General features: G+C 70.9%; 38 protein-coding genes, 5 tRNA genes and 1 riboswitch. Of the genes, 28 read left to right on the top strand and 15 right to left on the bottom strand.

The window, feature by feature from the left end; genetic code table 11:
- Window positions 1-180: 180 nt before the first annotated feature.
- Complete coding sequence (gene hrpA, locus JAO81_RS32205) at window positions 181-4,110, bottom strand: ATP-dependent RNA helicase HrpA (protein WP_199551502.1); 3,930 nt, start codon at window positions 4,108-4,110, stop codon at window positions 181-183.
- An 83-nt stretch (window positions 4,111-4,193) separates the two neighbouring features.
- On the opposite strand from hrpA, the gene JAO81_RS32200 reads away from it, so the two are divergent.
- From JAO81_RS32200 to JAO81_RS32185, 4 genes are all read left to right on the top strand, one after another.
- Window positions 4,194-4,574 (top strand): hypothetical protein, encoded by a 381-nt coding sequence (locus JAO81_RS32200; RefSeq protein ID WP_199551501.1) that lies wholly within the window; start codon window positions 4,194-4,196, stop codon window positions 4,572-4,574.
- Between the two features lie 105 nt (window positions 4,575-4,679).
- Window positions 4,680-5,456 carry a DsbA family protein gene (locus JAO81_RS32195; RefSeq protein WP_199551500.1) on the top strand — a complete coding sequence of 259 codons (777 nt, stop codon included), beginning with the start codon at window positions 4,680-4,682 and terminating at the stop codon, window positions 5,454-5,456.
- Window positions 5,453-6,307 (top strand): cytochrome c biogenesis CcdA family protein, encoded by an 855-nt coding sequence (locus JAO81_RS32190; RefSeq protein WP_199551499.1) that lies wholly within the window; start codon window positions 5,453-5,455, stop codon window positions 6,305-6,307. The genes JAO81_RS32195 and JAO81_RS32190 overlap by 4 nt, the downstream gene beginning before the upstream one ends.
- 44 nt (window positions 6,308-6,351) lie before the next feature.
- A complete protein-coding gene (locus tag JAO81_RS32185) occupies window positions 6,352-7,422 on the top strand; it encodes an acyltransferase family protein (RefSeq protein WP_374194381.1) in 1,071 nt (356 codons plus the stop codon).
- Between the two features lie 118 nt (window positions 7,423-7,540).
- Here the strand turns inward: JAO81_RS32185 and JAO81_RS32180 are convergent.
- The 5 genes from JAO81_RS32180 to JAO81_RS32160 all read right to left on the bottom strand — a co-directional run bounded on the left by JAO81_RS32180 (window position 7,541) and on the right by JAO81_RS32160 (window position 10,024).
- Window positions 7,541-7,614, bottom strand: a tRNA-Phe gene (locus tag JAO81_RS32180).
- 23 nt (window positions 7,615-7,637) lie between these two features.
- Window positions 7,638-7,712 (bottom strand) — tRNA-Asp (locus tag JAO81_RS32175).
- A 39-nt stretch (window positions 7,713-7,751) separates the two neighbouring features.
- Window positions 7,752-7,824 (bottom strand) — tRNA-Glu (locus tag JAO81_RS32170).
- Window positions 7,825-7,922: 98 nt separating this feature from the next.
- Window positions 7,923-9,557 carry a metallophosphoesterase gene (locus tag JAO81_RS32165; protein ID WP_199551498.1) on the bottom strand — a complete coding sequence of 545 codons (1,635 nt, stop codon included), beginning with the start codon at window positions 9,555-9,557 and terminating at the stop codon, window positions 7,923-7,925.
- Between the two features lie 116 nt (window positions 9,558-9,673).
- Complete coding sequence (locus tag JAO81_RS32160) at window positions 9,674-10,024, bottom strand: metallopeptidase family protein (protein ID WP_165331597.1); 351 nt, start codon at window positions 10,022-10,024, stop codon at window positions 9,674-9,676.
- Between the two features lie 217 nt (window positions 10,025-10,241).
- Here JAO81_RS32160 and JAO81_RS32155 point away from each other — a divergent pair, with 217 nt between their 5' ends.
- From JAO81_RS32155 to JAO81_RS32130, 6 genes are all read left to right on the top strand, one after another.
- Window positions 10,242-10,769 (top strand): hypothetical protein, encoded by a 528-nt coding sequence (locus tag JAO81_RS32155; protein WP_307813948.1) that lies wholly within the window; start codon window positions 10,242-10,244, stop codon window positions 10,767-10,769.
- Between the two features lie 251 nt (window positions 10,770-11,020).
- Complete coding sequence (locus tag JAO81_RS32150) at window positions 11,021-13,027, top strand: DEAD/DEAH box helicase (RefSeq protein WP_199551497.1); 2,007 nt, start codon at window positions 11,021-11,023, stop codon at window positions 13,025-13,027.
- Between the two features lie 240 nt (window positions 13,028-13,267).
- On the top strand, window positions 13,268-14,308 hold the full coding sequence (locus tag JAO81_RS32145) for an FG-GAP-like repeat-containing protein (protein ID WP_199551496.1): 1,041 nt from the start codon (window positions 13,268-13,270) through the stop codon (window positions 14,306-14,308).
- A gap of 378 nt (window positions 14,309-14,686) precedes the next feature.
- Window positions 14,687-16,648 (top strand): VCBS repeat-containing protein, encoded by a 1,962-nt coding sequence (locus tag JAO81_RS32140; RefSeq protein WP_307813946.1) that lies wholly within the window; start codon window positions 14,687-14,689, stop codon window positions 16,646-16,648.
- The gene (locus tag JAO81_RS32135) at window positions 16,648-18,186 is read left to right on the top strand and encodes an FG-GAP-like repeat-containing protein (protein WP_199551495.1); all 1,539 of its coding nucleotides are present in this window, start codon (window positions 16,648-16,650) and stop codon (window positions 18,184-18,186) included. Before JAO81_RS32140 ends, JAO81_RS32135 begins: the two co-directional genes overlap by 1 nt.
- A gap of 100 nt (window positions 18,187-18,286) precedes the next feature.
- Window positions 18,287-18,359: transfer RNA gene (locus JAO81_RS32130), tRNA-Lys, on the top strand.
- A gap of 235 nt (window positions 18,360-18,594) precedes the next feature.
- Here JAO81_RS32130 and JAO81_RS32125 read toward each other — a convergent pair.
- Entirely contained in the window at window positions 18,595-18,942 is a 348-nt protein-coding gene (locus JAO81_RS32125) for a PRC-barrel domain-containing protein (protein WP_199551494.1), read from the bottom strand.
- Window positions 18,943-19,241: 299 nt separating this feature from the next.
- On the opposite strand from JAO81_RS32125, the gene JAO81_RS32120 reads away from it, so the two are divergent.
- From JAO81_RS32120 to JAO81_RS32080, 9 genes are all read left to right on the top strand, one after another.
- Complete coding sequence (locus JAO81_RS32120) at window positions 19,242-19,469, top strand: hypothetical protein (RefSeq protein ID WP_199551493.1); 228 nt, start codon at window positions 19,242-19,244, stop codon at window positions 19,467-19,469.
- Between the two features lie 128 nt (window positions 19,470-19,597).
- On the top strand, window positions 19,598-20,338 hold the full coding sequence (locus JAO81_RS32115; protein WP_199551492.1) for a GAF and ANTAR domain-containing protein: 741 nt from the start codon (window positions 19,598-19,600) through the stop codon (window positions 20,336-20,338).
- A 6-nt stretch (window positions 20,339-20,344) separates the two neighbouring features.
- Window positions 20,345-21,133 (top strand): GAF and ANTAR domain-containing protein, encoded by a 789-nt coding sequence (locus JAO81_RS32110; protein ID WP_199551491.1) that lies wholly within the window; start codon window positions 20,345-20,347, stop codon window positions 21,131-21,133.
- Between the two features lie 115 nt (window positions 21,134-21,248).
- Entirely contained in the window at window positions 21,249-22,259 is a 1,011-nt protein-coding gene (locus JAO81_RS32105) for an iron-containing redox enzyme family protein (RefSeq protein ID WP_199551490.1), read from the top strand.
- A 79-nt stretch (window positions 22,260-22,338) separates the two neighbouring features.
- Entirely contained in the window at window positions 22,339-22,992 is a 654-nt protein-coding gene (locus JAO81_RS32100; protein WP_199551489.1) for a HemK2/MTQ2 family protein methyltransferase, read from the top strand.
- Entirely contained in the window at window positions 22,973-23,182 is a 210-nt protein-coding gene (locus JAO81_RS32095; protein ID WP_199551488.1) for a CDGSH iron-sulfur domain-containing protein, read from the top strand. The genes JAO81_RS32100 and JAO81_RS32095 overlap by 20 nt, the downstream gene beginning before the upstream one ends.
- Before the next feature lie 186 nt (window positions 23,183-23,368).
- On the top strand, window positions 23,369-23,788 hold the full coding sequence (locus JAO81_RS32090; protein WP_199551487.1) for an STAS domain-containing protein: 420 nt from the start codon (window positions 23,369-23,371) through the stop codon (window positions 23,786-23,788).
- A 64-nt stretch (window positions 23,789-23,852) separates the two neighbouring features.
- On the top strand, window positions 23,853-24,656 hold the full coding sequence (locus JAO81_RS32085) for a GAF and ANTAR domain-containing protein (RefSeq protein WP_307813944.1): 804 nt from the start codon (window positions 23,853-23,855) through the stop codon (window positions 24,654-24,656).
- Window positions 24,653-25,408 (top strand): GAF and ANTAR domain-containing protein, encoded by a 756-nt coding sequence (locus JAO81_RS32080; protein WP_199551486.1) that lies wholly within the window; start codon window positions 24,653-24,655, stop codon window positions 25,406-25,408. Before JAO81_RS32085 ends, JAO81_RS32080 begins: the two co-directional genes overlap by 4 nt.
- An 85-nt stretch (window positions 25,409-25,493) precedes the next feature.
- On the opposite strand, the gene JAO81_RS32075 is transcribed toward JAO81_RS32080, so the two are convergent.
- From JAO81_RS32075 to JAO81_RS32065, 3 genes are all read right to left on the bottom strand, one after another.
- On the bottom strand, window positions 25,494-26,063 hold the full coding sequence (locus JAO81_RS32075; protein WP_199551485.1) for a hypothetical protein: 570 nt from the start codon (window positions 26,061-26,063) through the stop codon (window positions 25,494-25,496).
- 317 nt (window positions 26,064-26,380) lie between these two features.
- Complete coding sequence (locus JAO81_RS32070) at window positions 26,381-26,794, bottom strand: DUF5994 family protein (RefSeq protein WP_199551484.1); 414 nt, start codon at window positions 26,792-26,794, stop codon at window positions 26,381-26,383.
- Window positions 26,795-26,887: 93 nt separating this feature from the next.
- Window positions 26,888-27,883, bottom strand: coding sequence for an acyl-CoA desaturase (locus tag JAO81_RS32065; protein ID WP_199551483.1), 996 nt, complete (start codon window positions 27,881-27,883; stop codon window positions 26,888-26,890).
- Between the two features lie 263 nt (window positions 27,884-28,146).
- Here JAO81_RS32065 and JAO81_RS32060 point away from each other — a divergent pair, with 263 nt between their 5' ends.
- From JAO81_RS32060 to JAO81_RS32045, 4 genes are all read left to right on the top strand, one after another.
- On the top strand, window positions 28,147-28,611 hold the full coding sequence (locus JAO81_RS32060) for a DUF5994 family protein (protein WP_199551482.1): 465 nt from the start codon (window positions 28,147-28,149) through the stop codon (window positions 28,609-28,611).
- 182 nt (window positions 28,612-28,793) lie between these two features.
- Window positions 28,794-29,348: a DUF5994 family protein gene (locus tag JAO81_RS32055; protein ID WP_199551481.1), complete on the top strand. Its 555-nt coding sequence runs from the start codon at window positions 28,794-28,796 to the stop codon at window positions 29,346-29,348.
- A gap of 5 nt (window positions 29,349-29,353) precedes the next feature.
- Window positions 29,354-29,635, top strand: a complete 282-nt coding sequence (locus JAO81_RS32050; protein ID WP_199551480.1) for a hypothetical protein — start codon at window positions 29,354-29,356, stop codon at window positions 29,633-29,635.
- Between the two features lie 37 nt (window positions 29,636-29,672).
- Entirely contained in the window at window positions 29,673-30,218 is a 546-nt protein-coding gene (locus JAO81_RS32045) for a hypothetical protein (protein WP_199551479.1), read from the top strand.
- A gap of 181 nt (window positions 30,219-30,399) precedes the next feature.
- On the opposite strand, the gene JAO81_RS32040 is transcribed toward JAO81_RS32045, so the two are convergent.
- Window positions 30,400-30,473 (bottom strand) — tRNA-Met (locus JAO81_RS32040).
- Window positions 30,474-30,745: 272 nt separating this feature from the next.
- Between JAO81_RS32040 and JAO81_RS32035 the strand changes: the two genes are divergently transcribed.
- The 3 genes from JAO81_RS32035 (at window position 30,746) to JAO81_RS32025 (ending at window position 34,485) form a co-directional block, all read left to right on the top strand.
- Window positions 30,746-31,924 (top strand): PP2C family protein-serine/threonine phosphatase, encoded by a 1,179-nt coding sequence (locus JAO81_RS32035; RefSeq protein WP_199551478.1) that lies wholly within the window; start codon window positions 30,746-30,748, stop codon window positions 31,922-31,924.
- Window positions 31,925-32,125: 201 nt separating this feature from the next.
- Window positions 32,126-32,279, top strand: a riboswitch (cyclic di-AMP (ydaO/yuaA leader).
- A gap of 11 nt (window positions 32,280-32,290) precedes the next feature.
- Entirely contained in the window at window positions 32,291-33,340 is a 1,050-nt protein-coding gene (locus JAO81_RS32030; RefSeq protein WP_199551477.1) for a M23 family metallopeptidase, read from the top strand.
- Between the two features lie 200 nt (window positions 33,341-33,540).
- Complete coding sequence (locus tag JAO81_RS32025) at window positions 33,541-34,485, top strand: aldo/keto reductase (protein WP_199551476.1); 945 nt, start codon at window positions 33,541-33,543, stop codon at window positions 34,483-34,485.
- A gap of 35 nt (window positions 34,486-34,520) precedes the next feature.
- On the opposite strand, the gene JAO81_RS32020 is transcribed toward JAO81_RS32025, so the two are convergent.
- From JAO81_RS32020 to JAO81_RS32005, 4 genes are all read right to left on the bottom strand, one after another.
- A complete protein-coding gene (locus JAO81_RS32020; RefSeq protein WP_374194380.1) occupies window positions 34,521-35,924 on the bottom strand; it encodes a PrsW family intramembrane metalloprotease in 1,404 nt (467 codons plus the stop codon).
- Between the two features lie 85 nt (window positions 35,925-36,009).
- Complete coding sequence (gene trmB / locus JAO81_RS32015) at window positions 36,010-36,840, bottom strand: tRNA (guanosine(46)-N7)-methyltransferase TrmB (protein WP_199551475.1); 831 nt, start codon at window positions 36,838-36,840, stop codon at window positions 36,010-36,012.
- Window positions 36,841-36,887: 47 nt separating this feature from the next.
- Window positions 36,888-38,123, bottom strand: coding sequence for an L-2-hydroxyglutarate oxidase (gene lhgO / locus JAO81_RS32010; RefSeq protein WP_307813940.1), 1,236 nt, complete (start codon window positions 38,121-38,123; stop codon window positions 36,888-36,890).
- Between the two features lie 126 nt (window positions 38,124-38,249).
- The gene (locus JAO81_RS32005; protein ID WP_199551474.1) at window positions 38,250-39,695 is read right to left on the bottom strand and encodes an MFS transporter; all 1,446 of its coding nucleotides are present in this window, start codon (window positions 39,693-39,695) and stop codon (window positions 38,250-38,252) included.
- A gap of 553 nt (window positions 39,696-40,248) precedes the next feature.
- Here JAO81_RS32005 and JAO81_RS32000 point away from each other — a divergent pair.
- Window positions 40,249-42,348: an asparagine synthase-related protein gene (locus JAO81_RS32000; RefSeq protein WP_199551473.1), complete on the top strand. Its 2,100-nt coding sequence runs from the start codon at window positions 40,249-40,251 to the stop codon at window positions 42,346-42,348.
- 399 nt (window positions 42,349-42,747) lie between these two features.
- The gene (locus tag JAO81_RS31995) at window positions 42,748-44,085 is read left to right on the top strand and encodes an alanine--tRNA ligase-related protein (protein ID WP_199551472.1); all 1,338 of its coding nucleotides are present in this window, start codon (window positions 42,748-42,750) and stop codon (window positions 44,083-44,085) included.
- The last annotated feature ends 38 nt before the right edge of the window (window positions 44,086-44,123 follow it).

Raw genomic sequence — 44,123 nt, 5'->3', positions numbered from 1 at the left:
CTGACGGGATTTGAACCCGCGGCCTCCACCTTGACAGGGTGGCGAGCACTCCAAACTGCTCCACAGGACCAGGTTTCGCGGCGCTTGCTTTCGTGTTGCGCTGCGAGAAGGACTGTACAGCAGTGCAGGCCCGCCGGTCGAACTCACTTATCGCGACGGGATCGTCACAGCTCGGGCCGCCTACGGGGCCGCCGCGTCCACCGCCTTCACGATGCGTTTGTCGGAGATCGGGTACGCGGTGCCGAGGGCGTGCGCGAAGTAGCTGACGCGGAGTTCCTCGATCATCCAGCGGATCTCCAGGACCTCCTGCGGCACGGGCCGTCCCTGCGGCAGCTGCTCGAGCAGCCAGGCGTACTCGTCCTGCATCTCGTGCACCTTCTCCATGCGCGAGGTGTCCCGCTGCACGGACGTGGGCATCTGCTGCAGCCGGCGGTCGGCCGCCACGAGATAGCGCATCACGTCGGGAAGCCGGCGCAGCCCGACCGCCGTGACGAAGCCCGGCTTCACGAGGGCGTCCAACTGCTTCCGTACGTCCTGGAGGTTGGGCAGCAGGGCCGCGCTCTTCGTGGACTTCAGGCGGCGCTCGCAGGCCTGCCAGGCGGCGAGGACCTGCTGTACCTGGCCGACCGTGTGCACGGTGGCGTCCACGATGTCGGCCCGCACCTTCTCGTACAGCTTCCGGTAGGACTCCTCGTCCCAGGCCGGGCCGCCGAAGTCGGCGATCAGCTTGTCCGCGGCGGCCGTCACGCAGTCGTCGACGAGCGCCTGGATCGAGCCGTGCGGGCTGGCGGAGAGCGTGAGCTTCTGCTGGTTCGTCAGCTTGCCCGAGGCGAACTTCGAGACGTTCACCGGGATGTTGAGGAGGATCAGGCGGCGGGTGCCCTTCCACATGGCCGCCCGCTGTTCGGCCTCGGTGTCGAAGAGCCGCACGTCCACGGCGGAGCCCGCGTCGACCAGGGCGGGATACGCCTTCACCGGCTGGCCCGCCCGCCGGGTCTCGAAGACCTTCGTGAGCGTGCCGATCGTCCAGTCCGTCAGACCGGTCCGCTCGATCGCCTCGCCGCCGGAGCGCTCGGCCGTCGCGGCGGCCGCCTTGGAGATGGCCTGCCGCGCCTTCGGCTTGAGCCGGAGACGCAGCGCCTCAAGGTCCTTGGCCTCGGCGAGCTTCTTGCGGCGCTCGTCGACGATCCGGAACGTGATCTTCAAGTGGTCCGGTACGCGGGTGAGATCGAAGTCCTCGGCCGTGACCGGGACGCCGACCATCCCCTTCAGCTCACGGGCCAGCGTGACCGGCAGCGGCTCCTGGAGCGGGGTCGCCCGCTCCAGGAAAGCCTTCGCGTAGTTCGGCGCCGGTACGTAATGGCGGCGGATCGGCTTGGGGAGCGACCTGATCAGCTCGGTGACCACGTCCTCCCGCAGACCCGGGATCTGCCAGTCGAAGCCCTCGTCGGTGACCTGGTTGAGGACCTGGAGCGGGATGTGGACGGTCACGCCGTCCGCGTCCGCGCCCGGCTCGAACTGGTACGTCACCCGGAACTTCAGCTGCCCCTGCCGCCAGGAGTCCGGATAGTCGTCCTTGGTGACCGCCTCCGCGGACTCGCGGATCAGCATCGAGCGCTCGAAGTCGAGCAGCTCGGGCTCCTCGCGCTTCGTCTGCTTCCACCAGGAGTCGAAGTGCGCGCCGGAGACGACGTGGTCGGGCACGCGCTCGTCGTAGAAGTCGAAGAGGGTGTCGTCGTCGACCATGATGTCGCGGCGGCGGGCCCGGTGCTCCAGCTCCTCGACCTCGGTGAGCAGCCGGCGGTTGTCGGCGAAGAACTTGTGGTGCGTACGCCAGTCGCCCTCGACCAGGGCATTGCGGATGAACAGCTCGCGGCTGACCTCGGGGTCGATCCGCCCGTAGTTCACCTTGCGCTCGGTGATGATCGGGACGCCGTACAGCGTCACCTTCTCGTACGCCATCACCGCGGCCTGGTCCTTCTCCCAGTGCGGCTCGGAGTACGTGCGCTTGATCAGATGCCCGGCGAGCGGCTCGATCCACTCGGGCTCGATCTTCGCGTTGACCCGGGCCCACAGGCGCGAGGTCTCCACCAGCTCGGCGGACATCACGAAGCGAGGGGGCTTCTTGAAGAGCGCGGAGCCCGGGAAGATCGCGAACTTGGCCGAGCGGGCGCCCAGATAGTCGTTCTTCGCGCCGTCCTTGATGTCCTTCATCCCGATGTGGGAGAGCAGGCCGGCAAGGAGCGAGAGGTGGACCTGCTGGTCGCCGGCGTCGTCCTCGTTGAGATGGATGCCCATCTGCTTGGCGACGGTGCGCAGCTGTGTGTAGATGTCCTGCCACTCGCGGATGCGCAGGAAGTTCAGGTACTCCTGCTTGCACATCCGGCGGAACGAGCTGGAGCCGCGCTCCTTCTGCTGCTCGCGGACGTACCGCCACAGATTCAGATACGCGAGGAAGTCGGACGTCTCGTCCTTGAACCGCGCGTGCTGCTGGTCCGCCTGCGTCTGCTTCTCGGCCGGGCGCTCGCGCGGGTCCTGGATGGACAGGGCGGCCGCGATCACCATGACCTCGCGTACGCACCCGTTCTTGTCGGCCTCCACGACCATGCGGGCAAGGCGCGGGTCCACCGGCAGCTGGGCGAGCTTGCGGCCCATCGGCGTCAGACGCTTGCGGACATCCTTCTGCGTGGGGTCCAACGCGTGCAGTTCCTGCAGGAGTTGGACGCCGTCGCGGATGTTGCGGTGGTCCGGCGGGTCGATGAACGGGAACTTCTCGATGTCGCCGAGGCCGGCCGCGGTCATCTGCAGGATGACGGAGGCCAGGTTCGTCCGGAGGATCTCGGCGTCCGTGAACTCCGGGCGGGACTCGAAGTCCTCCTCCGAGTACAGGCGGATGCAGATGCCGTCGGACGTACGGCCGCAGCGGCCCTTGCGCTGATTCGCGCTGGCCTGCGAGACCGCCTCGATGGGCAGGCGCTGGACCTTGGTGCGATGGCTGTAGCGCGAGATGCGGGCAGTGCCCGGGTCGATCACGTACTTGATGCCGGGGACGGTGAGGGAGGTCTCCGCGACGTTCGTGGCGAGAACGATCCTGCGGCCGGTGTGCGGCTGGAAGACGCGATGCTGCTCGGCGTGCGACAGGCGCGCGTAGAGAGGGAGCACTTCCGTGAACTTGTACTTCTTCTTCTCCAGCGCGTCCGCCGTATCGCGGATCTCGCGCTCCCCGGAGAGGAAGACGAGGATGTCGCCCTTGCCCTCGCCCTGCAGCTCCTCGACAGCGTCGCAGATCGCGGTGATCTGGTCGCGGTCGGAGTCCTCGGAGTCTTCCTCCAGGAGCGGGCGGTAGCGGACCTCGACCGGATACGTACGGCCGGAGACCTCGACGATCGGGGCGTCGCCGAAGTGGCGGGAGAACCGCTCGGGGTCGATGGTCGCCGAGGTGATGACGACCTTCAGGTCCGGGCGCTTGGGCAGCAGCTGGGCGAGATAGCCGAGCAGGAAGTCGATGTTGAGGGACCGCTCGTGGGCCTCGTCGATGATGATCGTGTCGTACGCGCGCAGCTCGCGGTCCGTCTGGATCTCGGCGAGCAGGATGCCGTCCGTCATCAGCTTCACGTACGTGGAGTTGCTGACCTGGTCCGTGAAGCGGACCTTCCAGCCGACGACCTCGCCGAGCGGGGTGTTCAGCTCCTCGGCCACGCGCTCGGCGACCGTACGGGCGGCGATGCGCCTCGGCTGCGTATGGCCGATCATGCCGCGGGCGCCGCGGCCGAGCTCCATGCAGATCTTCGGGATCTGCGTCGTCTTTCCGGAGCCGGTCTCGCCCGCGACGATCACCACCTGGTGATCGCGGATCGCGTCGGCGATCTCGTCCTTCTTCTGGCTGACCGGCAGCTGCCCGGGATACGTGATCGCCGGCAGCGCGGCCCGCCGCTCCCGTATGCGGGCAGCCGACTTCTCGGCCTCGCCGGCGATCTCGTCGAGCACCGCCTGACGCGCCTCGGGCTTGCGGATACGGCGGGCCCCCTCGAGCCGGCGGCCGAGGCGGTGGGCGTCGCGGAGCGAACTCTCGCCGAGGAGGGCTGCGAGATCGTCGAAGGAAGTAGACATACGGACTCCAGGATCTCACCCGGGCCTCGGCGGTGGCGAACGCATTTCTGTCCCGTGTGCCCCGGTAGGGCACTATGGTCCGCATGTCCTTCGCCGCCGCAAGTCGCCGCTCGTCGGCGGCCCCGCTGCTGCTGAGCCTGCTGCTCGCGGTGGTGGGCGTGCTGTGCGCGGCCGGTCAAAGCGCCGCGTCCTCGGGCGGTGCCGCCTCGGTGGCCCACGCGGAGGTCGTGGCCGTCGACCAGGACGGCGGGGTCGGCTGCGGCAAGGGCCGGCGGGGCGAACAGGGTTCGCAGCCGTCGGCGCCCTCACGCGGCGGCTCGGCGGCCGAGCTGGTGCCCGCGCCCCTGCCTGCGGTGGACGGCGTCTGCGCCCTCGACGGTGCCTTCCTCTCCGTGACTCCCGAGCGCCGTACGCCGCCAGGTGATCCACCCACTCCCGTAACCCTCTCCGTGCTGCGCGTGTAGCAGCGCCCCGCCGCCCACGGCCACTGCGTGCCGCGTCCGCACCGGCCTGGCGGCGTCCTCGCTGCACACCCTTCTTTCGACTTCTCTTTCCTTACGGGAGAACGCATGTCCAAGACCACCACGACCGCCCCTGCCCAGCGCGCTTCGAAGCGGCGGGGCCCGGCCATCGGCGCCGGTGTGGTCGCCGCCGCCCTGCTCTTCGGCTGGTTCTCGTACACGGCGACCAAGCCGGAAGCTGCGGCCGGCTCTGCCGGTTCGGACGCGGTGGCCGACGTATCCGCGCCCGATTCGGCTCCCGAGCAGAACGACACGTACACACAACTGGCGAAGCTCGCGCGGCGCGACGCGAAGGACCCGCTCGCGCAGGGGCGTGCCGACGCACCCGTCGTGATGATCGAGTACGCGGACTTCAAGTGCGGCTTCTGCGGCAAGTTCGCGCGGGACACCGAGCCGGACCTGGTGAAGAAGTACGTGGACGCGGGGAAGCTGCGGATCGAGTGGCGCAACTTCCCGATCTTCGGCAAGGAGTCGGAAGCGGCGGCGCGGGGCGCCTGGGCGGCCGGGCAGCAGGGCCGCTTCTGGGAGTTCCACGCGGCGGCGTACGAGGAGGGCGCGAAGGAGAAGGGGTTCGGCGAGGACCGCCTGAAGGCCCTGGCCGAGCAGGCGGGCGTCGCGGACGTGGACCGTTTCGTACGGGATGCGGCGGGCAAGGAAGCCCGCGAGGCCGTGGCCCGGGACCAGCAGGAGGCCTACGGTCTGGGGGCGGCCTCGACGCCGTCCTTCCTCGTCAACGGCCGCCCGATCGCGGGCGCGCAGCCCGCCGGGACCTTCACACAGGCGATCGACGAGGCGCTCACCGCTGCCGCCCGGGACCCCAAGTGACAGCGGACATCGGCTACTTGGCGGCCTTCCTCGGCGGCCTCCTGGCGCTCCTGAGCCCCTGCAGCGCGCTGCTCCTGCCCGCCTTCTTCGCGTACACGATCGACAGCACCGGCCGGCTCCTCGCCCGCACGGGCATCTTCTACCTGGGCCTGGCGACCACCCTGGTGCCGCTGGGCGCGGCGGGCTCGTACGCGGGCCGCTTCTTCTACGGCAACCGCGATCTGCTCGTGCAGCTCGGCGGCTGGCTGATCATCGCGCTCGGCGTGCTGCAGATCCTCGGCCTCGGCTTCGCCTCGCGCCGCATGGCGGAGCTGTCCGGCCGGATCCGGCCCACCTCCGCGCTCTCCGTGTACGCGCTCGGCGCGGTCTACGGACTCGCGGGTTTCTGCGCGGGCCCGATCCTGGGCAGCGTACTCACGGTGGCGGCCCTTGGCGGCAATCCGGCGTACGGCGGTGCGCTGCTCGCCGTGTACGCCCTGGGCATGGCGGCCCCGCTCTTCGTCCTGGCCCTGCTGTGGGACCGCTTCTCGCTCGGCCGGCGGCGCTGGCTGCGCGGCCGTGAACTCCGCCTCGGGCGCCTCTCGTTGCACACCACCTCGCTGGCCTCGGGCCTCTTCTTCATCCTCCTCGGCACCCTGTTCCTCGCCTTCGACGGCACGACAGCCCTGCCCGGACTCCTCTCCGTGGACTCCTCGTTCACGGTCGAACAGTGGGCACGCCGTGTGGGCGACGCGGTGCCGGACGGGGCTGTGCTGACAGGGGTGGTGGCCGCGGTCGGGGCCTTCTTGGGCGTACGGGAGTGGCCCCGCCGGCTCCGTACGGCCGAGCCGGCCCCCATGCGGGGGTCGTGACGCAGGCCGCAGCGCCGGCAGCGCGGCGTGGCTAGGGTGCGTGGGTGGCACAGCTGATTTCCGCGATACGTACCGCACCCGCCCTGCCCGTCCCGGCGCCGGACATCGTCCGCCGGCGTCCGGGCCGGGACGCGTTCTTCGACAACGCGAAGTACCTGGCCATCGTGTTGGTCGCGATGGGACACGCATGGGAGCCACTGCCCGGCAGCGGACGGATCGTGGAGGCGGTCTACACGCTGGTGTACGCCGTGCACATGCCGGTGTTCATCATGATCGCCGGCTATTTCTCCCGCACCTTCGACGGCAGTACGGCCAAGGTCCAGCGGCTCCTTGGCGGGGTGCTGGTTCCGTACGTGGTCTTCGAAGTGGCGTACACGCTCTTCCAACGGCAGCTGCGGCAGCCGGACTTCCCGCTCTCCCTGGCCGATCCGTACTGGATCCTGTGGTTCCTGCCCGCGCTGTTCCTGTGGCGCCTGTCCGTACCGGTGTGGCGCGCGGTGCGGTGGCCGCTGCCGCTCGCTCTGCTGGTCGCGGCCGTGGCGTCGGTGGCGGACGGGATCGGTGACGACCTGGACCTGGGGCGGGTGCTGCAGTACTTGCCGTACTTCGTGCTCGGTCTGTGTCTGCGGCCCGAGCACTTCGCACGGGTGCGGGACCGGCGCGTGCGCGTCGCGGCGGTCCCCGTGGCCGCGATGGCTCTGCTTGTCGCCTACTGGGCGGTGCCCCGGATGAACACGTCCTGGTTCTTCCACCGGTACAACGCACAGGACTTGGGCATGGCCGCCTGGACAGGGCCGGTCATGACGTTCGGGCTGTTCGCCGCCGCCCTCGTGCTCGGCGTGTGCTTCCTGGCATGGACGCCGGGCCGCCGCATGTGGTTCACCACGCTCGGCGCCGGCACGCTCTACGGCTATCTCCTGCACGGCTTCGTGATCCGGGGTGCGTCCTACCTCGGCTGGTACGACCACGAGTTGCTTGCGTCTCCGGCGGGCCGGGTCGTGGTCTCCCTCGTGGCGGCCGCCGTGGTGACCCTGCTGTGCACCCGCCCGGTGCGTACGGCGCTGCGCCCCGTCGTGGAGCCCAGCCTGGACCGGTTCGTGCGACGGGGGGTCTGAGGACGGAAGTCGGCGGTGTACCGGCCGGCTCGGACGGCGATGCACCGGTCGGCGCAGACGGAAACAACAAGGCCCCTCCGAGCAACTCGGAGGGGCCTTATTCCCTTTTCAGGGGCGGTGGCTGGGGCCGGGATCGAACCGGCGACCTATCGCTTTTCAGGCGATCGCTCGTACCAACTGAGCTACCCAGCCACGAGGTTCAAGAAAAACCTCAGCGGTCCTGACGGGATTTGAACCCGCGGCCTCCACCTTGACAGGGTGGCGAGCACTCCAAACTGCTCCACAGGACCAAGCTGTTGTGCGACTCAAGTGTCGCACAGGGTGTTGCGTGCCCCCAACGGGATTCGAACCCGTGCTACCGCCTTGAAAGGGCGGCGTCCTAGGCCGCTAGACGATGAGGGCTATCGGCCCGCCTGGGCACCGCTCGGTGAATGAACACTGTGCAGCGCGTCGGGGACGTGAGAAGCATATGGGATGGGGGGAGGTATCGCCAAAACGGTTTACGGACCCCGGCTCGAGCGCGGGGGAGGCCCCGTGGGGGAGGGGGTCGCGCCCGGGGTGTTCTCCTCCGGGAGATGGCGGCTGACCTCGGCTTTTGTCAGCCCCAGACCGCCGAGGCGGATCTCGTCCCAGGCCTGGAGATGTTTGGTCCGGCGGTCCAGGTAGAGCACGGAGGCCTCGATGGGGTCGGGGTCGTCCCCCTCGTCGACCTCGACCGCGCGCAGACCGCTGCCGCCCGTCGACCCTTCGATACGGAGCCGGGTGCCCCGGTCCATGACCTCCATCTCCTGGTGGTGCACGTGCCCGGCGAGCACGAGCGGGACCGCGCCGTCGGTCTGGCGGGCCGCCACCGGGTTGTGGGCGACCGCGATGTCGACGGGGGTGCCGCGAGAACGATGTGCCCACAGCGCCGAGGCCAGGGTGGACCCGGCGATCTTCTCCGCCGGATCCCCCTCGGCGACCACCGAGCGGTCCGGGGTGTACTGCGGATCGCCGATGCCGGCGATGCGCAGCCCCGCGACGTCGGCCGCTTCACCGTCGTCGAGGACGTGGACGTTCTTCAGGCCCTCCAGATACGCCTGGGTGGCTTCGGAATCGTGGTTGCCGCGGACCCAGACGTACGGGGCGCCGAGGTCCTGGACCGGGTCGAGGAAGGGGTTCTCGGCAGGGCTGCCGTGGTCCATGGTGTCGCCGGAGTCGACGATGAGGTCGATGTCGTACTGCTCGACGAGGGAGCCGATGATCTGCCACGCCGCGGGGTTGAGGTGGATGTCGGAGACGTGCAGAAGGCGGATGGTGGTGGGGTCGGCCGCGTACTGCGGGAGCGTGGAGGCGGCGTCGTACAGCCGGGTGACATTGGTGACCAGGCGCGCCAACTCCTTCTGGTAGACGTCGAATTCGGTGACGATGCTGCGCGCGTTGCCGACGAGGGACGGGGCCGAGGCGAGCAGCCCGTCGAACTTCGGCTCGAGGACCGACTTGGGGTTCCAGGTGGCGAAGGCCGAGAGCCCGGAGGCCGCGAGCAGCGCGAGGGCCGTGCCGCCGGCCGCGAGGGCGCGGCGAGGGGTGCGGTAGACGGCGAGGCCGAGCACCGTGGCGCCGGAGACCACCGCGATGCAGGAGCGAAGCGCCAGGTCGCGGGTGCCGGAGACGACGTCGGCGGTGACCTCGTCCTGCAGGCCCGAGAAGCGCTCGGGGTGGTCGACCAGGGCCTGGGCCCGGTCCGGGTCGAGGCGGTCGACGTCGACGTCGAGCCGGATGGGGGCGCGGTGCGACTCGAGCCGCAGGGAGCCGAGCGGCGAGATGTTGATCTTCGTGCCGCCGTTGACGGAGGGCCGCAGCGTCATCTTGGTGTCCATCGGACCCACGGGGGTGCGGACACTGCCCACGATCAGGAGCCCCAGCCACGCGCCGAGCAGCACCACGGCGACCATGCCGAGCGCGCGGGCGTAGGGATGCGGAGGGTGGACCAGTTCGGGGACGGGGTGCGGGTGGCGGGCGCGGTAGTGGCGTACGAGTGCGCGAGGTGTGTTCCGTACGCGCGCCGCACGCCCCAGGAAGGGGCTTGTCGTGCGGCGCACGCGTGCTGCTGCGTGGCGTAGGCGGGCTATGGCGGCGTACGGGTCGCGGGCCATTGGGCCCGTATGCCCGGATGGGTACGGGGTTATGCCCCGGTCCGGGTGCGGGGTGCCGCGGACGTCGGGATGCCGAGGTCAGCGCTCCGAGGCCGGCGCCCCGAGTCCCTCCGAGGTCAGCCCCAGCCCAGCTCGTGCAGCCGCTCGTCATCGATGCCGAAGTGGTGGGCGATCTCGTGGACCACCGTCACCGCGACCTCGTGGACGACGTCCTCGGACGTCTCGCAGTAGCGCAGGGTCGGGCCCATGTAGATGGAGATACGGTCCGGCAGCACGCCCGCGTACCACTCGCCGCGGTCGGTGAGCGGGGTGCCCTCGTAGAGGCCGAGCAGTTCGGGGTCGTCGGCGGGGGGTTCGTCCTCCACGAACACCGCGACGTTGTCCATGACCCGGGTCAATTCCGGCGGAATCTGGTCGAGCGCCTCGCTCACCAGCTCTTCGAAGGCTTCACGCGTCATCTCCAGCACAGGGCCATTGTCCGCGAGGCGGCCGGTTTTCGTCGGGCCGCCGGTTGGGCCGGTTTCTGATCGGCGGCTGACGGTTTGTGGCGGGGTCGGTTCGCCCGTGGTGCCGCATGTCCGCAACGGAGCGGACCTGGTGCCACACCTGTCGCATCCGTGTCTTCTTACGCCGTACGGGAGTTGGGCACCGCGATCCCCGTCGCCGCGCCCCGGAGGTGCCGCCGTGCGCCAGCCGTCCTTTCCCGACCGCCCGCCATACGGCCGTTCGCTGCGGTGGGCCGCCGTGCTGCTCGCGGTCGCGGCGAGTGCGGGGTGCGTGAGCCTCGGGGGCGACGGGGACAAGCCCGCGCCGGGGCCCTCCACCTCGCAGCAGGGTGACGGGACCGGACCCGACGGGGGTGCGGTGGTCTCGGGCGGCGCGCGCGGCGGGCAGCCGGCGGCGAAGAACGGGGCGAGCCCGAGCGCGTCCGGCTCCGGTACGCCCAGTGCGTCGCCCTCGGGCGCCGCCGAGCCGTCCGCGGGCCCGGCCGGCCCGGACCCGGCGCCGACGAGGACCCGTACGAAGGACCCGAGGCCCAGCCCGTCCCAGGAGCCCCCCGAGCCGGAGCCCTCGCCGACCCCGACGCCGAGCGAGGAGCCGTCGCCGCAGCCGTCGGATTCGGCCGGAGCGCACCAGACGCAGCTGTCCCAGGAGAAGCGGTACGAGGAGATCCAGGAGCGGGAGCCTTCGCCTCGGCGAGGCCCTGCCTGAGCCCGTCCGGGGCGCCCCTGACCTGCGTAAAGGGCCTGGGTGCAGTTGCCCCGAAGGGGGCCGGTTTGCCTTTTGGTACGGGGGGTGCGTACAGTGGTAGATCGTTTGATCCCATTTGCCCGGCGCCGCAGAGAAGAGCGCCGCGAGGCGCGTACTCTCCCTTGCCGTGACTGGACCGCATTGAGGCGGTCGAATTGTGACTTCACGGAGTTATGGGCGCGTGCCGAGACTCCGAGAGGTTTCAGTTTCGCATGTCCACTTTCAGTACCGATCACTCCGTCATGCCCGCGTCCGCTGAGGACGAGGCGGTCGTCGAGACCGCCGACCTCGCTGTCGAGGCTGACGTAACCCCCGAGGCCCCCGAGATCACCTTCGGTGAGCTCGGCCTGCCCGAGGGCATCGTGCGCAAGCTCGCGCAGAACGGTGTGACCGCCCCCTTCCCGATCCAGGCCGCGACCATCCCGGACGCCCTGGCCGGCAAGGACATCCTCGGCCGTGGCCGCACCGGCTCCGGCAAGACCCTGTCCTTCGGTCTTCCGCTGCTCGCCCGTCTGACCGAGGGCCGCACCGAGAAGCACAAGCCGCGCGGTGTCATCCTCACGCCGACCCGTGAGCTGGCCATGCAGGTGGCCGACGCGCTCCAGCCGTACGGCGACGTCCTCGGCCTGAAGATGAAGGTCGTCTGCGGCGGTACGTCCATGGGCAACCAGATCTACGCGCTCGAGCGCGGCGTCGACATCCTCGTCGCCACCCCGGGCCGTCTGCGCGACCTCATCAACCGTGGCGCCTGCTCGCTCGAGAACATCGAGGTCGCCGTCCTCGACGAGGCCGACCAGATGGCCGACCTGGGCTTCCTGCCCGAGGTCACCGAGCTGCTCGACCAGGTCCCGGCCGGCGGCCAGCGGATGCTGTTCTCGGCCACGATGGAGAACGAGATCTCCACGCTGGTCAAGCGCTACCTGAACAACCCCGTGACGCACGAGGTCGACAGCGCCCAGGGCAACGTCACGACCATGACGCACCACATCCTCATCGTGAAGCCCCGCGACAAGGCTCCGGTCACCGCCGCGATCGCCGCGCGCAAGGGCCGCACGATCATCTTCGTCCGCACCCAGCTGGGCGCCGACCGTATCGCCGAGCAGCTGTGCGACGCCGGTGTGAAGGCCGACGCGCTGCACGGCGGCATGACGCAGGGTGCCCGTACCCGCGTCCTCGAGGACTTCAAGAAGGGCTACGTCAACGCCCTGGTCGCCACCGACGTCGCCGCCCGCGGCATCCACGTCGACGGCATCGACCTGGTCCTGAACGTGGACCCGGCCGGCGACCACAAGGACTACCTGCACCGTTCGGGCCGTACCGCCCGTGCCGGCCGCAGCGGCACCGTCGTCTCGCTCTCGCTGCCGCACCAGCGCCGCCAGATCTTCCGCCTCATGGAGGACGCGGGCGTCGACGCCACGCGTCACATCGTGGGCGGCGCGGGCGCGTTCGACCCGGAGGTCGCCGAGATCACCGGTGCGCGTTCGCTGACCGAGGTCCAGGCGGACTCCGCGGACAAGGCCGCTCAGCAGGCCGAGCGCGATGTCGCCTCTCTGACCAAGGAGCTGGAGCGCGCGCAGCGTCGCGCCACCGAGCTGCGCGAGGAGGCCGACCGTCTCACCGCGCGTGCGGCCCGTGAGCGCGGCGAGGACCCGGAGACGGCCATCGCCGAGCGTGCGGCCGAGGCCGTCGTCGAGGAAGCGGCCGCGGCCGTGACCGAGGTGCCGGAGCAGCCGGTGGCCGAGGAGCGTCCCTCCTCCTACGAGCGTCCGCAGCAGCGCCGCGACGAGCGGGGCAACTACGAGCGCCGTGACAACCGTGGTGGCGGTTTCAACCGCGACGACCGTGGCGGCCGTTCCTTCGAGCGTCGTGACAACGACCGTGGCGGCTTCAACCGCGACAGCCGTGACAACCGCGGCGGCGGCTTCAACCGCGACCGTGACAACGACCGCGGCGGCCGTTCCTTCGAGCGTCGTGACAACGACCGTCCGTTCAACCGCGACCGCGACGACCGTGGCGGCCACCGCGGCTCGGACCGCCCGTTCAACCGCGGCGGCTCGGACCGTCCGTTCAACCGCGACAGCCGTGACACCCGCGGTGGCGGCCACCGTGGCTCGGACCGCCCGTCCTTCCGCCGCGACGACCACCGCTCCGGTTCCGCCGGCTCGGGTTCGTCCTTCGGCCGCCGCGACGACAAGCCGCGCTGGAAGCGCAACGGCTGAGCTCGGGCATAGCGTCTGATATTTGAGCAGCGGGTCCGTCCTTCGGGGCGGGCCCGCTGTTTCGTATGCAGAGCTGTGAATATTGCCTGCTGAGAGACCGTCAGTGACTGATATCGTCTCCCGACTCGCATGAGGTGTCTGTGGCTGAGGGGGGCTTGGCCGGCGTCTCGATGTGCTTTCTGCTTCCGGGTCGCGCTGACCGCGTACGCGTCGGGCAACCTGCCGACCACTTTCAAAGCGGTGGACAACTGGAAGGGGTCCTGGCAGCTGTCCAGGCCGGCCGCTTCCTGGGCATTGACGGTGAAGTCCTCCACGACTGGCGCTACCGTGCGCACCCTCACCGGGGGTGAGCAGCGTGGGCGGATCGACGTCACATGGGACGGCACGTACGCGTCAGGTGCGTACGTGCCCAGTGGCGCCTACTCGTGGACCCTCAGCGCCACCCCTGCTGACGGCCTCGGCGCGTCGGTCAGCGCGACTGGACGCGTGACCGTCACCGGTGGCTCGGCCGCGCGACGCGACCACGTGGGCATGGAGGGCGTCGCCGATGCCCTCACGCTCAACTCCTCCGGCAGCCTGACCTTCCACCGTGGCGGTACCGGCAAGTACTCCACGACCGGCAAGGTCTCGGGGTCCGGCTGGTCCGCCGCCACCGTCGCCATCCCCTTCGGTGACCTGAACGGGGACCGCTGCAACGACGTGCTCGTGCGGATGCCGGACGGCAGGATGCGGGCCTATACGCCGGCCTGTGGTGCCGCGCTGCAGCCGACCACGCAGCACAAGGTGCTCGGCACGGGCTGGAACATGCACAACGTGCTGACGGCGGCGGGTGATCTGACGGGCGACGGCCGCCCGGACCTGGTGGCGCGCAAGGCGGCCACCGGTGAGCTGTTCGTGTACCGCGGGACGGCGTCGGGGACCGTGGGTTCGCCGATACGGGTCGGCAGCGGCTGGGGGGTCTACACCCACATCACGGGCGCCGGCGACCTGAACGGCGACGGCCGCGCGGACCTCCTGGCCCGGCATACGGACGGCAGCCTCTACCGCTACGACGGCCTGGGGAACGGCCTGTTCGCGCCGCGCGCGAAGGTCTTCTCGAACTGGGGCGGCTCCTACAACGCGCTGATCGGCGCCGGAGACATCACCGGGGACGGCAAGGCGGATCTGGTCGTACGGGACAAGGCCGGAATCCTGTACCGCAACACCGGTGACGGCAAGGGCTCCTTCTCCGGCCGCACGCAGATCGCCACCGGCTGGGGTGTGTACAAGGGAGTCTTCTGACGGCGTGACAGTCCTGCGCAAGCAGGGGGAAGCGGGCCCGCTCTTCACGAGCGGGTCCGCTTCTCTTTTCTCTTCCTTCACATGCGTCCCGACTGTTACGCTCCGGCCCTCGCGCGCGAGATGGGTGTGGCCAGGGGGGCTCGGCCCGGATCTCGAAGCGCTCTGAAGAATTCTCGGGGAGGGACCCTCTTGGCCCGGCATGCGCGTTTGCGCTCTCGGGCGGCTCGGCGGCTGCGTACATCCGCCGTTCTGGCCGCCGTAACCGCCGTCAGTATCACGGGACTTACCGCCACAGGGGCGACGGCGGCCGACTCGCCGACCCCCCTCGCCACCGACGGAGTCTGGGGCATCGACTTCGCCGGCGGCACGCTGCACACGGTGGAGCGTGGGGCGAACAGCAACCGGTGGATCTTCTCTCGCGCCATCTCCGCCGACGGCACGCGTGCGAGCGAGCGGATCGGCTACGGCTATGCCGATGCCTTCGCGACCGGCTCCCATGTCCAGTACGTGCCCTGCGACGCCGGCTCCTGCGTACCGCTGCGCAACGCCGGCAACGGCCACTCCCTGCGCTTCATGGTCGGCACCGGCGGGACCGAGAAGGCGGAGATCGAGGTCGCTCCGTCCGCCTTCAGCTCGAACGCGGAACCGCTCGTCACCGGTGGACGGTTCGTCGACACCACCGGCAATTTCTACGTCTACAACGCGGCCTCGACCGGTAAGCAGTACGTCGACTACACCTCGCCCTTCAGGACCACGAACCTGCGCCTGACCCGGTCCATCACCGCCGCCTCGGTCTGGGGCACCAGGCTGTGGACCGCCAACGCGGCGGCGGGCTCGGTCAGTGCGCTCGACCTGAAGAGGAAGCAGGTCGTCGAGACGGTCTCCGTGGGCGCTCCCTGCTCCGTCAAGGAGCTGCAGGCCATCGGCCGCTGGCTGTACTGGAACTGCGGCCCGGCCGGAGCCGCAGGGGTGTACGACCAGACGACCAAGCGGAAGATCACCGTGCCGTCAGGGCCGGCCCTCGTCGGCGACGGATACCTCGTCCAGCACGACCGCGCTGCGGGCAAGCTGATGCTGACCGGCTTCCACACCGGAGCGGCCGCCCCCGCACGGGAGATCGCCGAGCTGCCGGCCGGGAACACGGCCGACCAGCGCAGGCTCACCTGGAGCGTCGACAAGTTCGGTGGCGATATCGCCTACGTCGGCCGGGACAACGCCCTCCACGTCGTGCAGAGCGGGGTGCCCGCACAGCCGCTCGGGAAGATCGACTCGGATCTCGCCGATGCCGACTTCAGCGTCAAGTCCACGACCGGCAGCCAGATCTGGAACAGCACCTGGCAGCTCAACAAGCCCGCGCACTGGACGTTCACGGTCAAGGACGTGCTCGGCAGGACCGTCCGTACGATCAAGAGCGAGGGCCCCGGCACCGAGCCCGTCGTCGGGTGGGACGGCAGGACCGACGACGGAACGTGGGTCTTCAGCGGCAAGCACCGCTGGACCCTCACCGCGACGGCGGCCGACGGCGGCGGCACGTACACGACGAGTGCCGACATCGGGGTGTACGAAGCCCGGCACGGCTTCCACGACCTGGGCTACTCCGCCCAAGGCGACCTCATGACCCTCAACTCCAGCGGGGTCCTGAGCACTCACTTCGGCAACGGCGCCGGTGCCTTCCCGTCGAAGAGCTCCGGCAGCGGCTGGCCGGCCGGCACCCGTGCCGTGCCGTTCGGCGACACGGGCAAGGACCGCTGCGCCGAGCTGCTCGTCCGGCTGCCGAACGGCGAGCTGCGCCGGTACACGGGCAAGTGCGGCGGTGGATACGTGCCGCACAGCAGCCATCTCGTCCTCGGCAAGGGCTGGGGGCAGTACGACGTGCTGACCTCACCGGGCGACCTGAACGCCGACGGCCGGGCGGATCTGGTCGCGCGCCAGACCACCACGGGCGACCTGTACTTCTACGCCGGAACCGCGGACGGCAAGCTCGCGGCCCGCGTGAGGATCGGGACGAACTGGAAGACGTACGGGCGGATCACCGGAGCCGGCGATCTGACGGGCGACGGCAAGGCCGATCTCCTCGCGCACGACAGGAACGGTTTCCTGTGGCGCTACGACGGCCAGGGCAACGGGCGGTTCGCGCCGCGCAAGCAGGTGTTCAGCAACTGGGGCCGCTCGTACAACACCGTCATCGGCGTCGGTGACATCTCCGGTGACGGCCGGGCCGACATCGTCGTCCGCGACAGCGCGGGCAACCTCTACCGCAACAACGGCAACGGCAAGGGCAGCTTCGGCGGTCGCGTGAAGCTCGCGGCCGGCTGGCAGACGTACAAGGGGATCTTCTGATGCGCCATACCGTTTCGCGCACCGCACGCCGTCTCGGGGCGGTGCTCGCCTCCACGGCCCTGTTCACGGGGCTCCTTGACGGCGCCCTCGGGCAGGCGCCGGAGGCACACGCGGCGGTGTCCGTTCCGTCCTGGGTGATCCCGCTCTACTACCAGGACGAGGGCACCCAGGTGACCCGGGTGTGCACCGGGATCGTGCTGTCCAAGTCGAAGACGCTGGCCGCGCCCGACTGTTTCACGGGCATGGGCGAGGCCGACATGGTGTGGGAGTACAACAGCAGCGGAGAACTGTGGGGAGGCAGCAACTACCCCGGCTACCGCACTCACCCGCAGTACAACGCCACCACCCGCCAGGCCGCGCTCGCCGTGACCAACCGGCGCACCCCCGACAGCGCGGGCAAGCCGGTGCTCGCGAGCTCGGCGGACAGCGCCCTGTACGCGCCCGGGGCCACGGCGGTCTTCTCCTCGTGGACCGGTCTGGTCGAGGACCAGCGCTCCAAGCACAGCGAGCAGGTCGTCATCAAGTCGGCCGCGGAGTGTGCCGCTCTGCTGGGCAGCCCGCTGCCTTCGGGCATGCTGTGCAGCGCTCCGGCTCCCGGAGCACCGCCCGTCGCGGACGACGACCAGTGCCTCGGGGACGCGGGCGGCGCGCTCGTGGCCGGCGGCAAGCTCATCGGGATCTCGGCCACACGGAGCACCGGCTGTGTGCAGTCGGGCGTACGTCTCTACGCGCGCGCCTCCTCGCATCGCGCCGTGATCGGCAACTGGACCACGGACGTCGACCTCGGCGTCGGCGACCTGGGCAGCTTCCTCGGGCGACAGTCGTACGACCTGGTGGATATCTGCGCGCCGTTTCCAGGGTCGAACCTCGGCTGCAAGCCGGACAACGAAGGCAACTTCTCCGCCCGCGGCTACAACACCGTCCTGCAGGCCGGCGACCTGAACGGTGACGGCTTCGGCGACCTGCTCGCCCGTACCTCCGGCGGAACCCTCTACCGGGTACCGGCCAGCGACTTCGAGCCGGACTTCGACCGTCGGTCCAAGATCGGCACGGGTTGGCAGATCTACGACCGCATCGTCGCGACCCGCGACCTCTCCGGTGACGGGAATCCCGACCTGGTGGCGCGGGACAAGGCCGGAGTGCTCTGGCTCCACCGCGGCACGGGCAAGGGCGGGTTCGTCAGCCGGCTGCGCATCGGCAGCGGCTGGAACACCTACACGGTGCTGGCAGGCCGCGGGGACCTCTCCGGTGACGGGATTCCCGACCTGGTGGCGCGGGACAAGGCCGGAGTGCTCTGGTTCTACCGGGGCACCGGTAAGAGCACGTTCGCAGCGCGCACCCGCGTCGGATCCGGCTGGGGCCAGTTCAACGCGATCATCGGCAGCGGGGACTTCGACCGCAACGGCATCCAGGACCTCGTCACGCGGACACCGGCCGGGGCGCTCTACGTCTACAACGCCAACCACAAGGGCAGCTTCGTCACACCGCCGAAGAAGCTGGCCACGACCTATATGAAGGGTTTCATCAGCCTGTCCTGACCAGGGAGCCCCCCTTCGCGAGCCAGGCGACCGGCCCGGAAACCGATACTCGATCGGAGCTCCGGGCCGGTCGGGCTATGCTCGGGGGTGCCATCGGCAAGGACCGTTAGCTCAATTGGCAGAGCAGTGGACTTTTAATCCATTGGTTGTGGGTTCGAGTCCCACACGGTCTACACGGTGAAGGCGAGGAGAGTCTCCTCCGACCTGGTGAGAAGCGTGAGGGCCCCCTCCTGCGGGCGGCGGCCCGTTCTTTCCTCCTCTGGGCCCACTTCGGTGGGCCGGACGCTTCTTCGTTCACCGTGTGGATGTCGCCGCCCGCCTCCGAGGGGCGAGGGCGCCACCGTCACCGCACCAAACGTGAGGCGGCGGTGCTTGCCTCGTCACCCATGGGGAGAGCGGTCCACGTCGCTACACGCTCGGGCGTCCGTAGTAGCCACCGATCTGCTCGTGGTAGCCCGGGTCGCCAATGTGCTTGTCCTTGTCGAACTCGGGGGAGTTCTTGATGCGTTCCTTGGTGCTCGCGACGTAGATCTTCTTCTCTGCCGGGTCCACGCGGGTGATGAGGCCCGCAGGCAGCAGAACGTCCTTGCCGAAGATCCACACACCCGTATCGACGACTATGTACGCGGCGCCGACGTCCTCGGAGTACTTGTCGACCTTGCCGATGCTGCCGTCGGTCGCCTCGACCTTGTATCCCGTCAGATCGCTGCCGCCCTGGTACGCGGCTTCCTGCCGATAGCCCCAGATGTTCTCCATCGCGGATGATTCCCTTCGCTCGGACTGCCGATGGGGCCGCCCGGTTGTCGGGCGAGCGGCGCATGGTGCGGCGGGTCCCCCTTCCCCGGTCCCTCACACGCGACTGCGACTGTGCGGTGCATCCGGAGCCTGCCGCGGTCGCTCGACCTCGCTCCGTCCGAGTGCGCTACCGCACCTGGGAGACGGGCTGAGCGGAGCCAGGTCGCACGGGACTGTGCTCTCCCGCCGTGGGTACCCGCACGCCGGTACAGCACCTTCCCAGGCACCCTGGGCGGACTCCCATCGAGGAAGCAGCAGTCATGGCACGTGCGGTGCTCTTCGACAGGGACGGCACGCTCGTCCACACCAGCCATCTGCATACGACGGTGTGGTGGGAGCTATTCGGCGGCTGGGGCATGAGCGGCGGCGCCCTGGCCGGGCGGCCGCTGTGCGATCTCCCGCCGCACCCACCTCGGCTGCCAGGTCCGGTTCAACGACGCGGAGCGGGTGCGGGAATGCCCCTGCCACGGCTCGAGATGAGCCACTGACGGCTCGGCCCTGCAGGGGCGCCCGCCGTACCTCCCCTGTCGCCCTGCGAGGGACGAAAGCCCGACCGGCGGGACGGCACACCCGAGCAGGAGCCGTCGCCCGCCACGAACACGGAGAGGAGGGCGAGGTGATCAGTGAACGCATGAACCGCGTGCTCGCGCTGCTGGAAAAGAACGGCTGGGCCAAGGGAGTTGACGATGCGGTGCGGGCGGCCGCCGAGGCTTTGGAGTTCACCGGTCTGGCCGTGTCGCTGTCGGTGGAGCTGACGGGCCTCGAGCCGGTCGCCTGCTCCGGCACGACAGCACGCCGCTTCGACGACCTCCAGTTCACCTTGGGCGAGGGGCCCGCATCCGACGCCCTGCGCAGCGGCGCCGAGATTTCGGTGACCGACATATCCAAGGAACGCGCTGATCGCTGGCCGCTGTTGTTGAGAGAGGTGGTGGGGTTGCGGGTGCGTGCCGTGTTCTGCTTCCCGATGGCCATCGGTGCGATCCGCATCGGGGTCCTCAGCGCCACCCGCTCCTCCCCGGGCCGGCTCACTGGCCAGCACCGAAGCGATGCCCTGGCCCTGGCCGCGTCCCTGACCACCTGGTACCTCTCCGGAACGGAGAAGGACCCGGAGGGAGTGCGGGACGGCACTGACGCCCCCGAGTTCCAAGGGCTGCAGCATTCGGTGATCCATCAGGCGACCGGCATGTTGAGCGTGCAGCTGAACCTGTCGCTGGCCGATGCCCTGGTGCGTCTGCGGGCCCACTCCTACGGCAAGAACCGTCCCATCCTCAACGTCGCCCAGGACATTGTCAGCAGGCGGCTACGCCTGCCGCCTCTCGACGGCAACACCTCCCCGCCCGCGCCGGACAAGGACTGATGCAGCATGCCTCGCGAACAACAGCTGTCCAAGATCTTCCTCGAAGTCGCCGACACGCTGGTCGCCGACTTCGACATCGTCGAGTTCCTCCAGCAGTTCACCGGGCGCTGCAGCCAGATCCTCAACGTCGAAGCGACCGGCGTCCTGCTCGCCGACGAGAAGGGCTATCTGCAGCTCCTCGCGGCATCCGACGAACACACGCGGCTCCTGGAGGTGTTCGCCGCCCAGAGCGAGCAAGGGCCGTGCGTGGACTGCTACCGCAGTGGCCGGCCTCGACTCCACGTGGACCTCTCCGACCCGGACACGGCCCGAACCTGGCCTCAATTCACGGAAGCCGCGCAGCTGATCGGCTTCACCACCACCCATGCCATTCCGCTGCGACTGCGGGAAAGCATCATCGGAGCGTTCGGCCTCTTCCAGCGCGATCCGGCCCGCCTCAGCGACGACGACATCCTCCTCGCCCAGGCCCTCGCGGACATGGCCACCATCAGCATCCTGCAGCAACGGACCCTGGCGCACAGCGAAGTCGAGCGCGGCCAGCTCCAGTACGCGCTCACCAGCCGCATCGTCCTCGAACAGGTCAAGGGCATACTCGCCGAGCGCTGGCAGGTCCCGACCGACGAGGCGTTCACCGCCCTGCGGGCCTACGCACGCGCCCGGCATCACCGGCTCACCCAACTCGCTCTGGACATCACACAAGGCCGCTTCGACACCGAGCAGATCCCCAGGCCCGCCAAGCCGCCCGGCGAGGGGCTGGACGGTATCGGTCCCGCCCCCTCGGCCCAGCACCCCTGACCCCGGCCTGCGACCTCACCCTCACATCCGCCCGGCACTGCACCGCCGACCACGCACGCGCACCCGCAGGTGAAGATCACCCGGTGCTCCGGCGATCCAGGGGTACACAGTCTCCATGGCCATTGATCAATTCGGACCCGCGCTGCCCGAGCCACGTGGGAAGCTCTCCGCCGCGGTGCTCGCCCACCTGCAGCCGGCCCCGGACACCCCCGGGGACCGTCCTGAACTGCCCGGAGTGCACGACGTAGAAGCAGCTGACGCCTATGGAGACGACCTTCAACTCGCTCTCTACCTCTGCTACGAACTGCACTACCGCGGCTTTCGCGGGGTGGACTCGGCCCTGGAGTGGGATCCGGATCTGCTGGCACTGACGGCCCGATTGGAGCAGCACTTCCTCACCGCTCTCCACGCCGACGTGCCCGGCAAGGGCGAGGTGGACGACGCAGTCGGGGAACTCCTGGCGGAGCCCGTGCACGGCAGCGGTGTGTCGCACTTCCTGCAGGAGGAAGGCGAACTGTGGCACGTACGGGAGTACGCGGCCCAGCGTTCGCTCTACCACCTCAAGGAGGCGGACCCACATGCCTGGGTGCTGCCGCGGCTGTGGGGAAAGGCCAAGGCAGGCATGGCGGCCGTGGCGTACGACGAGTTCGGCGGCGGACGGGCGGAACGTGTACACGCTCAGCTGTTCGCGGACCTGATGACCGGCCTCGAGCTGGATCCCGCCTACGGCCGTTACCTTGATGCGTGCTGTGCGGAGGTTCTCTGCACGGTCAATCTGATGTCCCTGCTGGGCCTGCACCGACGGCTGCGCGGCGCCCTGGTGGGGCACTTCGCCACGGTCGAGATCACGTCCTCGCCCGCATCCCGGCGGCTCGCGCGCGCCATGAAACGCACCGGCGCCGGAGCGGCGGCCGAGTTCTTCTACGACGAGCACGTCGTGGCCGACGCGGTCCACGAACAAGTCGTACGCAAAGACGTCATCGGCGGGCTACTGGAAGCCGAGCCGCAGTTGGCTCCCGACGTCGTCTTCGGCATCCACGCCACGACACTGCTCGAGGAACGCGTCGATGCGCGGCTCCTCGCGAAGTGGCAGGCCGGCGCCAGCTCCCTGCGTACGACCCTGTGACTGCGCAACGGAGTCCCACACCAAGGCCGGTGCGAGGCGCAGCGTGTACCCGCCGCTCGGGCGTGCATCCGAGGTGGGCATGAGGGCCTTGTCGCTCCCTGGTGTCTACGCGCCGCAGGCCGACACCGCCTTGCTGGCCGGTGCGCTCCACGAGGAACCACTGCGGCCCGGGGCCCAGGTCCTCGACCTCTGCACGGGGAGCGGAGCGCTGGCCCTGACCGCAGCGCGGCGTGGCGCCGACGTGACCGCCGTGGACGTGTCCTGGCGTGCTGTTCTGACCACCCGGGTCAACGCACGATGGGCGCGGCTGCCCATCCGCGTTCTGCGCGGCGACCTGCTCGAACCGGTGGCCGGGCACGCCTTCGACCTCATCCTGAGCAATCCGCCCTACGTCCCGGCCCCTGACGTCCGGCCACCGCGGCGAGGGCCGGCACGATCCTGGGATGCGGGGAACGACGGCCGCCTGCTGCTGGACCGCATCTGTCAGCAGGCGCCTGCGCAGCTGCGGCCCGGCGGCGTCCTGCTCCTGGTGCACTCCGCCCTCAGCAATCCCGAATCGACCCTGGCCCGACTGAGAGCGGAGGGTTTGAACGCCACCGTGACCGACCGTCGCTACACCGCGTTCGGGCCTGTGCTGCGCGCCCGACAGTCCTGGCTCCGTTCCACCGGCCTTCTTCAAGGCGACACAGAGAAGGAAGAGTTGGTGATCATTCGTGCCGAACGGCCCCTCTGACCCCGCCCGTCGTCACCTCACCATGCCGAAGGAGGGTCCGCTGCTGGCCCAAGGCCCCGTCGTAGTCGAACTCGAGGACGGCACCACTGTGGCGTCCGACCGGTTCTGTGTCGCCCTGTGCATGTGCCGACGCAGCGCCACCTTCCCCTGGTGCGACACCAGCCACCGCAACCGGCCCCGGGAACACTAGGCCTGGCGGCCGAACTTCCAGGCCAAGGCCGCCAAGGCATTCCAGAGCAACTCCACCCGTCGGCTCGCCCCGCGCGAGTAGGCTCGACATACGGTCGCCCCGGACCCGGCCCTCTCCGTGCAGTCCGTTTCGCGCAACAGAGGCTCTGCGCACTGGTGCAGCACTCTGCCGGAGGAGATGGGGCGCATGAGCTCTCATCCCGACTTGTCCGAAGCGGACGGCCAGTTGGTACGTCCGGTCCCGTTCGAAGACTGCCGTGTGGTGCGCGCGCACGGCGAGCTGGATCTGCTCACCGTGGCGCCGCTCGTACGGGCCCTGAACCTGGCCCGTACCGGAAGCGGACGGCTCTGTCTCATCGTCGACCTGAGCGAGGTCACCTTCGCGGACGGAAGCATCCTGGGACCCCTGTCCGATGCCTGGGCCGACTGCCGGGCGCGGCACGGCTGGGTCCGCGTCGTCCACTCGGCCTCGGCGACCGCGCTGCTCTTCCGGGCCGGCGGCCTCACCGACCGCTTTCCGGGATATGCGAGTGCCCGGGACGCCTGGCGCGGGGTGGCCGAAGGGCCGGGGGCCGCGTCCCGGCCGGTGCGGAGCATGGGCGCGTAGTGTTCGGCACGTACCGGTCGGCGCTCCGTGCGGGGATGCCCCGGGCCCAGCGGAACGGAGACCGGTGATCAGCAACGGCATGGCCGAGGTGCTGCGGTCCCTTCGCCCCGGAAGCGGCGGCGATCCCGCGGCTGCCGGGGCACGGGCACTGGGTGTGCCGGGCGTCGCCGTGTCCGTGTTCCCCAGGTCCCCGGACGGCGCGGGCGCGGTGCGGGCGCCGGAGCCCCTGTGGTGCTTCCCCGACCTGAGCCTGCGGTTCGAGGAGCTGCAGTTCACGCTGGGCGAGGGACCGGGGCCGGACGCCGTACGCGCCGGAATTCCCGTACTGGAACCGGACCTTCGCCTGGTGGCGCCCGATCGCTGGCCCGTGTTCCTGGCGGCCGCGCAGCAGCTGGGCGTGCACGGAGTGTGCTGCTTCCCGCTCGCTCTGGGGGGCGCCAGGATCGGTCTGCTGACGCTGCTGTGCGACGGGAACGGCCCCCTCAGCGACATCCAGCTCCGGGACACGAACACCCTGACCGCCGCCCTGGTCGCGTCGCTGCTCGGCGACCGCGGGCCGAGGGACGGGCGGAGCAGCATGAACGGCGGGCCCGCCGGAAGCGATGGGGCCGCCGGAGGTGACGGCGACGGGCTGTGGCCGCCCGAAGGGCTGCAGCGGGCCGTGGTGCACCAGGCCACGGGCATGATCAGCGTCCAGCTCGACACGACACTCGCGCAGGCCCTGGTGCGGCTGCGCGCATACGCCTACAGCAGTGGGCGTCCGCTCGGGCATGTCGCGGAGGACGTAGTGGCCCGACGACTTCGATTCGAGAGTGCTATGGACGACGATGGGAACGGGCCTCATTCGCCCGATGGTGGAGAGGGATGATCGACATGGCCCGGGAACAGCGGCTCGCCGAAGTTTTCGTCGAGATCGCGGATTCACTCATCGACGACTTCGACGTCCTCGACCTCCTGCAGCGGCTCTCCGCTCGCTGCGTGGAGCTCCTCGGCGTCTCGGCCGCGGGCATCCTGCTCGCCGACGTGGACGGGGAGCTGCAGGTCATCGCCGCGTCGGATGAGCACACCAGGCTTCTGGAGCTGTTCGCCCGGCAGCACGACCAGGGCCCCTGCATGGAGTGCTTCCGCAGCGGCGCGGCCCGCACGAACATCGACCTGAGGAATCCCCGAGCAGCCGCCGACTGGCCCCGCTTCACGCCGCGGGCCCGCGAGATCGGTTACGTGACGACGCATGCCATCCCGCTGCGTCTGCGCGACCGGGTGGTGGGCGCGCTGAACCTCTTCCAGCGGACCGATCGCCGGCTGGCCGAGGACGAGATCGCCCTCGCCCAGGCACTCGCCGACGTCGCCACGATCACGATCCTGCAGCAGCGCACGCTGGAGCAGTCGCACGTGGTGAACACCCAGCTGAACAGCGCGCTCAGCAGCCGCATCCTGGTGGAGCAGGTCAAGGGCGTGCTCGCGGAGCGCTGGAACACCTCGGTCGACGAGGCCTTCGACGCGTTCCGGTCCTATGCCCGCTCCCACCACCTGCGCCTGACGGAGCTGGCCCGGCACGTCGTCGACGGCTCGTTCGACACGGCCGTCATCCCCGCTCCGGAGGCCGGTCCGGCCGCCTAGGGGTGGCGTAACACCCGTATACGCAGGGTGAGTTGACGCGGGAGCGGCCGGCCGGTGTGCGCAGCCCGCCGGCCGCTGAGCAGGTTCACACGCTGAGCAGCAGGACGTGCCGCGGGGGCCACAGCGTCGTTCCGTACGGGGTGCCAGGGGCGTCGCGCCAACCCCAGGACCGCAGCGCCTCGACGGTCCATACGTCGGTCCGGGGGACCAGGGTGATGCCCGTGGTGTGACCGTGGTCGACGAGCAGCCGCTTCTGCAGGCGCCGGGCCAGGTTCCACTCGCGCTGCGGGGAGAGCTGCCGCACCTGGGGCGGGACCACGATCTCCCGAATCTCGAACATCCCCGCGCGCAGCGGGAATCCGTAGGCGCACGCCGTGATCGAGGTGTTCTCGGCGACGAGCAGCCCGAATCCGGGACGGCGGATGTCCGCCGTCAGGCGCTGCCGGAAGTCATGGCTGCGGCGGTCCTCCTGCCAGGTCCGTACGCCGCGGGTGGCCGCGTACAGCGCGCAGAGCTCCGGGAGCCGGTCGGCGATCTGGTACCGGGTCAGCGGGTGGAGCCGCTCCGCGGACCACGGCGAAGGGCCCCGGCCCGGGTCCGGCGAGGCCGGCCGGGCGTCGGCGGGCCGCGCCGGATGGTCTGTCATGGAGCGCATCCGTCCCTTCCTTGCCGTATCTGCCGGGGGGCCCGGCGGCCGGGCCGCGCTCGCCGGGGGACGGCCCCAGGCGGAAATCCGCAGAACGTCGCCGAGGGCCGGCCCGGCGAGAAGACACGCCTCTCCTGCGGCGTCTCCTCGACTTCCTCGTCGCCCGTGACTCCAGGGCGCGGGAGTGCCCTGGTGATGACTGCCCGGAGGGACGAGGTGCCGGAGCCGCGCTCGTCGGCGATGCGGATCCGGCTGTCTTCAGAACCGCACCCGGGGTCGAGGGGCGCGTAGACAGGGCATCTACCCGCACGCGGCACGTACATGCTTCAACGCCCGTCCTGTTCAAGGAAGTTGGCGAGAAACTCCGGCGAGGTGGCCGACTGGTCCGCCCCGGCCGTATCCGGGGGGACGACGAGCAGGTCCCAGCGCCCGCGGCCGGGGGAGAGCAGGACGATGCCGGCGGTGCCGTTGGCCGCCGGGCTCCTGCGCAGCCGGACGACCTGGCCGGCGACGAGCAGCCGGCCGGGTGCCGTGGCCCACAGGGCGCCGTTGAGCCGCACGCTGGTGATGTGGCCCCAGGTGGGGGGCAGTCCGGCGAGCAGGACGGGGAGTTCGCGGAGCAGGTCGTAGGAGCGCGGCCACCACACGCCGTCGATGGCGCGCGGTCCGCCCGTGGCGGGCGCCAGGTGCAGACGGAGCAGCGGCTGGGAGGGGGGTAGGGCATACGGTGCGAGGCTCATGAGGTGCGGCTCCTGCCGGCTGTCCTGCGTGGTTCGGCGGTTGATGCGGGTCCGGCATGACGGCCGGAGATCGGCGGAGATCGGCGGAGGTCGTCAGATACGGCGGGCGGCGATGCGATCCGGAGTCGGCCAGCGCACGTCGTGCACCCAGCCGACGCGCTCGAGCAGCCGGATGACGGCGGCCGACGGGTCGATCTGACCGCGCTCCACGCCGTGCCGGGCGCTGGTGGGGTCGGCGTGGTGCAGGTTGTGCCAGCTCTCGCCGAAGGAGAGCAGGGCGAGCGGCCACAGGTTGGTGGCCCGGTCGTGCCGCCGGGTGCGGAACGGGCGCTCACCGATCATGTGGCACAGCGAGTTGACGCTCCAGGTGACGTGGTGGAGGAGCGCGATACGGACGAGTCCCGCCCACAGCAGGCCGGTCACCCCGTACAGCCAGCTGCCGCCGATCGCCCAGCCGAGGCCGAACGGCAGCGCGAGGGTGAGCACGCACAGGAGCGGGAAGGCACGGGAGACGGCGCGGATGTCACGGTCGGCGAGCAGATCGGGGACGTAACGCTCGTACGGCGTGGGGTCGTTGCGGAACAGCCAGCCGACGTGCGCGTGCAGCATCCCGCGCAACTGGCCGCGCAGATGCGTGCCGTAGCGGTACGGGGAGTGCGGATCGCCGGGGCGGTCGGTGAACGCGTGGTGGCGGCGGTGCGTGGCGACCCAGCCGATCACGTCGCCCTGGAAGCTCATCGAACCGGCCACCGCGAGGGCGATGCGTACGGGGCGGACGGCCCGGTAGCCGCCGTGGGTGAGACCGCGGTGGAAGCCGACCGTGACGCCGAGGCCGGTGATCACGTACAGGGCGGCGCCGAGGACGATGTCAGCGGGATGGATCAGACGGCCCCACAGGAGCCATCCGCCGAGGCCGAGCGCCACGAACGGCAGCACGACGATCAGCGCGGTCACGGTGATGTACAGGCGCTCACCGGACTCGCGCGGCGGCGGCGAATCCTCTTGCGGGAACGGCGACTTGCCGTCATAGCCCTTGGGCGGCTGAACGGCATGCGAAGCAGGGTTTCGGCGGACGGATGTCAGGGACATGTACGGGCTCCTGAGCCGGATTGCGCATGGCGCGGCCGGGGTCAGGGGCTGCCTGGAAGAAGACGAGGCCGGTGTGCACGACGTGGCCGGGGACCGGACATACGAACGCCCTCGCTTCCTTCACCGTACTCCTGCCGGAGGCGAATTGGCCGGGCGTACGCTGGGGTCACCGGGTGCTCCTCGTACGCCGACTCCGTTCGGCGTCGCCTCCGGCGCACCACGACACGGGCCGCGGACCTGCGGACCCAAGAGGGGCGTGCGTCATGAACGCACCGACCGCCCACCGCAGTTCGGCCGGGATTCGGCCGCCCGCCGCGTACCCGCCCGCGCGGCTCGCCCTGCGTCCGCCGACCTTCCCGGCAGGTCCGGTGTGCGGTGCCTGGTGGCCGCGCACCGACGACCTCTCCGCCGAACTGGCCGCACTCACCGATGTGTTCGATGCCTCGCGCGGCCGCGTGACCCGGATCGCCACGCACCACGGGAGCTGGGCGAAGGAGCCGCGCACCCTGCCCGTGACGGGGCACACGGTCACGGCCACCTGGTACGTGGCCGGGCTCGACCCGTACACGATCCGGCTCTTCTCGTACGGGGCCGGCCGCTGGGACCTGTTCGTCGTGCCACCGGACAGCGAGGCCGGCGCGGCCGCCCGGCTGATGAGCGCGGCGGCGGACCCCGCTCTCCATCTCACCGGCTCCGGTCTGATGGCGGCGGAGAGCGCGGCACGGTGACGGGTGGAGCGGTGCCGAATCGGACAGAGTGGCTGGTGACGCACTCGTCACCGGGGGACCCCGCAGGAGTACCGTGGAAACACCAAGGGCACTTCGAACTCCGGCATCCACGCGGGTCTCGTCCTCGGTGAGCCAAGGCATCGGGGACGGCCACCGTGTCGCCCCGAAGACGGGTCCGCATCATGACCGCGACCGCTACGTCCCTCCGTATCACCCCACCGCCCTCACCCTCCGGTGCCCGTGTGGAGCTCAAGTCCCCCACCGGCCAGGGACTGCTCGACGGCGCCTGGTGGCCCCGTTCGCGTGACCTGACCGCCGAACTCCCCGCCCTGGCCGAGGTGCTCGATCCGCTGTGGGGCCGCGTCACCCGCGTCGCCGTCAATCCGATGCTCTGGCCCGTCGTCCCCCGCAAAGTGCCCCTCGGTCACCGTGTTCTGAATGTCGGCTGGTTCGCCGCCGAACTCGACCCGCACAAACTGCTGCTGCTGGGGTACGGGACCGGCCGCTGGGACCTTCTGGTGATCCCGCCCGAGACGGATGCCGCGACGGCGGCCCGGCTGATGAGCGCCGCCTGCGCCGTGGACGGTCCCGCGCTGACCGCCACCGATCTCGTCGCCGCCGCGCTCGCCGGCCACGACGTCGCCGTACAGGACCGGCCGCAGAGTGCGCAGGAGTCATGGGAGTACGAGGGCGGCGCGACCTCCATGCACGCCGTCCCCCGTGCCGCGGGGCGGTGACCGGCATGGAATCCGCCCTCACCGCGGCCGCCTTCCTGCTGCTGATCGCCCTGGCCGCGTATGTGATCCACCGCCTCAACCTCCAGCACGCCGAGAGGATCGCCTTGCGTACGTACAGCCCCGCCCAGCCCGGCCAACGGCCCCCCACCGAGCCGGGCATCGCCGGTACGCCACCGCCGCGGCCCGCCCCGTTGCCCGCCGACCGGCACGACCATCGCGACGGAGGCCGTGGGCGGTTCGGGGCGCGCCGTCGGCGGGACCGCACCACGCACAAGCAGGCCCGCTGAACCGGGCCGCGCCGAAGGGACCGTGAGGGGAGGCCGGATGGCCGACGTGTATCTGCGCAGGCTCAGCCGATGGCAGGCCGAACAGCAGAGAGAGGCCGTCGCCGATGTGTACGTCACGGCGTACCGCGGCGCCGCCGGGGCCGAGTACCGGGACCGGGCAGGCTTTCTGCGCCGCTTCGCACGGCATGTGCAGCGCGAGGGATTCGACATGGCGGTCGCCGACGCGACCGGCCTGGCCGGCTGCGCCTACGGATACCGCCTTGACCGTGACGGGGCCTGGTGGGCCGACTTCCCCGTCGAGGTGACGCCGCAGGCGGAGCAACTCACCGCGTCCGGGCGGGTGTTCGTGCTCACCGAGCTGATGGTGCTGCCCGCGCAGCGCCGGCGCGGTGTGGCGACCCGGCTCACGGACCTGCTGCTCTCGCGCCTGGGCACGGACCTGGTGGTGGCGGGCGTCGACGGGGACAGGGCCGGGACGAGGGAACTGCTCCGCGCGTGGGGCTGGAAGGAACTGCCCGCCCCCACCGGTCGGAGCTCGCCGTCCCCGGGCCGTGAGGTGTGGGCGCGCTGGCCGGTGCGGTGAGGTGAGCGCTCCCTTGCGGTGACGTACCGGCGAGGCGCAGGCAGGGGCCCGGACGCGCGGTGCGGGGGCCTGGACGCACGGGGGAGGGATCGGACGCACGGGGCAGGGATCGGACGCACGGGGCAGAGTCCGGACGCACGAAGGCCCGGCGCGTTTTCACGTGCCGGGCCTTCGTCCTGAGTAGCGGGGACAGGATTTGAACCTGCGACCTCTGGGTTATGAGCCCAGCGAGCTACCGAGCTGCTCCACCCCGCGTCGGTAAACACAACTGTACGCCATCCGCGGGACACCTCGCGCCACGGTTTTCCGCGAGGCCGGAAATCCTGGACCCGGCGGCGCCTCCGTGACCAGGCGGGCGGCACCCGCGGTCACCTGATCGGCCCGCACGGATTCGCCGCCCGACCCGCCTGCGGGAACCCTGGTGAGGTGCGCGGCGGTGGCCCGCGGCTGCCGGGAGCGACGAAGAGGAGCTCCCGGAAACCCCGGGACACGTCACACCGGGTCGGACGGTGGCAGGAGACAGGCCGGTGGGGAAGCGAGGACGACGGCACACGGCCAAGGACGCGGACGCGTACGAGGCCCGCCCCGGGATCACCCGCACCCGCGCCTTCGTCAGGACCCTGCCGCTGCTGCTCATCGGCGGTGGACTGCTGCTCACGTTCGTGACGCCGCCCAAGTTCACCGGGGCTCCGCTCTTCTCCGCCGCGCCGCTGATCGCCGCACCGTTCTTCTCGCTGGCCAATACCCTCCTGACGGGCTTCATCGCGGTCGGTGCGCTCACCGGGCTGCACCTTTACAACGGGACCGCGGGCAAGACCGAGTCCCTCACCGAGATCGTGACGGTGGTCACCGTCGCCGTGCTCGCGGTGCTGATCAACCGGGTCGTCACCCGTAGCAGCGAGCAGCTGGCCTCCGCCCGCAGTATCGCCGTGGCCGCCCAGCGGGCCGTACTGCCGGAGCCGGCTGCCCGGATCGGGGGTCTCGAGGTCGCGGCGCGGTACGAGGCGGCGCAGGCGGACGCGTTCATCGGCGGTGACCTGTACGCGGTGCAGGACACCCCGCACGGGGTGCGGCTGATCGTGGGGGACGTACGGGGCAAGGGCCTGGGGGCGGTGGAGGCCGTGGCCGTCGTCATCGGCGCCTTCCGTGAGGCCTCCGAGCAGGAGGCCTCACTGGAAGCGGTCGCGCTCCGCCTGGAGCGGGCGCTGGCCCGCGAGGGGACCCGGCGGGACGGGCTCGACGCGGTGGAGGGGTTCACGACCGCGGTGCTCGCGGAGATCTCGCACGAACACGGCGCCGTACGGCTCATCAACCGCGGGCATCCGGAACCGCTGCTCCTGCACCCGGACGGAAGGCTGCAGATCCTCGCGCCCGAGCAGGCCGCGCTGCCGCTGGGGATGAGCGATCTGGCGTCCTGGCCGGACCGCGGGGTGACGGCCGAGCTGCCGGCGGGGGCGATGCTGCTGTTCTACACGGACGGCCTGAGCGAGGCGCGCAGCGCCGAGGGGGTCTTCTACGATCCGGCGGCGCGGCTCGAAGGGCGGATGTTCCCCGGGCCCGACTCCCTGCTCTCCGCGCTCGTCGAGGAGGTGCGCGAGCACACCGGCGGCGGAGCGCCCGACGACATGGCGCTGCTCGCGATCGCGCGGCCGGCCGCGCGGGCCGTGATGTCACCGAAGGTGACCGAGGGGCAGCCCTCCGCATAACAATTGATGCACCGTCAGAATTCTGATGACAGTGACTTGTCTCAACTTCCTTGGCGACTCGTCCGATTCCGACCCCTCGTGTCCCCTAAGTCCAGGCCAAAGCAGCTAACGATCTGTCGGAACGGCTTGGAATCCCGGGCCCCCGTCTATTAACGTTCGATAACGCAGCGCGGTCGTCCCAGCCGTCACAAGAGATGGCTCCGTGCGCACACGCTTAATCCCGCAAGGGAGCCGGGGAACCACTTTTTGGGGTGAATCGGGCATGCGGCACCTTCTTCGAAGGCGTCAACGCCCGTAGGAAACCTTCCTGTTCCGAACCCGTCAGCTAACCCGGTAGGCGAGAAGGAAGGAAAGGAGTCTGCCCTCGTGGCGACCCCCGCAGGCCGTGGTACCACCGCCGATCCGTATTTCGCGGACGGCACCCAGGAGTTCAGGTTCGATGACGAGCCCTGGGAGGAGTGGAACCCGACCGAGGAGTCCATACGTCCCGTCCGGGGCAAGCACCGAGCCGCCAAGCAGCGCGGCGGACTTGCCCGCAGCCCCCCCGTTCTCGGCGTCGGTGCCATACCCGCCGTCGGCGCGGGCGGCATAGCCACCGCTAAGGACAAGCCGCCGGTCCCGATCTCCATGCCGGACCTCGGCGAGCAGGCCAAGAAGATTCCCGTCGTCGGCTCCCTGATATCCGACGACTCCGACTCCGGTGCCGACGGGCAGTCCGGTGTCGCGCAGGCCACCGCGGCCACGCTGCCCGTGGCCGCCACCAGCTCCAGCGAGCAGTCCACCGCCGACGCGGGCGAGGCCCTGCGGGCCCGGATCCTGGAGCAGGCGCAGAACCAGGAGGACGAGGCGGACGCCGCCGCTCAGGCCGCTGCCGAGCAGGCCGCCGCCGAACTGGCCGCGAAGGCCGCCGCCGAGAAGCAGGACGCCGCCGAGAAGGCCGAGGCGGAGGCCAAGCGCAAGGCGGAGGAAGAGGCCAAGCGCAAGGCCGAGGCGGAGCGCCTGGCCAAGCTGGCCAAGAGCTACTCGCTCCCCACCACCTCGTACACGATCACTTCGACGTTCGGGCAGGCCGGTTCCATGTGGTCCTCCGGGTCGCACACGGGTCTGGACTTCGCTGCTCCCACAGGTACCCCCATCAAGTCCGTCCACACCGGCACCGTCAAGGAGGCCGGCTGGTCCGGCTCGTACGGCTACCGCACCGTGGTCGAGCTCGCGGACGGTACGGAGATCGCGTACAACCACCAGTCGTCGATCGGCGTCAGCGTCGGCCAGAAGGTCACGACCGGCGATGTCATCGGCCGCGTGGGCTCCACCGGCAACTCCACCGGACCGCATCTGCACCTCGAGGTCGAGACTTCGGGCGGCAGCCTGATCGACCCGATGGCCTGGCTGCAGAGCAAGGGCCTCAACCCCTGATTTCCGTACGGAACTTGTGAGCGCCGTAGGGGTACGGCGTACCTGAACCCCGGCAGTCCTGACGGCAACCCCCCGACGTCAGGGCTGCCGGTTTTGGGGTTCCATGGGTGATTTGCGCGCGTTTCATGGGTGCTTCACGGGGCTTCACGGGGCTTCGCGGGCAAGGAATAGCGGCTTCCCGTGCGGGTGTTGATCACTTCATGACCTCCTTGCGCCCCCTCGGCTCCTCCGACCTCGAAGTCCATCCGCTCTGCCTCGGCGGCAACGTCTTCGGCTGGACCGCCGACGAGACCCGGACCTTCGCCGTACTCGACGCGTACAGCGCGGGCGGCGGCAACTTCATCGACACCGCCGACTCCTACTCGGCCTGGGCCCCCGGCAACCAGGGCGGCGAGTCCGAGACCCTGATCGGCAAGTGGCTGGCCGCGCGCGGCAACCGTTCCGATGTCGTCATCGCCACCAAGGTCGGCGCGCACCCCGCGTACAAGGGCCTCTCGGCGGCCACCATCAAGGCCGCCGCAGAGGAGTCGCTGCGCCGGCTCGGGACCGACTACATCGACCTGTACTACACGCACTTCGACGATGAAGGCGTGCCGGTCGAGGAGATCGTCACCGCGCTCGACGCGCTGGTGCGCGAGGGCAAGGTGCGGGCCGTGGCCACCTCGAACCTCACCGCCGAACGCCTCCGGGAATCACTGGAGTTCGCCGAGCGTGAGGGCCTTGCCCGGTATGTGGCGCTTCAGCCGCACTACAACCTTGTTTCACGTGAAACGTACGAGGGTTCGAAGCAGGAGCTCGCCTCGCAGTGGGGTCTGGCCGCCGTGCCGTACTACGCGCTGGCCTCCGGCTTCCTCACCGGCAAGTACCGCCCCGGCGCCGAGGTCGACAGTCCGCGCGCGGGCGGTGCGGCCAAGCACCTGGAGACCGAGCGCGGCCGGCGGGTGCTCGATGCCCTCGACGCCGTGGCGAAGGCGCACGACGCCGAACTCGCCACGGTGGCGCTCGCCTGGCTCGCGGCCCAGCCGACGGTGGTCGCGCCGATCGCCTCGGCGCGCACCGTGGAGCAGCTGCCGGCGCTGCTCGCGGTGGGGGAGCTGACGCTCACGGACGAGGAGCTGCGACTCCTGACGGCGGCTTCCGCCTAGCAGTCCGGTCTCTGCCGTGTACGCGCGCCGCCCGCTCAGCCCGCGGGCGGCGCGTACGGGTCGGGGGCCGCGTACGGGCCGCCGAGGGGCTGCTGCGGGTGTGGGTAGCCGTACCCCGGCTGGCTCGGGATGTACGGGATGTAGGGAATCTGCGGGCCGGGCACCGTCATCGGCCCGTATGGGTTCGCGTACGGGGCGTACTGCCGCGGGAACGCCGGCGCCGTCATCCGTGCCGCATGGTCGAGAGCGGGGCGCGAGGGTCCCCGACGGGACCAGAGCGCCTGCAGCAACTCCCTTTCCCGGGCGACGAAATCGGCGCCCGCACGGCCGCTGCGGCCCCGGTGGCGCAGGAACGCCAGGGCCGTGGCGAGGGAGATGTACTCGCGGACGGTGCGCGCCACGTCCTTGCCGTGGGCCCCTGCCGCGTACTGGCGCGCCATGCGGCGGGCGCGCAGGGTGCCGAGGGCGTACGGCTCGGGGGCGGTGAGCCAGCCGGCGGCGACGTACGCGGGAAGTTCCTCGCGGACCGTGCGCAGTTCGCGCTGGCGGCTGTAGATCGTCAGCCAGGTCAGCAGGCCGAACGACGGGACCATGAAGCCGACGTAGACGAAGAAGAAGCCCAGGCCGCCGAAGGAGGCGGAGCCGTTCCACGCGGCGTGCATCCCCATCGCGAGCAGCAGGCCGGCGACCGGGAACAGGATCCGGCGGAGGCGGTGCCGGTCGGCGGCGAGGGCGGCGAAGCCGAAGCCGATGCCGGTGAGGACCGTGAACAGCGGGTGGGCGAACGGGGACATCACGATGCGGACGAAGAAGGTCGCCGCGGTGACCGAGTCGAAGCCGATGCCGTCGACTCCGCTGGCCTCGTCGGTGCCGTAGGCGTTGCCGAGATAGAGGATGTTCTCGGTGAACGCGAAGCCGGTGGCCGTGACCCCGGATATCACCACGCCGTCGACGAGACCCTTGAAGTCCCGTCTGCGGAACAGGAAGACGAGCAGGATCGCCGCCGCCTTGACCGTCTCCTCGACGACCGGGGCGACGACGGTGGCGCCGAGGGTGTCGGCGCTCGTGGGGTCGGCGGTTCTGGTGGCTATCCAGCGGGTGGCGAAGGAGTTCGCGACGATCGCTATCAGCGCGGCCGCGCAGGCACCCCACGCGAACGAGAAGATCAGGTTCCGCCAGGGCGCCGGTTCGACCCGGTCGAGCCAGCGGAACGCGGCTATCAGCAGCGGTACGGGAAATATCGCGAGGGCCAGACCCACCAGGAAGCCCTCGGTGCCGGTCTCCTTGCGGACCAGCGCGAGGATCACCAGACCGGACAGGGCGAGCAGGGTGATCAGCGCGCCGGCTTTCACGGCACGGCGCTGCCACCAGTGCACAGGCCTGCCGAGACCGGCGACCGGGTGGGCCGGCGGGTGCGGAGGCTGGGGCGGTGCGTTCACCCCTCGACCCTAACGAGCCGCAGGGGGCTTGTGCGATGCCGGGCGCGACGAAGAGGAGCGCCCGGAACCCCGGGAGACCCCGACCCTACGTACGCACGAAGATCAAGTCGTGGACCACATGGTCCTTGTCGAGCCCCTTGCCCTCGAAGCGGGTCAGGGGGCGGAAGGCGGGCCGCGGGGTGTAGCCGCCGTCCGGCTGCGAGTTGGTGAAGTCGGGGTGGGCCTCGAGCACCTCGAGCATCTGCTCGGCGTACTCCTCCCAGTCCGTCGCGCAGTGGATGAACCCGCCGGGCTTCAGACGGGACGCTGCGAGCGTCAGGAACTCCGGCTGGATGATGCGGCGCTTGTGGTGGCGCTTCTTGGGCCAGGGGTCGGGGAAGTAGACGCGCACGCCGTCGAGGGAGTCGGGCCGGAGCATCTCGCTGAGCAGGATGATCGCGTCGCCGTTGGCCACGCGGACGTTGTCGAGTCCGTTCCGCTCGGCGAGCCCGAGGAGGTTGCCCTGGCCGGGGGTGTGCACATCGACGGCGAGGATGCCGGTGTCCGGGTCGTCCGCGGCCATCTGCGCGGTGGCCTCGCCCATGCCGAAGCCGATCTCGAGGACGACGGGGCGTCCCTCGAACATCTCGGCCAGGTCGAGCCGCTGCTTGCCGTCGATCTCGATGCCCCACTTCGGCCACAGCCTGCGCAGGGCGTCGCCCTGGCTCAGGGTGACGCGGCTGCGGCGCGGCTGGAAGCTGCGGATCCGCCGCTCGAAATGCGACCCGGCGGGGTCGGGACTCGGTCCCTCGCCCTCGGCGAACCGTCGGTTCTTCTCCGCGCGGGCGGCGGAGGCGGCGGCGCGGGTCTCGGCGTCGTACGGGTCGGGGCGGCCCTGGGTGGGGGCGGCGGCGGGGGTTTCGGGATGCTCGGACACAGTGGGGTCGATTCTACGGAGGGTTGCGCAGGGGCGCGTCCCGCCGGTCAGCCCACCTGCGCCAGCACCCTGCGCGCCACCTCCCGCCCGATCGGCAGCGAAGCCGTGGCCGCAGGTGAGGGGGCGTTGAGGACATGCACGGTCCGTGCGCCCTCCACGAACAGGAAGTCGTCCGCCAAGGTGCCGTCGCGCAGGACCGCCTGGGCGCGGACGCCCGCCGGGGCCGGATGGAGGTCCGATTCCATGACCGCGGGGAGCAGTCGGCGGACCGCGCGCGTGAAGGCCGGGCGGGACAGGGAGCGGCGCAGTTCGCCCGCACCGTAGCGCCAGTGCTCGCGGGCTATCCGCCACGAGCCGGGCCAGGTGAGCGTGTCCGCCAGCTCGCGGGGGCGTACCACCGACCAGTCGTATCCCTCGCGCGCGAGGGCGGGCACGGCGTTGGGCCCGACATGGACCCCGCCGTCGATGCCGCGCGTGAGGTGCACGCCGAGGAAGGGGAACGCCGGGTCGGGCACGGGGTAGACCAGGCCGCGCACCAGCTCGGGCCGGGCCAGCTCGTAGTACTCGCCGCGGAACGGCACGATGCGCATCCCCGGGTCGTCGCCCGCGAGGCGCGCCACACGGTCGCAGTGCAGCCCCGCGCAGTTCACCAGAACGCGGCCGCGCACGATCGCCCCGGACGCCGTGCGCACCGCGACCCCCCGGTCCGCGCGCCGGTCGATCCGCGTGACCTCCGCCCCGTACCGGATCTCGGCGCCCGCGTCCCGTACCAGCGAAGCCAGCTGTACGGCCACCGCGCCGAAGTCGCAGATCCCGGTCGTGGCCACATGGATCCCCGCGAGCCCCCGCACCTCGGGCTCGAACTCCGTGATCTGGCTGGGGCCCAGCTCCCGAACCGGAATCCCGTTCTCCCGGCCGCGCTGCACCAGGGCGTGCAGCCGGGGCAGCTCGGAGCGCTCGGTGGCGACGATCAGCTTGCCGCCGACGGCATGCGGAATCCCGTGCTCGGCACAGAACTTGACCATCTCCGCGGCGCCCTCGACGGCGAACCGCGCCTTGAGCGACCCGGGCCGGTAGTAGATCCCGCTGTGGATCACCCCGCTGTTGCGCCCCGTCTGGTGCCGGGCGGGCCCGGGCTCCTTCTCGAGGACCGTGACCCGTATCCCCGGCCGGGCGCGCGTCAGCGCATACGCCGTCGACAGTCCGACGATGCCGCCGCCGATGACGAGCACATCGCAGTCGTACGACAGCTGTCTGCCGTCTGCCGGGCCGCGCAGGGCCACGCGCCTCACCTCCGGAGAGCTCCGAGTCCGTCACGGACGCCGAGTACGCCCATGTGTCCGATAGTGCACTGCGCCACTGACAACGCGCTCAAACCCGTACCGGAAGGACTGTGCGGAGCAGTTCGCTCACGCCGGCGCCACCAGCAGCGGCCGGGCCCTCTCCCGCAACTCGATCACCTGCGGCTCGTCCCCGTGCGCCTCCAGACGGTGCAGCAGATCCCGTACGTACTCGGTGGTCCGCGCCGACGAGATGCGCCCCGCGACCTCCACGGCCCGCAGGCCCTGCGCGCAGCACGCGTCCAGGTTGCCCGACTCCAGCTCGGCGACCGCGCTCACCACGAGCCGCAGACCGTGCGAGCGGACGAACTCCTCGGTCGGGCTGGACAGGGCCTGCTCGGTGAACCGCCGTACCTGGCGCGGTGCCTTGAGGTCGCGGTAGCACTCGGCGGCGTCGGCCGCGAACCGGTCGTAGGAGTAGAAGCCCAGCCAGGACGGGTCGTTGTCACCGTCGCGGGACCGCTCGAGCCAGCCCTCGGCGGACTTCAGGGCGCCGCCCGCCGCGTGCGCGTCACCGGCGCGGGCCTGCGCCCGGGCCTCGACGAGGTGGAAGAAGCTCATGGTGCGCGCGGTGGCCAGGCCCCGGTTGCGCTCCAGGGCGGCCTGCGCGAGGTCGACGCCCTCGTCGCCGAAGCCGCGGTAGGTGGCCTGGAGCGACATGGAGGCCAGGACGTAGCCGCCGAGCGGGACGTCGGCTGCCGCGCGGGCGAGCCGCAGGGCCTGGATGTAGTAGCGCTGGGCGGCCTCCTGCTGGCCGGTGTCGAAGGCCATCCAGCCCGCCAGGCGCGTGAGTTCGGCCGTCGCGCCGAACAGGGCGCGTCCCACTTCGTCCGAGTACGTTCCCAGCAACAGGGGCGCGGCCTCGACCCGTAAGCACTCGGGCACCATGGATGAACGCCAGTCCCCGCCGCCGTACTTGGAGTCCCAGCGCCGCGCGTCGTGGGCCGCCTCGCGCAGTTTCCGTACGTCGCTGTGGCCGACGCGCAGCGGCTTCTCGCCGGCCGGTGCGGACTCGGCGATCTGCCGGGCCTGCTCCGCCGTACGTTCCACCGAGCTGTCGGCGGGTGTTATCAGCCACCGGGACGCGGGTGTCGCATAGGCGCTCACGGCGAACGAGCCCGCAAGCGACTGCCAGATCCCGCCACTTGTGCCCCTGCGTCCTGCGAGGTCGAGCCGGTACAGCTCGGTCGCCGATTTCACCGCCGCGCCGATGTCGCGCGGGAAGGAGAGACCCACCTCGGGCGCCGGGTCGGCGTCCGCGAGACCGATCTCGTGCAGCGGCACGGGCCGGCCGAGCTTCTGGCCGATGGCCGCGGCGATCAGGTGCGGGGCCGCACCCTGCGGAACCATGCCCTTGGAGACCCAGCGGGCCACCGAGGTCTTGTCGTAGCGGAGGGTCAGACCCCGTTGCGATCCGAGGTCGTTGACCCGGCGGGCGAGGCCCGCGTTGCTGATTCCCGCGAGGGCGAGAACGGTGCCGAGCTTTTCGTTCGGCCCGCGTTGCTCCCTGGACATGCGCCACCCCTCGACACAGACGGCTGCCGCGCCGGTTCACCACGGCTGGCATAACCGCGCGGCATTCGTAAACCCAGCGTAGTTCCCCGCATTCCAAGCGTTAAGGGGCGGGATTCCGGATGGCGAGAAAGTTGTCTGTACAGGAGTGCGGTCTTGCTGCGGTGTGCTCCCGGCGTGTGGCCGTGCGCCCGCCCGTGCGCTCTTCACCGACCGGTGCGGGAGCGCTTCCATGAGGATGCGTGGGCCGGCCCACCGTGCGCTGGCAACCGGTGGGCTGGGGGACGCCGCCGCCTACATCCCCGCGGGTGGCGGACCGGTCCGGGAGGCCAAGCGCGCCTCCCGGATCGCGCGTTGCCCCGGCCCGCGCCTGCCGTACGCCCCATTGCGCGCGAAATGGCCGGATCCAGCCAGCAGTTGCCCCGGCCCGCGCGGAAGCACAGAGGCGCAAACGGCGCGCCCGCCTCCCCCTCCGATGCGCCCGCTTCGTGGCAGCATGGTGCCGAACTGACCGAGTCAGACGGTGCACTTGTTGTCCACAGGCTGTGGAGGCGCGATGCGGTGGTTGGTGGGGTGGAGCAGTACCACCGCGAGGGCGTCCGGCCCTCTTGGCCGGCTTGGCGGCGGCAGCGAGGCCGGCGAGACCGTGCACCCCGTGGGCTCCCAGCTTCTGTGGGGTGATCCGGATCCCCTGTGGGCGGTGGGCGATTGGCGGCCCGACGAGGTCCGTGTGGTCAGGGCCGACGACCGGACCCGTATCGCCGTACTCGGCACCTGCGGCGCGAGCGACGAGCAGCTGCGCCTCGGCCTGGTCGCGGCCCGCGGCGGCGCGCTGCGGCATCTGACCGCGTGGGCCGGCAGCTATCCGGCGGTGGTCCAGGTCGGCCGCCGCATCATGGTCGCCGGTGATCTCGCGGGCGCACGCCCGGTGTTCTACACCCCGTGGGCCGGCGGTACCGCGTATGCCACCGCGGCCCTGCCGCTCGCCGACCTCATCGAGGCGCACCTCGACATCGGCCATCTCGCGGCGCTGCTCGCCTGCCCCGACGTCCCCGAAGCGCTCCAGGACTCCACCCCGTACGCGGACGTGCGGCGCATCCCGCCCGGGCACGCCCTGATCCTGCGCGACGGCGCACGCGAGATCGCCGGATACGAGCCGGTGGCCTCCCTCGCCGTCGCCGCGGCGGAGCTGGACGCCACACGCGCGGTGGACGGCGTACGGGAAGCACTGGTCGACGCGGTACGGGCCCGGCTCTCCGCACCCCGCCACGTACCGGACATCGACCCCGGACCCGTCCCGGGCATGGGCCCCGCCGAACGCCGCGCCTCCCGCATGCCGGTCCCCGGCATCGGCGCCGACCTGTCCGGCGGCCCGGCCTCCGGCACGCTCGCGCTGCTCGCCGCCGGACTGCCCGGGATGCCGGGCACCGTGCTCGGCCACGGCACGGGCGCGGGGGAGCGGCTGCTCGCCGTCACGTTCAACGACCTGACCGGCGGCCGCCAGGAAGCCGAACTCGGCCGCGCCGGCGCCCTCGCCACCAACCCCCGCCTCCACCACGTCGTGGTCCCGGCGGGCGAAGAGGCCCTGCCGTACGCCGACTTGGACGGCCCGCTCACGGACGAACCGGGCCCGTCCCTCGTCACCGCCGCCCGGCACAGACTCCGGCTCGCCTCCGGCAGCGCGGACCACCTGTCGGGGTACGGCGCGCGCCAAGTCCTCGACGCCCACCCGGCCCGTCTCGCCGACCTCCTCATGGACCGCCGCCGCCGTCATCTCGTGCGTCCGGTCGCGGCGTTGGCGCGTACGGAAGGCTCGATGAGCTCCGTACTGGTCCCCGCCAAGGTGTACGGAGCGGCCCGCCGCCTGGCCCGTACCTCCTACCGCTCGGGCATCGAGGACGCCGCACTGCGCCTGCGCGCCGGAGTCCTCGAGGAGCCCACGGGCCCCGTCGGCGCCTCGCTCGCCGCGCTGACCTGGGTGCGGCCAGGGCCCGCCGCGCGCTGGCTGACCGGCGAGGCGCTCGCTGAAGTATCGGTTCGCCTGGAGCAGTCGGCGACCCGTCCGGGCGCGGGGCCCGGCCAGCGTCCGGGTGAACGCCGGGCCCGCGCGGCCCTCGCGCGGCACGCGGCGGATCTGCGCGTACTCGAACAGGCCGCGGAGGTCCGCTTCCAGCGCCTGCACACCCCGTTCCTCGACAACCAGGTCGTACGGGCCTGCCGTGCGCTCCCGGATTCGTTGCGCATACAGCCCGGTGCACGGGCGGCGGTGCTCAGGACCGTCCTGGAGGGCGCCGGCGTGACGGACCTGCCGGTGGGCTGGGGCGCACCCTCGTACGCGACGTCCACGGCCGCCCAGAAGCTCGGACTCCGGGTCGCTGTCGAGGACTTGGTGGACCTGTTCGCCACACCGCTGCTCGCGCAGGCCGGCCTCGTCGAGGGCCGGGTGGTCCAGAAGGCGCTGCGGGCGGCGGCCGCGGGGGAGTCCGTACGGGTGGACGGACGGGCGGATCTGGTCCCGGGGGAGCTGTGGCTGCGACGGCTGCTCCCGCGCCGCGGCACGTGCTGGACAGGGATGCCCGCCCGGGCCCGGGCGGTACCGGGCGGGATCGGCCCGCAGCGGGGAGCCCTGGGGCGGGCGGGGGCTGGGCGGGGGTAGTCGGGGTCGGGTGGGGTTGCCGGGGCTGGGCGGGTAGCCGGGGCCGGACGAGGGCTGCCGGGCCGGGCGGGGCAGCGGGGGACGGACGAGGGCTGCCGGGCCGGGCGGGGCAGCGGGGGACGGACGAGGGTTGCCGGGGCAGACGTGCGCCCGCCGAAAATCCCGAGCCCACCCACGCCACCCGCTGTTACGGTGGAGAACATGGAGATCACCCGCATGCATACGCACACCGCAGCCGCGCGAGCGCCCCGCTCGCCGGTTGCCGCCGCCTGATCTCCTCACTCCTCACACCGCCGGCGACCGGAAACGGATCGCCGGCGCCGCTGTGTCGTACCCCTCGTCAAACAGCAGCTCTTCGCGCGGTCCTTTCCGGTCATCCCGACCCGAAAGGGCCCCGCCATGCGTACCTCGCAGCACACCCCGCTCACCACCGAGCCGGACCACACCCTGCTCACCACCGAGCCGGACCACACTCCGCTCACCACCGAGCAGACCATCGACACCTTCACCCGCTTCTTCCGTGAGCGCGGGCACGACCTGATCACCGGCAGCACCCTGCTGCCGCCGCCCGGTGATCCGGTCCTGTTCACCACGTCGGGCATGCACCCCCTCACGCCGTATCTGGAGGGCCGCCCCCACCCGCTCGGCCGGCGCCTGGTCAACGTCCAGCGCTGCCTGCGGACGACGGACCTCGACGAGGTGGGCGACAGCACCCACCTCACCGTCTTCGAGATGCTCGGCTCCTGGTCCCTCGGCGACTACGGCGGTCCGCAGAGCCTGCTCTGGGGGTACGAGCTGCTGCACGAAGGCTTCGGCATCCCGCGCGACCGCCTCCACGTCACGGTCTTCGGCGGCGACGAGCAGGTCGGCGTCGACGAGGAATCCCTCGATACGTGGCGGGAGACCGGCCTCCCCATCGAGCTGACCGGCGGCGAGGAGAACTGGTGGTCCAACGGGCCGACGGGACCCTGCGGTCCCGACTCGGAACTGTTCGTCTGGACCGGCGGGGACGGCACCCCGCCCCAGGGGACCCCGACCACCGACCCCCGATGGGTCGAGGTCTGGAACCACGTGATGATGCGCTACCGCCGCCACGACGACGGAAGCCTCACGCCGCTGCGGCAGCAGAACGTCGACACCGGCATGGGCCTCGAACGCCTCGTGTCGGTCCTGCAGGGCAAGGACTCGGTTTACGGGACCGACCTCTTCGAGCCGTGGATGCGTCTCGTGCCCGGCCTCTGGGACATCGACGAGCCCTCGGACCTCCGCCTGGTGGTCGACCACCTGCGCTCGCTCACCGTGATCCACGGAGACGGCGTCCACCCGTCCAACACCGGCCGGGGCTATGTCCCGCGCCGCCTGATCCGCCGCACGCTCACGACGCTCTGGCGCGAGGACCCCGACCGCACCCTCGGCGACCTGCCGCGCGAGCTCGTCTCCCACACGCAGTCCCACTTCGGTCTACGGGACGACCCGGACTCCGTCCGCACGGTCCTCCACGAGGAGGAAACCCGCTTCCGCCACCTCCTGAACCGCGGCCACAAGATCGTCTCCCGCCCCGAGTACCAGGACCGCCCCCTGACGGAGGACGACTACCGCTACCTGCACGACACGCACGGCCTGCCGAGGGAGCTGGTCCGGCACCTCAGCCCGTCCGGCCATCTCAGCCGGTCCGGCCATCTCGGCCCGTCCGGCCACCTCAGCCGGTCCGGCACACTCAGCCCCTGCGGCGATTGAGCAGATCCGAACGAAGTTCGGATGAGGGGTCCGGGGCG

The sequence above is a fragment of the Streptomyces sp. N35 genome, from assembly GCF_016464295.1.
Lineage (GTDB): Bacteria > Actinomycetota > Actinomycetes > Streptomycetales > Streptomycetaceae > Streptomyces.
This window is presented reverse-complemented; position numbering and strand designations above follow the sequence as displayed.

What these genes read in the sequence shown, in the direction of transcription:
- hrpA (WP_199551502.1), bottom strand. Translation starts at nt 4,110, where the DNA reads ATGTCTACTTCCTTCGACGATCTCGCAGCCCTCCTCGGCGAGAGTTCG.
- JAO81_RS32200 (WP_199551501.1), top strand. Translation starts at nt 4,194, where the DNA reads ATGTCCTTCGCCGCCGCAAGTCGCCGCTCGTCGGCGGCCCCGCTGCTG.
- JAO81_RS32195 (WP_199551500.1), top strand. Translation starts at nt 4,680, where the DNA reads ATGTCCAAGACCACCACGACCGCCCCTGCCCAGCGCGCTTCGAAGCGG.
- JAO81_RS32165 (WP_199551498.1), bottom strand. Translation starts at nt 9,557, where the DNA reads ATGGCCCGCGACCCGTACGCCGCCATAGCCCGCCTACGCCACGCAGCA.
- JAO81_RS32150 (WP_199551497.1), top strand. Translation starts at nt 11,021, where the DNA reads ATGTCCACTTTCAGTACCGATCACTCCGTCATGCCCGCGTCCGCTGAG.
- JAO81_RS32135 (WP_199551495.1), top strand. Translation starts at nt 16,648, where the DNA reads ATGCGCCATACCGTTTCGCGCACCGCACGCCGTCTCGGGGCGGTGCTC.
- JAO81_RS32125 (WP_199551494.1), bottom strand. Translation starts at nt 18,942, where the DNA reads ATGGAGAACATCTGGGGCTATCGGCAGGAAGCCGCGTACCAGGGCGGC.
- JAO81_RS32120 (WP_199551493.1), top strand. Translation starts at nt 19,242, where the DNA reads ATGGCACGTGCGGTGCTCTTCGACAGGGACGGCACGCTCGTCCACACC.
- JAO81_RS32110 (WP_199551491.1), top strand. Translation starts at nt 20,345, where the DNA reads ATGCCTCGCGAACAACAGCTGTCCAAGATCTTCCTCGAAGTCGCCGAC.
- JAO81_RS32105 (WP_199551490.1), top strand. Translation starts at nt 21,249, where the DNA reads ATGGCCATTGATCAATTCGGACCCGCGCTGCCCGAGCCACGTGGGAAG.
- JAO81_RS32100 (WP_199551489.1), top strand. Translation starts at nt 22,339, where the DNA reads ATGAGGGCCTTGTCGCTCCCTGGTGTCTACGCGCCGCAGGCCGACACC.
- JAO81_RS32090 (WP_199551487.1), top strand. Translation starts at nt 23,369, where the DNA reads ATGAGCTCTCATCCCGACTTGTCCGAAGCGGACGGCCAGTTGGTACGT.
- JAO81_RS32080 (WP_199551486.1), top strand. Translation starts at nt 24,653, where the DNA reads ATGATCGACATGGCCCGGGAACAGCGGCTCGCCGAAGTTTTCGTCGAG.
- JAO81_RS32075 (WP_199551485.1), bottom strand. Translation starts at nt 26,063, where the DNA reads ATGCGCTCCATGACAGACCATCCGGCGCGGCCCGCCGACGCCCGGCCG.
- JAO81_RS32070 (WP_199551484.1), bottom strand. Translation starts at nt 26,794, where the DNA reads ATGAGCCTCGCACCGTATGCCCTACCCCCCTCCCAGCCGCTGCTCCGT.
- JAO81_RS32065 (WP_199551483.1), bottom strand. Translation starts at nt 27,883, where the DNA reads ATGTCCCTGACATCCGTCCGCCGAAACCCTGCTTCGCATGCCGTTCAG.
- JAO81_RS32060 (WP_199551482.1), top strand. Translation starts at nt 28,147, where the DNA reads ATGAACGCACCGACCGCCCACCGCAGTTCGGCCGGGATTCGGCCGCCC.
- JAO81_RS32055 (WP_199551481.1), top strand. Translation starts at nt 28,794, where the DNA reads ATGACCGCGACCGCTACGTCCCTCCGTATCACCCCACCGCCCTCACCC.
- JAO81_RS32050 (WP_199551480.1), top strand. Translation starts at nt 29,354, where the DNA reads ATGGAATCCGCCCTCACCGCGGCCGCCTTCCTGCTGCTGATCGCCCTG.
- JAO81_RS32045 (WP_199551479.1), top strand. Translation starts at nt 29,673, where the DNA reads ATGGCCGACGTGTATCTGCGCAGGCTCAGCCGATGGCAGGCCGAACAG.
- JAO81_RS32025 (WP_199551476.1), top strand. Translation starts at nt 33,541, where the DNA reads ATGACCTCCTTGCGCCCCCTCGGCTCCTCCGACCTCGAAGTCCATCCG.
- JAO81_RS32005 (WP_199551474.1), bottom strand. Translation starts at nt 39,695, where the DNA reads ATGTCCAGGGAGCAACGCGGGCCGAACGAAAAGCTCGGCACCGTTCTC.
- JAO81_RS32000 (WP_199551473.1), top strand. Translation starts at nt 40,249, where the DNA reads ATGCGGTGGTTGGTGGGGTGGAGCAGTACCACCGCGAGGGCGTCCGGC.
- JAO81_RS31995 (WP_199551472.1), top strand. Translation starts at nt 42,748, where the DNA reads ATGCGTACCTCGCAGCACACCCCGCTCACCACCGAGCCGGACCACACC.